This is a genomic window from Chromobacterium sp. W521 (assembly GCF_052805975.1).
Genome location: NZ_JBRBAF010000018.1, coordinates 1 through 55,829, shown reverse-complemented (window position 1 = coordinate 55,829; position 55,829 = coordinate 1). Strand labels below are relative to the sequence as shown.

At 60.0% G+C, this 55,829-nt stretch carries 55 protein-coding genes and 1 riboswitch (1 of these 56 running past the window's edge); of the genes, 16 read left to right on the top strand and 39 right to left on the bottom strand.

Annotated features, from left to right (window positions below):
- The 17 genes from ACUXV1_RS21420 to ACUXV1_RS21340 all read right to left on the bottom strand — a co-directional run.
- Positions 1–117: the start of a DNA-deoxyinosine glycosylase gene (locus ACUXV1_RS21420; RefSeq protein ID WP_337881926.1), read on the bottom strand. The gene continues 375 nt to the left of window position 1, outside the view; only the first 117 of its 492 coding nucleotides appear in the window; its start codon is at positions 115–117; the stop codon falls past the left edge of the window.
- Positions 114–716: a ribonuclease HII gene (rnhB, locus tag ACUXV1_RS21415; protein WP_203390948.1), complete on the bottom strand. Its 603-nt coding sequence runs from the start codon at positions 714–716 to the stop codon at positions 114–116. Before rnhB ends, ACUXV1_RS21420 begins: the two co-directional genes overlap by 4 nt.
- Positions 713–1,885 carry a lipid-A-disaccharide synthase gene (lpxB, locus tag ACUXV1_RS21410; RefSeq protein WP_043639902.1) on the bottom strand — a complete coding sequence of 391 codons (1,173 nt, stop codon included), beginning with the start codon at positions 1,883–1,885 and terminating at the stop codon, positions 713–715. Before lpxB ends, rnhB begins: the two co-directional genes overlap by 4 nt.
- Positions 1,886–1,890: 5 nt before the next feature.
- A complete protein-coding gene (gene lpxA / locus ACUXV1_RS21405) occupies positions 1,891–2,667 on the bottom strand; it encodes an acyl-ACP--UDP-N-acetylglucosamine O-acyltransferase (protein ID WP_081556723.1) in 777 nt (258 codons plus the stop codon).
- A 2-nt stretch (positions 2,668–2,669) separates the two neighbouring features.
- Complete coding sequence (gene fabZ, locus ACUXV1_RS21400; protein ID WP_043639907.1) at positions 2,670–3,122, bottom strand: 3-hydroxyacyl-ACP dehydratase FabZ; 453 nt, start codon at positions 3,120–3,122, stop codon at positions 2,670–2,672.
- Entirely contained in the window at positions 3,115–4,179 is a 1,065-nt protein-coding gene (gene lpxD / locus ACUXV1_RS21395) for a UDP-3-O-(3-hydroxymyristoyl)glucosamine N-acyltransferase (protein ID WP_203390950.1), read from the bottom strand. The genes fabZ and lpxD overlap by 8 nt, the downstream gene beginning before the upstream one ends.
- A 254-nt stretch (positions 4,180–4,433) precedes the next feature.
- Complete coding sequence (locus ACUXV1_RS21390; RefSeq protein ID WP_446016456.1) at positions 4,434–4,919, bottom strand: OmpH family outer membrane protein; 486 nt, start codon at positions 4,917–4,919, stop codon at positions 4,434–4,436.
- A gap of 18 nt (positions 4,920–4,937) precedes the next feature.
- Positions 4,938–7,226, bottom strand: coding sequence for an outer membrane protein assembly factor BamA (gene bamA, locus ACUXV1_RS21385; RefSeq protein WP_043639920.1), 2,289 nt, complete (start codon positions 7,224–7,226; stop codon positions 4,938–4,940).
- 9 nt (positions 7,227–7,235) lie between these two features.
- Positions 7,236–8,579, bottom strand: a complete 1,344-nt coding sequence (rseP, locus tag ACUXV1_RS21380; RefSeq protein ID WP_446016458.1) for an RIP metalloprotease RseP — start codon at positions 8,577–8,579, stop codon at positions 7,236–7,238.
- Positions 8,573–9,757, bottom strand: a complete 1,185-nt coding sequence (ispC, locus tag ACUXV1_RS21375; RefSeq protein ID WP_203390952.1) for a 1-deoxy-D-xylulose-5-phosphate reductoisomerase — start codon at positions 9,755–9,757, stop codon at positions 8,573–8,575. Before ispC ends, rseP begins: the two co-directional genes overlap by 7 nt.
- A 17-nt stretch (positions 9,758–9,774) precedes the next feature.
- Positions 9,775–10,581: a phosphatidate cytidylyltransferase gene (locus ACUXV1_RS21370; protein WP_043639929.1), complete on the bottom strand. Its 807-nt coding sequence runs from the start codon at positions 10,579–10,581 to the stop codon at positions 9,775–9,777.
- 3 nt (positions 10,582–10,584) lie between these two features.
- Positions 10,585–11,274, bottom strand: a complete 690-nt coding sequence (uppS, locus tag ACUXV1_RS21365; RefSeq protein WP_446016488.1) for a polyprenyl diphosphate synthase — start codon at positions 11,272–11,274, stop codon at positions 10,585–10,587.
- A 79-nt stretch (positions 11,275–11,353) separates the two neighbouring features.
- Entirely contained in the window at positions 11,354–11,911 is a 558-nt protein-coding gene (gene frr, locus ACUXV1_RS21360; protein ID WP_043639935.1) for a ribosome recycling factor, read from the bottom strand.
- Positions 11,912–11,987: 76 nt separating this feature from the next.
- Positions 11,988–12,707: a UMP kinase gene (pyrH, locus tag ACUXV1_RS21355; RefSeq protein ID WP_019104408.1), complete on the bottom strand. Its 720-nt coding sequence runs from the start codon at positions 12,705–12,707 to the stop codon at positions 11,988–11,990.
- Between the two features lie 92 nt (positions 12,708–12,799).
- Complete coding sequence (gene tsf / locus ACUXV1_RS21350) at positions 12,800–13,666, bottom strand: translation elongation factor Ts (protein ID WP_019102340.1); 867 nt, start codon at positions 13,664–13,666, stop codon at positions 12,800–12,802.
- A gap of 69 nt (positions 13,667–13,735) precedes the next feature.
- Positions 13,736–14,464: a 30S ribosomal protein S2 gene (gene rpsB / locus ACUXV1_RS21345; RefSeq protein WP_019102339.1), complete on the bottom strand. Its 729-nt coding sequence runs from the start codon at positions 14,462–14,464 to the stop codon at positions 13,736–13,738.
- A gap of 145 nt (positions 14,465–14,609) precedes the next feature.
- On the bottom strand, positions 14,610–14,801 hold the full coding sequence (locus ACUXV1_RS21340; protein ID WP_019103093.1) for a hypothetical protein: 192 nt from the start codon (positions 14,799–14,801) through the stop codon (positions 14,610–14,612).
- A gap of 115 nt (positions 14,802–14,916) precedes the next feature.
- Between ACUXV1_RS21340 and ACUXV1_RS21335 the strand changes: the two genes are divergently transcribed.
- The gene (locus ACUXV1_RS21335; protein ID WP_446016462.1) at positions 14,917–15,954 is read left to right on the top strand and encodes an NAD(P)H-dependent flavin oxidoreductase; all 1,038 of its coding nucleotides are present in this window, start codon (positions 14,917–14,919) and stop codon (positions 15,952–15,954) included.
- Between the two features lie 59 nt (positions 15,955–16,013).
- Here the strand turns inward: ACUXV1_RS21335 and typA are convergent, their stop codons facing one another.
- On the bottom strand, positions 16,014–17,834 hold the full coding sequence (gene typA / locus ACUXV1_RS21330) for a translational GTPase TypA (RefSeq protein ID WP_194426635.1): 1,821 nt from the start codon (positions 17,832–17,834) through the stop codon (positions 16,014–16,016).
- 139 nt (positions 17,835–17,973) lie between these two features.
- Here typA and ACUXV1_RS21325 point away from each other — a divergent pair, with 139 nt between their 5' ends.
- On the top strand, positions 17,974–18,849 hold the full coding sequence (locus ACUXV1_RS21325) for a hypothetical protein (RefSeq protein WP_446016464.1): 876 nt from the start codon (positions 17,974–17,976) through the stop codon (positions 18,847–18,849).
- Between the two features lie 120 nt (positions 18,850–18,969).
- Entirely contained in the window at positions 18,970–20,277 is a 1,308-nt protein-coding gene (locus tag ACUXV1_RS21320; RefSeq protein ID WP_446016465.1) for an enoyl ACP reductase FabMG family protein, read from the top strand.
- Between the two features lie 217 nt (positions 20,278–20,494).
- Here ACUXV1_RS21320 and ACUXV1_RS21315 read toward each other — a convergent pair whose 3' ends face one another.
- Positions 20,495–21,481 (bottom strand): NAD(P)H-quinone oxidoreductase, encoded by a 987-nt coding sequence (locus ACUXV1_RS21315; protein ID WP_446016466.1) that lies wholly within the window; start codon positions 21,479–21,481, stop codon positions 20,495–20,497.
- 174 nt (positions 21,482–21,655) lie between these two features.
- On the opposite strand from ACUXV1_RS21315, the gene ACUXV1_RS21310 reads away from it, so the two are divergent.
- From ACUXV1_RS21310 to efp, 6 genes are all read left to right on the top strand, one after another.
- Positions 21,656–22,321: a 7-cyano-7-deazaguanine/7-aminomethyl-7-deazaguanine transporter gene (locus ACUXV1_RS21310; RefSeq protein ID WP_446016467.1), complete on the top strand. Its 666-nt coding sequence runs from the start codon at positions 21,656–21,658 to the stop codon at positions 22,319–22,321.
- Positions 22,322–22,448: 127 nt separating this feature from the next.
- Entirely contained in the window at positions 22,449–24,884 is a 2,436-nt protein-coding gene (locus ACUXV1_RS21305) for a heavy metal translocating P-type ATPase (RefSeq protein ID WP_446016468.1), read from the top strand.
- On the top strand, positions 24,884–25,069 hold the full coding sequence (ccoS, locus tag ACUXV1_RS21300) for a cbb3-type cytochrome oxidase assembly protein CcoS (RefSeq protein WP_194426640.1): 186 nt from the start codon (positions 24,884–24,886) through the stop codon (positions 25,067–25,069). Before ACUXV1_RS21305 ends, ccoS begins: the two co-directional genes overlap by 1 nt.
- Positions 25,070–25,351: 282 nt before the next feature.
- Entirely contained in the window at positions 25,352–26,653 is a 1,302-nt protein-coding gene (locus ACUXV1_RS21295) for a NupC/NupG family nucleoside CNT transporter (protein ID WP_039755819.1), read from the top strand.
- A gap of 328 nt (positions 26,654–26,981) precedes the next feature.
- Positions 26,982–28,127 carry an elongation factor P maturation arginine rhamnosyltransferase EarP gene (gene earP / locus ACUXV1_RS21290; protein WP_043639968.1) on the top strand — a complete coding sequence of 382 codons (1,146 nt, stop codon included), beginning with the start codon at positions 26,982–26,984 and terminating at the stop codon, positions 28,125–28,127.
- Between the two features lie 61 nt (positions 28,128–28,188).
- The gene (gene efp, locus ACUXV1_RS21285) at positions 28,189–28,752 is read left to right on the top strand and encodes an elongation factor P (RefSeq protein ID WP_019103034.1); all 564 of its coding nucleotides are present in this window, start codon (positions 28,189–28,191) and stop codon (positions 28,750–28,752) included.
- Between the two features lie 114 nt (positions 28,753–28,866).
- On the opposite strand, the gene ACUXV1_RS21280 is transcribed toward efp, so the two are convergent.
- The 10 genes from ACUXV1_RS21280 to ACUXV1_RS21235 form a co-directional block, all read right to left on the bottom strand.
- Positions 28,867–29,787 carry an alpha/beta fold hydrolase gene (locus tag ACUXV1_RS21280; RefSeq protein WP_043639972.1) on the bottom strand — a complete coding sequence of 307 codons (921 nt, stop codon included), beginning with the start codon at positions 29,785–29,787 and terminating at the stop codon, positions 28,867–28,869.
- A 184-nt stretch (positions 29,788–29,971) separates the two neighbouring features.
- The gene (locus tag ACUXV1_RS21275) at positions 29,972–30,553 is read right to left on the bottom strand and encodes a uracil-DNA glycosylase family protein (RefSeq protein WP_081556712.1); all 582 of its coding nucleotides are present in this window, start codon (positions 30,551–30,553) and stop codon (positions 29,972–29,974) included.
- A gap of 12 nt (positions 30,554–30,565) precedes the next feature.
- Positions 30,566–31,729 carry a cell division protein ZapE gene (gene zapE, locus ACUXV1_RS21270; protein WP_043639979.1) on the bottom strand — a complete coding sequence of 388 codons (1,164 nt, stop codon included), beginning with the start codon at positions 31,727–31,729 and terminating at the stop codon, positions 30,566–30,568.
- Between the two features lie 260 nt (positions 31,730–31,989).
- Entirely contained in the window at positions 31,990–32,613 is a 624-nt protein-coding gene (locus tag ACUXV1_RS21265) for a thiol:disulfide interchange protein DsbA/DsbL (protein WP_194426644.1), read from the bottom strand.
- A 74-nt stretch (positions 32,614–32,687) separates the two neighbouring features.
- A complete protein-coding gene (locus tag ACUXV1_RS21260) occupies positions 32,688–33,020 on the bottom strand; it encodes a hypothetical protein (protein ID WP_081551239.1) in 333 nt (110 codons plus the stop codon).
- A gap of 287 nt (positions 33,021–33,307) precedes the next feature.
- Entirely contained in the window at positions 33,308–33,619 is a 312-nt protein-coding gene (locus ACUXV1_RS21255; protein WP_043639985.1) for a DUF1484 family protein, read from the bottom strand.
- Positions 33,620–33,630: 11 nt separating this feature from the next.
- Entirely contained in the window at positions 33,631–34,962 is a 1,332-nt protein-coding gene (locus ACUXV1_RS21250) for an amidase (protein ID WP_446016469.1), read from the bottom strand.
- An 82-nt stretch (positions 34,963–35,044) separates the two neighbouring features.
- Entirely contained in the window at positions 35,045–35,410 is a 366-nt protein-coding gene (locus ACUXV1_RS21245; RefSeq protein ID WP_194426646.1) for a hypothetical protein, read from the bottom strand.
- A 495-nt stretch (positions 35,411–35,905) separates the two neighbouring features.
- Positions 35,906–36,619: a 5'-methylthioadenosine/S-adenosylhomocysteine nucleosidase family protein gene (locus ACUXV1_RS21240; RefSeq protein WP_446016470.1), complete on the bottom strand. Its 714-nt coding sequence runs from the start codon at positions 36,617–36,619 to the stop codon at positions 35,906–35,908.
- 145 nt (positions 36,620–36,764) lie between these two features.
- On the bottom strand, positions 36,765–37,115 hold the full coding sequence (locus ACUXV1_RS21235) for a hypothetical protein (protein ID WP_446016471.1): 351 nt from the start codon (positions 37,113–37,115) through the stop codon (positions 36,765–36,767).
- Positions 37,116–37,719: 604 nt separating this feature from the next.
- Positions 37,720–37,791, top strand: a riboswitch (Fluoride riboswitch).
- 85 nt (positions 37,792–37,876) lie between these two features.
- On the opposite strand from ACUXV1_RS21235, the gene ACUXV1_RS21230 reads away from it, so the two are divergent.
- From ACUXV1_RS21230 to ACUXV1_RS21220, 3 genes are all read left to right on the top strand, one after another.
- Positions 37,877–39,217: a voltage-gated chloride channel family protein gene (locus ACUXV1_RS21230; protein ID WP_446016472.1), complete on the top strand. Its 1,341-nt coding sequence runs from the start codon at positions 37,877–37,879 to the stop codon at positions 39,215–39,217.
- A gap of 54 nt (positions 39,218–39,271) precedes the next feature.
- Positions 39,272–39,688 carry a hypothetical protein gene (locus ACUXV1_RS21225; protein ID WP_446016473.1) on the top strand — a complete coding sequence of 139 codons (417 nt, stop codon included), beginning with the start codon at positions 39,272–39,274 and terminating at the stop codon, positions 39,686–39,688.
- Between the two features lie 83 nt (positions 39,689–39,771).
- Positions 39,772–40,374: a phosphatase PAP2 family protein gene (locus tag ACUXV1_RS21220; RefSeq protein WP_446016474.1), complete on the top strand. Its 603-nt coding sequence runs from the start codon at positions 39,772–39,774 to the stop codon at positions 40,372–40,374.
- Positions 40,375–40,512: 138 nt separating this feature from the next.
- Here the strand turns inward: ACUXV1_RS21220 and ACUXV1_RS21215 are convergent, their stop codons facing one another.
- The 8 genes from ACUXV1_RS21215 to ACUXV1_RS21180 all read right to left on the bottom strand — a co-directional run bounded on the left by ACUXV1_RS21215 (position 40,513) and on the right by ACUXV1_RS21180 (position 50,096).
- Positions 40,513–40,947 (bottom strand): hypothetical protein, encoded by a 435-nt coding sequence (locus tag ACUXV1_RS21215; RefSeq protein WP_446016475.1) that lies wholly within the window; start codon positions 40,945–40,947, stop codon positions 40,513–40,515.
- Positions 40,948–41,839: 892 nt separating this feature from the next.
- Positions 41,840–42,424, bottom strand: a complete 585-nt coding sequence (locus tag ACUXV1_RS21210) for a hypothetical protein (RefSeq protein ID WP_446016476.1) — start codon at positions 42,422–42,424, stop codon at positions 41,840–41,842.
- A gap of 92 nt (positions 42,425–42,516) precedes the next feature.
- The gene (locus ACUXV1_RS21205) at positions 42,517–44,118 is read right to left on the bottom strand and encodes a hypothetical protein (protein WP_446016477.1); all 1,602 of its coding nucleotides are present in this window, start codon (positions 44,116–44,118) and stop codon (positions 42,517–42,519) included.
- Positions 44,119–44,150: 32 nt separating this feature from the next.
- Complete coding sequence (locus ACUXV1_RS21200) at positions 44,151–46,553, bottom strand: TcfC E-set like domain-containing protein (protein WP_446016845.1); 2,403 nt, start codon at positions 46,551–46,553, stop codon at positions 44,151–44,153.
- Between the two features lie 155 nt (positions 46,554–46,708).
- On the bottom strand, positions 46,709–47,392 hold the full coding sequence (locus ACUXV1_RS21195) for a hypothetical protein (protein ID WP_446016479.1): 684 nt from the start codon (positions 47,390–47,392) through the stop codon (positions 46,709–46,711).
- A gap of 137 nt (positions 47,393–47,529) precedes the next feature.
- The gene (locus ACUXV1_RS21190; protein WP_446016480.1) at positions 47,530–48,225 is read right to left on the bottom strand and encodes a hypothetical protein; all 696 of its coding nucleotides are present in this window, start codon (positions 48,223–48,225) and stop codon (positions 47,530–47,532) included.
- 119 nt (positions 48,226–48,344) lie between these two features.
- Positions 48,345–49,169 (bottom strand): alpha/beta hydrolase, encoded by an 825-nt coding sequence (locus ACUXV1_RS21185; RefSeq protein WP_446016489.1) that lies wholly within the window; start codon positions 49,167–49,169, stop codon positions 48,345–48,347.
- A gap of 294 nt (positions 49,170–49,463) precedes the next feature.
- Complete coding sequence (locus ACUXV1_RS21180; protein ID WP_446016481.1) at positions 49,464–50,096, bottom strand: response regulator; 633 nt, start codon at positions 50,094–50,096, stop codon at positions 49,464–49,466.
- 118 nt (positions 50,097–50,214) lie between these two features.
- Here ACUXV1_RS21180 and ACUXV1_RS21175 point away from each other — a divergent pair, with 118 nt between their 5' ends.
- The 4 genes from ACUXV1_RS21175 (at position 50,215) to ACUXV1_RS21160 (ending at position 55,025) form a co-directional block, all read left to right on the top strand.
- Positions 50,215–53,157, top strand: coding sequence for an ATP-binding protein (locus ACUXV1_RS21175; RefSeq protein WP_446016482.1), 2,943 nt, complete (start codon positions 50,215–50,217; stop codon positions 53,155–53,157).
- Positions 53,158–53,229: 72 nt separating this feature from the next.
- Positions 53,230–53,559, top strand: coding sequence for a DHCW motif cupin fold protein (locus tag ACUXV1_RS21170; RefSeq protein WP_446016483.1), 330 nt, complete (start codon positions 53,230–53,232; stop codon positions 53,557–53,559).
- A gap of 83 nt (positions 53,560–53,642) precedes the next feature.
- Positions 53,643–54,341 carry an aspartate/glutamate racemase family protein gene (locus tag ACUXV1_RS21165; RefSeq protein ID WP_446016484.1) on the top strand — a complete coding sequence of 233 codons (699 nt, stop codon included), beginning with the start codon at positions 53,643–53,645 and terminating at the stop codon, positions 54,339–54,341.
- 255 nt (positions 54,342–54,596) lie between these two features.
- Complete coding sequence (locus ACUXV1_RS21160; protein ID WP_446016485.1) at positions 54,597–55,025, top strand: TOBE domain-containing protein; 429 nt, start codon at positions 54,597–54,599, stop codon at positions 55,023–55,025.
- 45 nt (positions 55,026–55,070) lie between these two features.
- Here ACUXV1_RS21160 and ACUXV1_RS21155 read toward each other — a convergent pair whose 3' ends face one another.
- The gene (locus tag ACUXV1_RS21155) at positions 55,071–55,328 is read right to left on the bottom strand and encodes a hypothetical protein (protein WP_446016486.1); all 258 of its coding nucleotides are present in this window, start codon (positions 55,326–55,328) and stop codon (positions 55,071–55,073) included.
- Positions 55,329–55,393: 65 nt separating this feature from the next.
- The coding region (locus ACUXV1_RS21150; RefSeq protein WP_446016487.1) for a TolC family protein at positions 55,394–55,829 on the bottom strand (436 nt) is incomplete at its 5' end.

Here is a 55,829-nt window from a genome sequence, read left to right as displayed (position 1 = left end):
AGCGTAGTACTGGCCGGCCTGCAAGGAGGCGTCGCCGGGCAAGGAACCCAGCACCAGCACGCGGGCGTCCGGCCTCGCTACCGGCGGGAAGCAGGATTTGGCGCCCTCGCCGCTCAAAACAACTGCCCCTGCTGGCGCGCCAGCCAGGCTTTGACCGGACCAAAGCTCTTGCGGTGAGCCGTCAAGGCGCCGTGCCGTTCCAGCGCGGCCAGGTGTTCCGCGGTGGGATATCCCTTGTGGCGAGCGAAGCCGTATTGCGGATAGAGAGCGTCCAGGGCCACCAGTTCGGCATCGCGCGCGGTTTTGGCCAGAATGGAGGCCGCGGAGATGGCCGCCACCTTGGCGTCGCCCTTGACGATGGCTTCCCCAGGCACCGGCAGCCCCTTGGGCACACGGTTGCCGTCGATCAGCGCACGCGTCGCCTGCGGCTGCAGGCCTTGCACCGCGCGCGTCATCGCCAGCATGGTGGCGTGCAGAATATTGAGCTTGTCGATTTCCTCGACACTGGCGCTGGCGATGCACCAGGCCAGCGCGTCGCGCTTGATCAACAAGGCCAGCTCGTCCCGGCGGGCCTCGCTCAGCACTTTGGAGTCCGCCAGGCCGGCGATAGGCTTGGCCGGGTCCAGAATCACCGCGGCGGCGAACACCGCGCCGGCCAGCGGGCCGCGGCCGGCTTCGTCCACGCCGGCGACCCTCTCCAGATCAAGCCCGCTCATTGCCGCCCCGCCACCTGCAACACCGCGTCCGCGGCCAGCGCGGCGGTGTCCTGACGCAGCGACTGATGCAGCTCGGTAAAGGTCTGCACCATCTCGCGGCGCGCGTCCTGATCTTCGTACAGCCTTTGCATCTCCGCCGCCAGCTTGGCCGGCGTGGCCTGTTTCTGCAGCAGTTCCGGCACCACGAAGCGCCCGCACAGGATATTGGGCAGGCCGACGTAGGGCAGACGGATTTTGCGTTTGACCAGGCGGTAAGTCAGCGCGGACAGCTTGTAGCTGATCACCATCGGCTTCTTGGTCAGCGCCACTTCCAGCGTGGCGGTGCCGCTGGTGACCAACACCGCGTCGCTGGCGATCATCGCCATCTGCGCGTGGCCGAACAGCTTGCGCAAGGGCAGATCCCAGCCCTTGTGACGGGTCAGCATGCGGTCGAACAATTCCATCGTTGGACGCGTGGCCAGCGGCACCAGGAACTGGGCGTCCGGATAGCTTTTCAGCAGCAACTTGGCGGTTTCGATGTACAGCGGCGCCATGTGCTCCAGTTCGCCGATGCGGCTGCCCGGCATCAGGGTGAACACCGGCGCGCGCTGCGGCAGCCCCAGTTGTTCGCGCATCGCGCTCTGGTCCGGCCTCAACGGGATCTCGCTGGCCAACGGGTGGCCGACATAGGTCACCGGCACCCCGGCCTGGCGGTACAAGGGAGGCTCCATCGGGAACAAGCACAGCATGTGACTGACGCTGCGGCCTATCTTCTGCACCCGCTCCGGACGCCAGGCCCAAACCGAGGGGCTGACGTAGTGAACGGTGGGAATGCCGGCGCGTTTGAGCGCGGCCTCCAGATCCAGGTTGAAGTCAGGCGCGTCAATGCCGATGAAAACATCCGGCTTCTCCGCAATCAGGCGGTCGCGCAGGGTACGGCGGATGCGCAGCAACTCCGGCAAACGCTTGAGCACCTCAGCGTAGCCCATCACCGCCAGCCGGCTTTGCGGCGCATGGCTGACGAAGCCCCTGGCTTCCATCCGCGGGCCGCCGATGCCGGCGAACTCGATGTCGGGATAGCGCGCCAGCAGCGCGTCCATCAGGTGGGCGGCAAGAAGGTCGCCAGAGGCTTCCCCAGCCACCATGGCGACCTTCAGTGCCCGCTTGCTTTTAAACAAAGTGTCGGGCATGGATCTTAGCGAATGATGCCTCTGGCGGACTGGCCAAAGAAGCGGGTGAACGGCGCCAGCTCGTCGTGGCCGACGGCGGCCTCCTCCAGGATGGCGGCCTTGGCGTCTTCGAAGGGCAGACCCTGGCGGTACAGCGTCTTATAAGCGCCACGCACGCGGCGGATCTGCTCTGCGCTGAAACCCCGGCGTCTCATGCCTTCGGCGTTGATGCCGGAGGGCACAGCGCGGTTGCCGTGGGCGGTCACAAATGGCGGGATGTCCTGAGCCACGGCGCTGGCGAAAGCGGTCATCGCATGCTCGCCAATAATGACGAACTGGTGCACGCTGGTGAAACCGCCCAGGAACACCCAGTCGCTGATATGTACGTGACCGGCCAGCGTAGCGTTATTGGCCAGGATGGTATGGCTGCCCACCTGGCAGTCATGCGCTATGTGCACATAGGCCATCACCCAGTTTTCATTGCCCACGCGGGTCACGCCACCATCCTGCACCGTACCGGTATTAAAGGTGCAAAATTCGCGGATGGTGTTGTTGTCGCCGATTTCCAGGCGGGTCGGCTCGCCAGCGTACTTCAGGTCTTGCGGTATGGCGCCCAGCGAGCAGAACTGGAAGATGCGGTTGTTCTTGCCGATGGTGGTATGCCCCTCGATCACCACATGGGGACCAACCCAGCTGCCGCTGCCGATGCTGACGTTGGGGCCGATGATGGAGTAAGGACCGATCTCGACGTCGTCGGCGATCCGGGCCTTGGGGTCGACGATGGCGGTTGGATGGATGGCCATGATCACACCTCGCGCTTGGCGCACATGATTTCGGCTTCGCAAGCCAGCTGGCCGTCCACCAGCGCGCGGGCGGAGTACTTGCCAATGCCGCGCTTGCTGGTGATCAGCTCCACTTCGAAGGTCAGTTGGTCGCCCGGCACCACTTGGCGCTTGAAACGGGCGTTGTCGATGCCGACGAAGAAATACAGCTCGTTCTCGGCGCGCTCGCCCTGGCTGCGGATGGCCAGGATGCCGGCGGCCTGAGCCATCGCCTCGATGATCAGCACGCCCGGCATCACCGGATACTGCTCGAAGTGGCCAACGAAGAACGGTTCGTTGATGGTGACGTTCTTCAGCGCCTTGATGCGCTTGTTTTCCTCGAATTCGGTGACACGGTCCACCAGCAGGAAAGGATAGCGATGCGGCAGATAGCGCATGATTTCGCGGACATCAATGGTGATGGCGTGTTCAGACATTGGGGGATTCCTCCTGATTCTTCATTTCTTTGAGCTCGCGTTCGAGCTGCTTGAGCCGCTTGGCCATATCATCCAGGTGACGGACGTGCACGGCGTTGGCCAGCCACTCTTTCATCGGTTGCAATGGGTAAGACGAGGCGTAAGTGCCCGGCGTCTTGATCGACTTCGACACCAGGGTGCCGCCGCCGATATGGGTTTTATCCGCTATTTCAATATGGCCGACGAACATCGCCGCGCCGCCCACCGTGCAGTAAGCGCCGATTTTGGCGCTGCCGGCGATGCCGACGCAGCCGGCGATGGCGGAATGCTCGCCGATCTGTACGTTGTGGGCGATCTGCACCAGGTTGTCCACCTTGGCGCCTTTCCTGATGACAGTGTCCGCCATCGCGCCGCGATCCACCGTGGTGTTGGCGCCGATTTCCACATCGTCCTCAATGATGACGCGGCCGGTTTGCGGAATTTTGAACCAGTGGTCCTTATCCCAGGCCAGGCCGAAGCCGTCCGCGCCGATCACGCTGCCTGAGTGCACGCCGACGCGGTTGCCCAGCACACAGCCGTGGTACAGCGTGACGTTGGGGTACAACACCACGTCGTCGCCCAACACACAGTCGTCTCCCACCACCACGCCCGGCAGCAGACGGCAGCGCTCGCCGATGACCACATTACGGCCGATGCTGACATGCTCGCGCACCTCGGCGCTGGCCGCTACCCGAGCGCCCTCGCCCAGCACCGCGCTGGGGTGCACGCCGGCTTGCGGCTGCGGCTGCGGGTGGAACAAGGCCGCCAGGCGCGCGAAGTAGAGATAGGGGTCGGCGGCGACGATCCAGGAGCGCTGGCTCCAGGCCTCGCTCTGCGCCAGCTCTTCCGCCATCTTGGGCGAAACGATCACCGCGCTGGCGTCGCTGTCGTCCAGCTGCTTGCGATACTTGGGATTGGCCAGAAAGGCGATATCGCCGGCCGCGGCCGCTTCCAGCGGCGCCAGGCGGCCGACCGTCAGGTCCGGGCCGGCCCGCTCGCCGCCCAACCTTTCGATAATAAATGAGAGGGTATAAGCCATCAAAAACGAAAGCCGACCTGGGGTCGGCTTGCTCCCGTAATTATGTGTTGGCGCACCGGCCACAGCCGCGCACATCCGGGGCGGCCGTTAGAACCTGTTCAAGGTCTGCTGCGCTTCGTGGAGCGTCGCACGGTGAGTACAAGCTCAAAATGCTCATGTACCCCTCGTACACTCCGCTTTTTCGCTCGTTTTCGCCTTGTCTCGCCTTGGCTCGCGAAACTTTGAACAGGCTCTTAGGCCGCCCCGCCCTGCCTTCAGCGTTCCAGTTCCTTCAGAACCTTGGGCGTCAGGTCGTACTTGGGGTTCACATACACCACGTCTTGCAGGATCAGATCGTACTGCTCGCGCTCGGCAAGTTGCTTGAGCGCGCGGTTGGCCCGCTCCTGCACCGAAGCGAACTCCTCGTTGCGGCGCTGGTTGAAGTCCTCAAGCAGTTCCCGGCGCTTGGTCCGATAATCCCGGTCCAGCGCCGCGTACTCGCGCTCGTAGCGCTTGCGGTCATCTGGGCTCAAGCTGCTCTTGGCCAGTTGAGACTCCAGCTCCTTGCCGCGCGCCTCCATCTTGTTCAGCTCGTTGCGCCGCTCGGAGAACTCCTTGTCCAGGCGTTTCTGGATGGCGATGGCCGGCGCGGCTTCGCGATAGATGCGCTCAGTGTTGACATAGCCTATTTTGAGTTCGGCCGCCTGGGCCGACATGGCGACTGCCGATACGATGGCGGCCGCCCACAGCAATGCTTTCATATAACAACCCCGTCAATTTTAGAACACGGTACCCAGCTGGAATTGGAAGCGCTGGACTTTGTCGTTGTCCTTCTTCTTCAGCGGATTGGCGATACTGAACTTCATCGGCCCGATCGGAGACAGCCAGGTCAGCGCCACGCCCGCGGAATAGCGGATGCCGTCGCCGGCGGAACTGCCCGCCACAGACGGATCCCACAAGGTGCCGGCGTCGAAGAACAAGCTGGTGCGCACCGACTTATTGTCCTTCATTCCCGGGAACGGGAACAGCACTTCTGCGTTGGCCACCGCCTTGCGGGTGCCGCCCAGGTAGTCGCCGTTGGTGTCGCGCGGGCCGATACTGCTGGTGTCGTAACCGCGCACCGAGCCCAGGCCGCCCATGTAGAAGTTCTGGAAGAACGGCAGGCGCGAGGTTTTGCCGTAACCGTCGGCATAGCCCAGTTCGCCGTTCAGCATCAGGGTGAAGGTTTTGCTCAGCGGGAAGAACCAAGTCTGCTGGTGAGTCAGGCGATAGTACTGCAGATCGCCGCCCGGCAGGCCCGCGTCCGCGCCCACCTTGATCACCGCGCCGCGGGTAGGCCACAGCGCGCTGTCGCGGGTATCCCGGCCCCAGCTGATGGTGCCCAGCAAGGTATTGTTGCTGCTGCCGTACTGGTTGACGAAGTCCTTGTAGCGCTGCGGACTGTTGTTGTAGGTGCTGATCTTGGTGTTTTCCGCGCCGATGCTGAAGTTGATGCGGTCGTACTCGGTCACCGGCACCCCGAAGCGCACCGCACCGCCTATGGTGCTGGTCTTGTACGCGGAGATATTGGTGGCGTCCGGGTTGTAGACTCGGTTGTACAAGTCGTAGCCCAGGCTGACGCCGTCCGGGGTGAAGTACGGATCGGTGAAAGACAGCGAGATATTCTTGTTCACCTTGCCGGTGGACAGGCCCAGCGACATGTATTTGCCGGAACCAAAGATATTGCTCTGCGACAGGTTGGCGGACAATTGCACGCCCTCGCCCTGCACAAAGCCGATACCGGCGGATACGCTGCCGGTGGAGCGTTCCTTCAGGCTGATGTTCATGTCCACCTGGTCGGCGGCGTCGGGCACCGCCGGGGTTTCGATATTGACGTCTTCGAAATAGCCCAACAGTTCAACGCGTTCCTTGCTGCGCTTGATCTTGTCCGCGCCGTAAGGGGCGCCTTCCAGCTGGCGCAACTCGCGTCGAATCACTTCGTCGCGGGTCTTGGTGTTGCCGGCGATATTGACGCGGCGAACATAGGTCTTGCGGCCCGGATCCACAAAGAAGGTAAAGGCCACCGTCTGTTTGTCGTGGTCGATGTCCGGCAGCACGTTGACGTTGGCGAAGGCGTAGCCGGCCTGGCCCAGGCGGTCGCTCAGCGATTTTACCGATTCGGTGATGCGCTCGTTGTTGAAGGTGTCCCCGGACTTGGCCTGAATCAGCTTGCGCAGGTCCGCTTCCGGCACTTTGAGGTCGCCGGCCAGCTTGATGTCGGAGATGGTGAACTTCTTGCCTTCGTGAATATTCACCGTCAGGAACATATCCTGCTTGTCGGCGCTGATCGACACCTGGGTGGAGTCGATGTTGAACTCGAGATAACCCTGGTTCTGGTAGAAAGCTTTAAGTTTCTCCAGGTCGCCGGTCAGCTTCTGCTTGGAATATTGGTCGTCCTTGGTTACCCACGACAACCAGCCGCCGGTGGTCAGGCTGAACTGGTCGATCAGCTCGGACTGTTTGAAGGCATTGGCGCCAACGATGCGGATTTCCTTGATGCGCGCGGTCACGCCTTCGTTGATGTCCAGCGTCACCGCCACGCGGTTGCGTTCCAGCTTGGTGACCGAGGGAGTCACTTCCACGGAGTACTTGCCGCGGCTGTAATACTGGCGCTTGAGTTCCTGCACCGCGCCGTCCAGCAGCGCCTGATCGAAAATCAGCGATTCGGCGAAACCGTTGTCCTTCAGCGCCTTTTTCAGTTGGTCCTTGCTGAACTCCTTGGCGCCGTTGATGTTGAGCTGGCTGACCACCGGGCGCTCTGCCACGGCCACGATCACCACGCTGTCGCGCGATTCGATGCGCACATCGTTGAAGAAGCCGGTGGCGAACAAGGCCTTGATCGCCTCGTTGGCTTTCTGGTCGTTAAAGGTGTCGCCCACCTTGACCGGCAGATAATTGAACACGGTGCCGGGTTCGGTGCGCTGCAGGCCCTCAACCCGGATATCCTTGATGACAAAGGGATCAACAGCCCAGGCCATGGAGGCCGTAGTCAAGCCCAATACGGCTGCTGCAAGCAATTTCAATTTCATAGATCGGTTTTAACCCCCAAATAGGCGGCTGAAATCATTCAGCAAGGCAAACGCCATCAAAGACGCCAGCAAGATGAAGCCAATTTTTTGTCCGAACAATTGCGCCCGCTCACTGACGGGGCGGCCTCTGATCAACTCCGCGACATAATACATTAAGTGCCCGCCATCCAGAACTGGAATCGGCAGCAGATTCAGCACGCCGATGCTGATGCTGATCAGCGCCAGAAACTCCAGATAAGGCGTCAAACCCTCGCGCGCAGTCTGGCCGGCGACATTGGCGATGGTCAGCGGACCGGACAAATTATCCAGGGAAGCCTGGCCCATCAGCATGCGCCCCATGAATTTGACGCTCATCCAACCGGTGTCCCAAGTCTTGGCCAAGGCGGCCAGACCGGCCTGCGCCACCGAGTAATGCTCGGTGTACAACAGTTGGCGGCCCCAGACTGCGTCCGCCTGCGGCGCGGCGCCGATGCGCCCCACCACCTCGCCGTCCTGCTGGTGGGCCTGCGGCCGCACCTTGATGCTCAGGGTGTCCGAACCGCGCTGGATTTTCACTTCCAGATCCCTGCCGGGGCTGTTGCGCACCTCGGCGACCCATCCCTCCCAGTTGCTCAGCGGCTTGCCGTTGAGCGCCAGCAGTTTGTCGCCCGGCTTGAGGCCGACACTTTGCGCGGCGCCGCCCTCCTCCAACGCGCCGATCACAGGCAAAAAGCGCCCCGGCGTCAGACCGGTGCTGCCTTGCTGCATCGCGGTCACCGCCTTGTCGCCAAAACGGGCCGGGTCAATGCGACGTTCAGCCCGAGCGCCCGCCGCGGTCTCCACCTGCACCACGGTGGCGTCCGGCGACATTGCCGCCTCCACCAGAGCAAGACGGATCTGCTGCCAATTGGCCACGGGCTGACCGGCCACGCTCAGGATGCGGTCGCCGGGCGCGAAGCCTGCCGCCGCCGCCGGGGTCTGCGCCACCACGGTACCGACCAGAGGCTTGATCTGAGTCACCCCCTGCCCCATCACCACCCAATACAGCAGCACCGCCAGCAAAAGATTGGCCAGCGGGCCGGCGGCGACAATGGCGATGCGCTTCAGCACATGCTGATTGTTGAATGCCTGCGGGCGCAACGCTTCCGTCACCGGGCCCTCGCGCTCGTCCAGCATGCGCACATAGCCGCCCAGCGGGATCGGACAGATGACCCACTCGGTGCCCTTGCGCCAATATGACCACAGCGGTTTGCCGAAGCCGATGGAAAAACGCAGCACCTTGACCCCGCACAACCGGGCCACCCAATAGTGGCCCAGCTCGTGAAACGTCACCAGCACGCCGATGGCGACCAGGAAGGCGAGCAGAGTCAGCATGCGGCCACCCGCTGCAACGCGAAGGCGCGCGCTTCCTCATCCTTGGCCAACAAGGCCTCCAACGAGTCGCTGCCTGCCAGGCTGACGCCGTCCAAAGCGGCGGACACCACCGCGGGGATGTCGACGAAACGCAGACGTCCATTCAGGAAGGCGTCCACGGCGACTTCATTCGCCGCGTTCAACACCGCCGGCGCGTCGCCGCCCAGGCGCAACACGTCGAAAGCCAGCTTCAGGCAAGGGAAACGCTCCAGATCCGGCGCTTCGAAAGTGAGGTTGGACAAGGAGGAAAAGTCCAGCGAGCCCACACCGGCCTCGACCCGCTCCGGCCAGGCCAGCGCGCAAGCGATAGGGGTGCGCATATCCGGCGCGCCCAACTGGGCCATCACCGAACCATCGCGATATTGCACCATGGAATGAATCACGCTTTGCGGATGCACCACGACTTCGATGCGTTCCGGCGGCGCGGAAAACAGCCAATGCGCCTCGATCACTTCCAACCCCTTATTCATCAAGGAAGCGGAATCGACGGAAATCTTGCGCCCCATCACCCAGTTGGGATGACGACAGGCGTCGTCCGGAGTGACGCGCAGCAAGTCCTCTGCAGAAGACTGACGGAAGGGGCCGCCGGAGGCGGTAAGGATGATCTTGCGGATGCCGGCGGCGTCCAAATTGCCGGCGTAGTCGTGCGGCAGCGACTGAAAGATGGCGCTGTGCTCGCTGTCCACCGGCAGCAGGGTCGCGCCGTGGCGGCGCGCCGCGTCCATGAACAGACGACCGGCCACCACCAACGACTCCTTGTTGGCCAACAAAATGCGCTTGCCGGCGCGCGCCGCCGCCATCGCGGACGGCAGGCCGGCGGCGCCGACGATGGAGGCCATCACCACATCGGCCTCGGGCAGCGCTGCCACCTGGACCAAGGCGGCCGGGCCGTGCAGCACCTCGGCGTTCACGCCAGCCTCGGCCAACCGGGCGCGCAAGATGTCCGCGGACGCGGCGTCGCCGGTCACCACGTAAGCCGGCCGGAATTGCAAGGCCTGCTCGAACAAGCGCTCAATCTGACGATTGCCGCTCAGCGCCACCACCCGGTAACGCTCGGGGTGGCGCGCCACCACGTCCAACGTATTGGCGCCCACGCTGCCGGTGGCGCCGAGAACGACAATCCCTTGCGGTTTCGTCATTGAAAGTGTTCCTGCGGTTACATGCCGCCCAGAGCCCGCAGCGCGTTGCTGACGGCGAGGACGGCGATAAGACTGTCGATACGGTCGTACACGCCGCCGTGACCGGGTAACAAGCTGCTGCTGTCCTTGATCCCCGACGCGCGCTTGAACCAGGATTCCAGCAGATCGCCCATCACGCTGACCGCGCTCAGCGGCAGCGCCAACAGCAACAGCGCCCAAATCGGCAAGCCGATGTCTATCCAGCCCAGATGATCCACCAGCGCCACGTACAGGGCCACGCAGATCACGCCGCCGTACACCCCTTCCCAGCTCTTGCCCGGGCTGATGGACGGCGCAAGCTTGCGACGGCCGAAAGCCTTGCCGGAGAAGTAAGCGGCAATGTCCGCCACCCACACCAGGCCCATCACCGCCAGCAAGGCGAAGGCGTCCGCCGCTCCGGGATGCGGCCGCCATTCCAGAAAGGCGAACCAGGCCGGCAACATCAGCAGCCAGCCCAGCAGCCAGGCCGTCGCGCCCTGACGGATGCGCCAACGCTTGGCCAGCCAGCACGGCACCAACAACAACCAGAACGCCAGCGTCAGCGCATGCTCAACCAGGCCCAGCCGGTAATGGCCGAACCAAGCCGCCGCGGCCAGCGCGCTGCTGACGGCCAGATACAGCCATTTGCCTGCGCCCGCCATGCCGGCCATGCGGCTGAATTCCCACAAGGCCAGCACGATGATCAGCCAGGAGAAACCGGCCCAGGCTTCAGCCGGAAATAGAAACAAGGCCGCCAGCATCAGCGGCAACAACACCAGGGCAGTCAGAACGCGTGTCAGCAGCATGGCTTAGCGCCCATCCCGGCGCAGATGCTCGGGCAATTGTTCGCTGGTGCGTCCAAAGCGGCGCTCACGGGACTGGTAAGAAGCGATGGCGGCTTCCAGCGCCGCGCGATCAAAGTCCGGCCACAGCGTTTCGGTGAAGTGCAGTTCGGAATAAGCCAACTGCCACAGCAGGAAGTTGCTGATGCGCTGCTCGCCGCCGGTACGGATGAACAGGTCCGGCTCAGGCGCCCACGGCATCGACAGACGCTGGGTCAGCGCCTCTTCGTCGATATGAGTGACGCCCTCGGCGATCAGGCTATTGACCGCGTTGAGGATATCCCAACGGCCGCCGTAATCGGCGGCGATGTTCAAGACCAGACCATCGTTGCCGGCGGTCTTTTCCTCGGCGCGCAGGATACGCTCCTGCAGATCCGCGCTGAAACGCTCGCGAGAACCCAATACCCGCAAGCGGATATTGTTGTTGTGCAGTTTGCTCACCTCGTGCTCCAGCGCGCGAATGAACAGGTCCATCAGAAAGGAGACTTCCTCCTGCGGACGCCGCCAGTTCTCGGTGGAGAACGCGAACAGGGTCAGACATTCGACGCCCAACTCCTTGCAGGCTCCGACGATCTCGCGCACGGTGTCCAGGCCGCGCTTATGGCCGGCCACGCGCGGCAAAAAACGCTTCTTGGCCCAACGACCGTTGCCATCCATGATGATGGCGATATGCCGCGGCACGGAACGCACCTCCGGCACATCCTTGGTAGAGCTTGCAAACAAAACGCGGGGCTCCTTAGACGGCCATCAGGTCGGCTTCCTTGGCTGCCAGGACCTTATCGATTTCGACGGTGTATTTGTCGGTCAGCTTCTGGATGTCATCCTGGCCGCGACGCTCGTCGTCTTCGGTGATGGCCTTGTCTTTGAGCAGGTTTTTGAACTCGTTGTTGGCGTCGCGGCGGATGTTGCGAACGGCCACGCGCGCGCCTTCGGCTTCACCGCGCACCACCTTGATCAGGTCTTTGCGGCGCTCTTCGGTCAGCATCGGCATCGGCACGCGGATGATCTCGCCCATGGAGGCCGGGTTCAGGCCCAGGTCGGAGTCGCGGATCGCTTTTTCGATCTTGGCCAGCATCGGTTTTTCCCAGGGCTGCACACCGATCGTACGCGCGTCCACCAGCGTCACGTTGGCCACCTGGCTGATGGGCACGTCGCTGCCATAGTAGTCCACCATGACATGATCAAGAATGCCGGTATGGGCGCGACCGGTGCGTACTTTGCTCAGGTCGGTCTTAAACGCTTCCAGCGACTTCTGCATTTTCTGCTCGGCAGATTTCTTGATGTCGTTAATCATGTCTACTCCAAATCGAAACTTAAAAAGACAAGGCGAAAACGGCCATTGCCGCTTTCGCCTTCAGCAATTTTCAAACTCAGCAGTGTACCAGCGTGCCTTCGTCTTCGCCAAGCACGACCCGGGTCAGCGCGCCGCTCTTGAAGATGCTGAACACCTTGATGTTCAGGTTTTGGTCGCGGCACAGCGCGAAGGCGGTGGCGTCCATCACCTTGAGATTGCGCGAGATCGCCTCGTCGAAGGTCAAGGTCTGATAACGTATCGCGTCCGGGTTCTTTTTCGGGTCGTCCGTGTACACGCCATCCACTTTGGTGGCTTTCAGCATGATGTCCACGTTCATTTCCATGCCGCGCAACGCCGCGGCGGTGTCGGTGGTGAAGAAGGGGTTGCCGGTGCCGGCGGCGAAGATCACCACCTTGCCCTCCTCCAGGTACTGCATGGCCTTGCCGCGCACATAAGGCTCCGCGATCTGCTGCATGGTCAGCGCCGACTGCACGCGCGCGATCAACCCAGCCTTGGTCATCGCGTCCTTCAGCGCCAGCGCGTTCATTACCGTCGCCATCATGCCCATATAGTCCGCGGTGGCCCGGTCCATGCCCGCAGCAGCCGGCGCCACGCCGCGGAAGATATTGCCGCCGCCGATCACCACGCCCACTTGCACGCCAAGCTCCACCACCTCCTTGATCTGCCCCACGATCTGCTCGATCGTGGTGCGGTTGATGCCATAGTTGTCATCGCCCATCAGGGCTTCGCCGGACAGTTTCAGCAGGATGCGTTTATAGGCAGGAACTTGGCTCATGGTAACCTCGGTTTGGCTGGATATTCGGTTTTTAGTTTGCAAAACGGCACCCTGCAGGCAGGGTGCCGTCAATACGTCTCGCGACTGAGATCTTACAGCTTGGCGGCTGCAGCCACTTCAGCGGCGTAGTCTACTACTTTCTTCTCAATGCCTTCGCCCACTACGAACATGGCGAACGCCTTGACGGAGGACTTCTTCTCGGCCAGCAGCTTTTCAACGGTCACGTCCGGGTTCTTGACGAAGGGTTGGCCCATCAGGGTCACTTCGGCCAGGAACTTGTTGACGCGGCCTTCCACCATCTTGGCGACGATGTCGGCCGGCTTGCCGGATTCGGCGGCCTGCGCGGTGTAGATCTTGCGCTCTTGCTCCAGAGTTTCGGCCGGAACCTGATCCTTGGACACGCAGATCGGCTTGGAAGCGGCGATGTGCATGGCCACGTCCTTGCCCACTTGCTCTTCGCCGGCGAAGTCGACGATCACGCCGATCTTGGCGCCGTGCAGGTAGGTGGCGATAGCGCCTTCGGTCTGGTAGCGAACGAAACGACGGATGGTCATGTTCTCGCCCAGCTTGGCGATGGCGGCCTTGCGGATGTCTTCAACGGACTGGCCGTCGATTTCCACAGCGGACAGTGCTTCCACGTCAGCCGGGTTGGCGATCACAACAGCCTTGGCGGCAGCGGCGGCCAGAGCCAGGAAGGTCGGGTCCTTGGCAACAAAGTCGGTTTCGCAGTTGACTTCCACCAGGGCGCCAACACCGCCTTCAACGAAGGAACCGATGATGCCTTCAGCAGCCACGCGGCCAGCCATCTTGGAAGCCTTGTTGCCGGACTTGATGCGCAGGATTTCTTCAGCTTTGGCAGCGTCGCCTTCGGCTTCCACCAGAGCTTTTTTACATTCCATCATGCCGAGGCCGGTAGCCGCGCGCAGATCCGAAACCATTTTTGCGGTAATTTCCGCCATACTTCGCACTCCTAATGATTTTGATTACGTGGGTCTAAAAAAAGGGGCTTGCGCCCCCTTTTCGTCTGCTTACTCGGCTTGAGCCGATTCAGCAGCCACGATCTCTTGCAAAGACTGGGCGCGGCCTTCCAGCACCGCGTCGGCCATGCCGCGAGCGTACAGGCGGATAGCGCGGCTGGAGTCGTCGTTGCCCGGGATCACGTAATCGATGCCGTCCGGGGTGTTGTTGGTGTCAACAACGCCGATAACCGGGATACCCAGTTTCTTGGCTTCGACGATGGTGCCCTTCTGGTAGCCAGTGTCGATAACGAAGATGGCGTCCGGCAGGCCCTTCATATCCTTGATGCCGCCCAGCGAACGCTCCAGCTTGTCGACTTCGCGTTGCAGGTCCAGCAGTTCTTTCTTGTTGTAACCGGTATCGCCAGCGGATTCCAGAATGGCGCGCTTCTCTTCAAGACGCTTGATCGACTGCTTCACGGTCTTGTAGTTGGTCAGCATGCCGCCCAGCCAGCGGTGGTCAACAAACGGCATGCCGCAACGGGCAGCTTCTTCACGTACGATCTCACGAGCCTGACGCTTGGTGCCCACGAACATGATGGAACCTTTGTTGGCGGCCAGACGACGCACATAATCCTGGGCTTCCACGAACAGCGGCAGAGTCTTTTCCAGGTTGATGATGTGAATCTTGTTGCGGCTGCCAAAGATGTACTTAGCCATCTTCGGGTTCCAGAAGCGGGTTTGGTGGCCGAAGTGAACGCCGGCCTCAAGCATTTGACGCATGGTAACGTTGGTGGACATGCAAAAACTCCTTAAAGGGTTAAGCCTCCATCCGCGCAGACAACCTCGAACCGAGGCACCCTTTGGCGCGGATGTGCGTAATAGATGATTTTCCCCCGCCAGTATGGCAAGGGACGCGGGATTCTAGCACCGGACGGCGATCCGCTCAAGCCTCGTCGCGCGCCTCACGCGCTTTTTCACGCTGACGGCGCAGTTTGCGCCGCGTCATCCGCGCCACAAAGAAGGTGGGCAGCACGCCCAGAAAGAACAAGATGGATAGCGAAGCCAGCACGCTGTGCTGCGCCACCGCCAGCATCAGCACCACGTAAAGCCAGCCCAGCAACACGATCAGCAGCATATTTAAACAATCGTTTGAATTTTCCGGCAAAGCCGACAACAATGACAGCGCCGGGTCCAGCCCATTGCGCCCGCCAACCCTCGACCGACCGATATTGTAAAGCGAGCCCCGCCCCATGCAAACCGCCATTACCCGACTGCTCGACATCCAGCGCCCGCTAATCTGCCCCGGCATGAGCTACATCGCCACCCCGGAACTGGTGGCCGCCGTCGGCAACGCCGGCGGCCTGGGCATACTCGCCACTGGCCCGCTGACGCCGGAACTGACGCGACAAGCCATCCGCCGCGTGCGCGAACTGAGCAACCGGCCCTTTGGCGTCGGCTGCACGCTCATGATGCCAGGCGCCAAGGAAAACGCCATGGTCGCCCTGGAAGAACGCGTGCCTGTGATCAATTTTTCGCTGGGCAAGGGCGATTGGCTGATTGAACGCGCTCACGCCTACGGCGGCAAGGCCATCGCCACCGTGGTGACGGAAAAGCACGCGCGCTCGGCGGAAGCGTCCGGCGCCGACGCCCTGCTGGTCACCGGCCACGAGGCCGCCGCCCACGGCGGCGCCGTCACCTCGCTGGCACTGATCCCGGCCATCCGCAAGGCCAGCGCCTTGCCCATCATCGCAGCCGGGGGCTTTGCCGACGGCCAGGGCCTGATTGCCGCGCTGGCGCTGGGCGCCGATGCCGTGGCAATGGGCACGCGACTGGCCATGAGCAAGGAAAGCCCTGTGCACCAGCGCACCAAGGAGATGATTCGGCAACGCGGAGTGGCCGACACCTTGTACTCCAAGAACTTCGACGGCCTGTGGTGCCGAGTGATGGACACCCCCGCCGCTCGCCAAGCCACGCGCAAGCCGCTTAGCCTGCTGGCCGCCGCCTGGCGCGCCAGCGCCGCCGCGCGCAAGCTGGGCATGCCCATCGCCAAAGTCGTGCTGGGCGGCCTGCTGAGCCAACCCCAAGCACTGCGGCAACTGGCGCAGTTCGGCGCCGCCACAGAATCCATCCGGCTGGCGATAGAGGACGGCGACCACGACAAAGGCGTGCAGCTGATTGGCCAGGCCCAGGGCCTGATCGACGATGTGCCCGGCGTTGCCGAGTTGTTCGAGCGCATCCTGAACGAAGCGCACGCCTGCCGACAAAGACTCGCCACCCTGGACCTCTAACAAATAAAAAACCGCCACCCCCATCAAGGGAACGGCGGTTTTTGCAAGGCCAGCGTGAATCAGGACGCGGCGTTGGCTTTGGCCATCTTGCGACGATCCGATTCGTTCAGATAACGCTTGCGGATGCGGATGGACTTCGGCGTGATTTCCACCAACTCGTCGTCGTCAATGAACTCCACCGCGGACTCCAAGGTCAACTTGATCGGCGTGGTCAAACGCACGGCTTCGTCGGTGCCGGAGGCGCGCACGTTGGTCAACTGCTTGCCCTTGACCGGGTTCACCACCAGATCGTTGTCGCGGCTATGAATACCGATGATCATGCCTTCGTACAGCTTCTCGCCCGGGGCCACGAACATGCGGCCGCGGTCTTCCAGCTTCCACAGCGCGTAAGCCACCGCTTCGCCGTTCTCTTGCGAGATCAGCACGCCGTTGTGACGACCCGGCATATCCGGCTTGACCGGCGCGTAGTCGTCGAACACGTGGCTCATCAAGCCGGTGCCGCGAGTCATGGTCATGAAGTCGGACTGGAAGCCGATCAGACCGCGCGCCGGAATATGGTATTCCAGGCGAGTGCGGCCGTTGCCGTCGGATTCCATATTGGTCAGTTCGCCGCGGCGACGACCGATTTCTTCCATCACGCCGCCCTGGTGATCGTCTTCCAGGTCGATGGTCAGGTTTTCGTACGGCTCGCACTTCTGACCGTTGATCTCCTTGAACACCACGCGCGGCTTGGCCACGGCCATTTCAAAGCCTTCGCGACGCATGTTTTCCAGCAGAATGGTCAGGTGCAGCTCGCCACGACCGGACACGCGGAACACGTCGGAGTCGCCGGTGTCTTCCACGCGCAGCGCCACATTGGTCAGCAGTTCCTTGGTCAGACGATCGCGGATTTGACGCGAGGTCACGAACTTGCCTTCGGTGCCGGCCAGCGGCGAGGAGTTCACCATGAAGTCCATGGTCAGCGTCGGCTCATCCACGGACAGCATAGGCAGGCCTACCGGCTGCTCTTTGTCGCAAATGGTCACGCCGATGCCGATATCCTCGATGCCGGAGATGATGATGATGTCGCCCGCCTCGGCTTCTTCAACCGGAACGCGGTCCAGGCCCTGATAACCCAGAACTTGGTTGATGCGGCCGGAAGCCACTTGATCGTCATGGTTCATCACCACCACTTGCTGACCCGGCTTGATACGGCCGTTCAGCACGCGGCCCACGCCCAGGCGGCCAGTGTAAGTGGAGTAGTCCAGCGCGGAAATCTGCAGCTGCAGCGGCGCGTCGGCGCTGCCCGGCGGGGTCGGCACGTGCTTGAGCACGGTGTCGAACAGCGGGCGCATATTGTCGGACTCTTCTTCCAGCTCCAGCTTGGCGAAACCGTTCAGGCCGGAAGCGTAGATAATGGGGAAGTCCAGCTGTTCGTCAGTCGCGCCCAGCTTGTCGAACAGGTCGAAAGTCTGATCCACCACCCAGTCCGGACGCGCGCCCGGACGATCCACCTTGTTGATCACCACGATCGGGCGCAGACCCAGCGCCAGCGCTTTCTTGGTGACGAAACGGGTTTGCGGCATCGGGCCTTCTACGGCGTCAACCAACAGCAGCACGCCGTCCACCATGCCCAACACGCGCTCAACTTCGCCGCCGAAGTCGGCGTGTCCCGGAGTGTCGACGATATTGATGTGCACGCCTTCGTATTCGATGGCGGTGTTTTTGGCCAGAATGGTGATGCCGCGTTCTTTTTCAAGATCGTTGCTGTCCATTACACGCTCGTCCACCTGCTGGTTCTCGCGGAAGGTACCGGATTGACGCAGCAGTTGGTCTACAAGCGTGGTCTTGCCATGGTCGACGTGGGCGATGATGGCGATATTGCGAATTTGTCGGGTCATTTTTGGAGGAGGATGGATACAGAAAAATCGCTGGATAATAGCACAAAAAACAGTCCCTACCAAAAATTCCGGCGGGCGACAAGCGTTGGGCTTTTGCGTACACTGCGCGGCAAACCGATTTTCGACGAGGAAACGCGCTATGTACGACTGGAACGCCTTATGGAAGGAACACGAGGCCTACCGCACCGGCTACGCCGTCCAGCACAACGACGCCAACCAGTTGGCAGACGCCTTGTCCGCCACGCTGATCAAGCCGGCCGCGGACATAGAAGACGTGGCCGTCTACGACAATGGCGACCGCTACCTGCTGGCCGGCCACAAAGACGGCCTGCAACTGCTGGAGATCGCCAAACACAGCCTGTTCGACATCACGCTGCGCTTCGTCACCGAGGACGAGGAGCAGGACATCGCCCCGCCCTACATCGAAATCCATGTCGACAACCTGGCCACTGAAGAGCAGGCGGTCTGGCGCGCCGCGGTCAGCCGCGACGAAGAAGGCCGGATCTGGGTAGGCAAGCGCGCGCTGGACGAAGGCGTGGTGCCGGCCATGCCCTTCGACGAACTGTCCTTCACCGACAACGCCCGCTTCCGCGAAGCATTGACCCGCGTTTGGCACGAAGACCTGCCGCAACTGAAACCAGCCCTGGACGCTTGGTTCCAGCACGACGCGCTGAGCGCTCCGGCCGACGAGCCCGCCCACTACGGCGACGCCGCGCGGGTACGGCAGATTTGCGACCGCTACGCCGAGATCGTGCGTCGCGAACAGGCGCTGCTGTCGCGCCAGTTCAGCGACCCGGAACTGCACCTGATCGCCCAAGTACTGAAAGGAGTGCATTTCGACGACGCCGCCGCCTGCCGCGGCGTGTGGCTGGCGGTGGAGGCGCGCATCATCGAGGAAGAACTGGATCAGCAGTGGAAAGTGGATGGGGAAAAGCTCCTAACCAAGATGAAGGCGCTCAGCTATGCGCAGGAAGTGGCGCTGATAGAAGCGCTGTCGCCGTTGCCGTCCAACTGAACACCTGAAACCGGAACGCGGGTAAAATGCCCCCGATCCGAGCAATCACTCCAATATATCCAAGCGACCGGCCCCGCCAGCACGCGCCGCGCCGGCCCTCATCGAGAAAGACTGAAAGATATGGCTCAAACAAGCGCCCTGAGACAACTTCCGCAAAGCAACTTGTTCCGCCCCGGCGACGTTTTCGTCTTGTTCGGCGAACTGTTCGGCCGCGGCTACGCCAACGGCCTGATCAATGAAGCGCGCAAGGCCGGCATGGACATCATTGGCATGACAGTGGGCCGCCGCGACGAAAACAACCAACTACGCCCGCTGAACGAGGAAGAATTGGCCGCGGCCGAAGCCAATCTGGGCGGCCGCGTGATCAATGTGCCGCTGATGGCCGGCTTTGACCAGGATGGCTCGCCGACGCCGACCGAGCTGCTGGCCTCCCTGACCCTGAAAAGCTGGCAGGATGACAAACTGGACTGGGCTCACATCGAACAATGCCGCCAAATCGGCGTGCAGCGCTTCAAGGATGGGGTTGCCAAGGCGATGGCCCAGCTGGACGCCATGATCGACGACGGCCGCAACGTGTTCTTCGCCCACACCATGGCCGGCGGCATTCCCAAAGCCAAGGTCTTCCTGGCCATCGCCAACCGCGTCTACAAGGGCCGCGGCGAGCGCTTCCTGTCCACCCAGGCGCTGCTGGACAGCGATCTGGGCAAGCTGATCCTGCAAAACTTCGACGAAGTCACCGCCAACACCTTCCAGCACCTGATAGACGGCAGCGCGGCGCTGCGCGGCCGGCTGGAAGCCGCAGGCGGTCAGGTGCGCTACACCGCCTACGGCTACCACGGCACCGAGATACTGATCGACGGCGATTACCAGTGGCAGACCTATACCAACTACACCCAGGGCTACGCCAAGATGCGCCTGGAAAACATCGCCCGCGCCGCCTGGGAACAGGGCGTCAAGGCCACGGTGTTCAACTGCCCGGAAATCCGCACCAACTCCTCGGACATCTTCGTCGGCGTGGAGCTGCCGCTGCTGGCGTTGCTGCGCGCCTTGAAACGCGAGGACGGCGGCGCTTGGGCCAACGCGCAATGGCAAGCCTGCGCCGCCCTGCTGCAGGACGGCCACACGCTGGAAGAGGTACTGGAGAAGATAGACGCGCTCAATAGCGGCGAGGTGATGCGCGGCTTCCGCAATTTCGACGCCTGGCCGATGCCGAACAGCCCGGAGCTGGCCGAGGTGATGATAGGCACGTCCGACGCCATCGTGGATATGCACCAGGACAAGAAGACCTTGATCACCGACCACCTGAGCAGCCTGGTAATCGACGCCACCGGCCCGCTGATGTTCCACGAAGCCGCCGCGCCCGCCGGCCCGGTGCTATGGCTGAACCACGACATCATCGCGCGCCAGCTGAACCGGATGCACGACTAAACCCGCTCCGCCCAAGGCCACACACAAACCGGCGCGCCCATCTGGGCGCGCTTTTTCATTCAACGCGCCTCTCAGAACGTGTTGACGATCTCGCAAGCAAGAGCGAGACAAGGCGAGAACCGCCGAGAAAGCGGAATGGTCATACGGCACATGAGCATTTCGAAGCGGCACTCACCGTGTCGCGCCTCACGACGCGCAGCAGACCGTAAACAGCATCTCAGCCCGCCACCACCGGAAACAAGGTCAACACCACCTTCCCCAGATTGCGGTTGGCCTCCACATAGGCGTGCGCATCGGCCACCTGAGTCAAGGGGTAGCTGGAATCCAGCGTCAGACGCAGCTTGCCCTGCTCCAGCGCCGGCAAAATCCGGGCTTCCACCGCCCGCGCCAAGCGCGCCTTCACTTCCAAGGGCTGCGGCCGCAGCGTGGAACCGATCAGCGCGATGCGCTTCATCAGCAGCGCCCCAAGATTCAACTCCGCCTTGCCGCCGCCGAGCAGGCCGATATTGACCAACCGCCCATCCGGCTTCAAGGCCGACAGATTATCGTTCAGATAGCTGGCGCCCACCGGGTCCAACACCACGTCGACGCCGCCCCAGTCCTTGACCATGGGCCCGAAGGCCGGCGTCTGCCGGTAGTTGAACGCCTGGACCGCGCCCAACTCGCGGCAAAACGCCGCCTTCTCCTCGCTGCCCGCGCTGGCGTAGGCCTGCGCGCCCAATAGACCAGCCAACTGGATTGCCGCCGCACCCACGCCGCTGGCGCCGGCGTGCACCAACACAGTCTCGCCGGCCTGCAAGCCGGCTTTTTCCACCAGATTGAACCAGGCCGTCATCCAGGCCTCGGGCAGGCTGGCCGCCTCCACCCAGGACAGCCAGTCCGGCTTGGCGATGGCCAGGGCCTCTTCCAGCACCGCGTATTCCGCGTAGCCGCCACCGCTGATCAGGCCGAACACCGCATCTCCAGGCTGAAAACGCGAACCCGCGTCCGCCTCTTCCACCACCCCGGCCACCTCCAGACCCAGAATGGGGCTGGCGCCCGGCGGGGGCGGATAATGTCCGGCGCGCTGCGCCAGATCGGCGCGATTGACGCCCGCGGCCATGACCCGCACCAATAGCTGCCCGGCGCCCCGAAGCGGCGGCGCGATTTCGTCCACCTGCAAGGTGTCGACTCCGCCTGGAGCCGACTGCACAACTGCCAACATACGTCCCCCTTCCACTGACAAACAACTGATTAGCAATACAAAAATTTTGCCAAGCCGGGCTTGGACGAGTATGATTTTGGCCCTTGCCTGGATACCGCGCGTCGGACCGAGGCAGGACTACCGTCTCGCAACACTGGGTTCCCTCACCCCAATCCAAACAAAAAGGCCGACATCATGTTTAGCTTTACCCGCCAACAGCGGCTGTCCGCGCTGCTGTGGCTGTCTCTGTTCCACATCGCCATCATCGCGTCCAGCAATTATCTGGTCCAACTGCCCGTCATCGTGTTCGGCTTCCACACCACCTGGGGCGCGTTCACCTTTCCGTTCATCTTCCTGGCCACCGACCTGACCGTGCGCGTGTTCGGCGCACAGCTTGCCCGTCGCATCATTTTCGCGGCGATGTTGCCGGCACTGGCGATCTCTTACCTGATCTCCACCTTGTTCTACCAAGGCGCTTGGCAAGGCGCCGCCGCGCTGGCCAGCTTCAACCTTTTCGTCGCCCGCATCGCCGTCGCCAGCTTCGCCGCCTACGCGCTGGGCCAAATCCTGGACGTGCAGGTGTTCAACCGCTTGCGACAGTTGAAGACCTGGTGGATCGCTCCGGCTTCGGCCATGTTGTTCGGCAATATCAGCGACACGCTGGCCTTCTTCTTCATTGCCTTCTACCAGAGCAGCGACCCGTTCATGGCCGCCAACTGGGTGGAAATAGCGCTAGTGGACTACAGCTTCAAACTACTGATCTGCCTGCTGTTCTTCCTGCCCATGTACGGCGTGATCCTGAACCGCATCCTGAAGCAACTGTGCTTGCGCGGCGTGGAGCCGCAGCTGCGCGCGGTCTGAGAACGTGTCCACGATCTGAACCGCCCCGCCTTCAGACCAAACGCCCCCAGCAGATGGGGGCTGACACGGCCTTTTCCAACGCGCCGACACAAGCCAAACACGGCCGGATTGATTACAATCGGCCATCATGAGTGAAAACTGCTTCCATTGCGGCCTGCCGGTGCCGCCCGACGTCCAGTTCCCGGTCAAATACCGCGAAGTCGATCAGCCCACCTGTTGCGCCGGCTGCCAAGCGGTGGCGGTCACCATCATCCAGTCCGGCCTGTCCGATTACTACCAGCACCGCACCGAAGGGGCGCGCCAGGCCGAGCCGGTGCCGCGCGAGTTGCTGGAGCAGATCAAACTCTACGACTCCGACGAGCTGCAGCGCAGCTTTGTGCGCTTTGAAGCGGAAAACCTGCGAGAAGCCTCCCTCATGCTGGAAGGCATCACCTGCGCCGCCTGTGTTTGGCTCAACGAGCAGCACATCCGCCAGTTGCCCGGCATCGTCAGCGTCGACATCAATTACAGCAACCATCGCGCTCGCGTGCGCTGGGACAATAGCCGGGTCCAATTGTCCGCCATTCTGGAAGCGGTCAGCGCCATCGGCTACCGCGCCCACCCCTACGACGCCGAGCGCCAGGAAGCGCTGAACCAGAAAGAACGCAAGCAGGCGATCAACCGCCTGTGGGCCGCCGGCCTGTCCATGATGCAGGTGATGATGTACGCGGTGCCTATCTATCTGGCGCCGGACGGCGAGATCACGCCGGACTTTCTATGGCTGTTGCACTGGTCCAGCTTCATCCTGACTCTGCCGGTAGTGCTCTACTCCGCCGTGCCCTTCTACCGCGCCACCTGGCGCGACCTCAAAACCCGGCGCGTGGGCATGGACACCCCGGTGACCATCGGCATCCTCACCGCCTTCCTGTCCAGCTTCTGGGCGCTGATCAACAAAGTGGAACACGGCGTCTACTTCGACTCGGTGTCGATGTTCGTGTTCCTGCTGCTGGGCGGCCGCTACCTGGAGGGCATCGCCCGGCGCAAAGCCGGCGAGGCCACGGAAAGCCTGGTCAAGCTGATCCCCGCCTTCGCTCATCGCCTGACCGGCTGGCCGGATAACCGCCAAAGCGAGGAAACCACCGTGGCGCAGTTGCGCCCCGGCGATGTGATTCTGGTCAAACCCGGCGAGACCATTCCCGCCGACGGCCTGGTGCTGGACGGCCATAGCGCCAGCAATGAAGCGCTGTTGACCGGCGAAAGCCGCCCGGTGACCAAGGACGCCGGCGCAGCGGTGATCGCCGGCAGCGTCAACGCCGCCAGCCCATTGGTGGTGCGGGTGGAACAGACCGGCCAGGACACGCGGCTGGCCGGCATCGTGCGGCTGCTGGACCAGGCGCTGGCGGAAAAACCGCGGCTGGCGGTGATCGCCGACCGCTTCGCCAGTTGGTTCGTCGCGCTGCTGCTGCTGGCCGCGGCCGGCACCTACCTGGGCTGGCACTACATCGAACCGGACCGCGCGCTATGGATCATGGTGGCGGTGCTGGTGATTTCCTGTCCCTGCGCGCTGTCGCTGGCCACCCCGGCGGCCTTGACCGCCGCCTCCGGCCACCTGGCGGCCCTGGGCGTGCTGACCACCCGCGGCCACGCGCTGGAGACCCTGCCCAAGATCAGCGACGTGGTGTTCGACAAGACCGGCACCCTGACCCATGGCGATATGCGGCTGCTGGACAGCTGGACCGCCCCCGGCCGCGACGCGGCGGCGGCGCTGGCCACGGCGGCGGCGCTGGAGCAGGGCTCGGAGCATCCGGTGGCGCGCGCGCTGCTGGCCGCCGCCGGCGACGGCCAGCACCAGACCGCGGAAGCGCTGCGCAACCATCCGGGTCAAGGCGTGAGCGGCCGGCTGAACAGCCGCGACTGGCGCATAGGCTCGCCGGAATTCATCGCCGCTCAGTTGGGCGGCTGCCCTCTTCCTTCCGCAGACTGGCACGGCGACAAAACCCTGATCGCGCTGGCTGATGAAACAGAACTGGTCGCCTTGTTCGCCATCGGCGACGCCGTGCGCGCCGACGCCGCGCCGCTGCTGCGCCAGTTGAAACAGCGCGGCCTGCGCGTGCATCTGCTCAGCGGCGACGGCGCCGGCCCTGTCTCCAATTTGGCGCGCCAGCTGGACATGGACGCGCATATCGCCCGCGCCGCGCCGGAGGATAAATTGGCCTACGTCGGCCGGCTGCAAGCCGCCGGCAAGCGCGTGCTGATGGTGGGCGACGGCATCAACGACGCGCCGGTGCTGGCCAAGGCCGACGTGTCCATCGCCATGGGCGGCGGCACCGACGTGGCGCGCGCCAGCGGCGACATGGTGCTGATTGGCGACCGGCTGGGGCTGATCGCCAACGCGTTCGAACTGTCTCGCAAGACCTTGTCTGTGATACGTCAAAACTTGTGGTGGGCCGCCGCTTACAATATCGTGGCGCTGCCCTTGGCCATCACCGGCCACGTTACGCCGTGGATCGCCAGCCTGGGCATGGCGTCCAGCTCTCTCATCGTAGTCGGCAACGCCCTCCGACTGGTCAAACGGAAATCCTGATGGAAAGCCTGTATCTGCTCATTCCGCTCAGCCTGGTGCTGGCCTTCGTCATCGGCGGCATTTTCTGGTGGGCCACCCGCAACGGCCAGTTCGACGATATGGAAGGCCCGGCGCATCGCATTCTGATGGACGACGACAAGCCCAAGGACGGCGGCGGCAGTGGCGATGCTCCGCGCGGCGATTAAAGCGCCGTCCACCCGTCCAAACCACACCCGGCGCCGTCCGTGCGCCGGTTTTTTCCGACCCGCCGCGGTGCGCCCCATTGTCCCGCAGCGGACCGAACCCTCACCCAAATCGAATAAAATCAAGGACAAAGCGCTTCAATCGCTTTCGTTCTCCGATTTTTGCTGTAAAATCGCGCCCCTTGAGCAATATTAGCTAATCATCATCTAATAATCGTTGGATCCGCCTGGCCCGGCGCCATGCGCCAGCCGGTCAGCTTCCGCACCTTCATCTCAGGGTTGTTCGTGAATACCTTACAAGCTCTCGTCGGCATGTTGTTCCTGCTGGGCACCGCCTATGCGCTGTCCACCAATCGCAAAGCCATCAACTGGCGCATCGTGCTGATCGGTCTGATCATGCAAAGCACGCTGTTCTTGGTCATCAACTACGTACCGGCCGCGCGCGCGGTGTTCGAAGCCTTCGGCTCCGGCTTCGCCAAAGTACTGACCTTCTCCGGCGAAGGCGCCACCTTCGTGTTCGGCGACCTGGCCAAACCCAACGGCAGCATGGGCTTCTTGTTCGCCTTCATGGTCTTGCCCGTGATCATCTTCTTCTCCGCCTTCAGCGCCCTGCTCTACCATCTGGGCATCCTGCAACGCGTGGTGGCCGGCATGGCCTGGGTGATGAAACGCAGCATGAAGCTGTCCGGCCCGGAAAGTCTGACCGTGGCGGGCAACATCTTTCTCGGCCAGACCGAGGCCCCGCTGCTGATCCGCCCCTATATCAAGCACATGACCCGCTCCGAGCTGGCCTGCGTGATGATTGCCGGCATGTCCACGCTGGCCGGCGGCGTACTGGCCGCCTATGTCGCCTTCCTCGGCGGCAGCAATCCGGCGGAACAAGCCAAGTTCGCCACCTATCTGCTGATGGCTTCCTTCATGAACGCGCCGGCAGCCGCGGTATTCGCCAAAATCATCTACCCGGAAACCGATCGCGGCCATACCTCCAGCGACAAGCTGGACTACAGCCAGGAAGACGATCAGGGCAGCTTCATCAACGCCATCGTCAACGGCGCGATGTCCGGCATGAAGATGGCCGCCGCGGTGGCCACCATCATCCTGGCCATTGTGTCCATGATCGCGCTGGCCAACTTCGTCGTGAAGGACGGCATCGGCGCGGCGCTGGGCGTCAACGAGATGATCAAGGCCTCCACCAACGGCGTGTTCGACGGGCTGACATTGCAATACCTGTTTGGCCAGGCCTTCCGCGTGTTCGCCTTCATGATGGGTGTGAGCTGGCACGAAACCCTGGAAGTGGGCAGCCTGCTGGGCCAAAAGATCGTGGTCAACGAATTCATCTCCTACCTGGACCTGGCCAAGATGAAGGCCGCCGGCACCCTGTCGCCTCAAGCCATCCTGATTTCCACCTTCGCGCTGTCCAGCTTCTCCAACTTCAGCTCGGTGGGCATTTGCGTAGCCGGCATCGGCGCGCTGGCCCCGTCGCGACAGAAGGAACTGGCCCAGATCGGCATGCGCGCGCTGGCCGCCGCGGTGATGGCGGGCTTCATGACCGCGACCACCGCCGGCCTGTGGATGTCCATTTTCTAAGCACCTGTTTACGATCTGCTGGGCGTCGGCGATACGGCGTTGAAAGCGGCTTCAAAATGCTCATGTACCACGCGTACATTCCGCTTTCTCAGCCGTTTTCGCCTTGTCTCGCTCTAGCTCGCGAGAGCGTAAACCGGTTCTAAAAACAATCACCGCGTTTTGATCTAGTTGTAGCGAGGACAAGCCCAAAGGACTTGCCCACGCTACGAACTCAGGCCTTTGTGCGCGGCGTCTTAATCTTTATGCAACCCCGCGCTCCGTCGCGGGGTTTTTCATTAATCCGCGGCGGCGTGCTAAGCTGCCGCCATTTTCACGCGCGGCACCGCTAATGGAACGCAAACACTGGGATATCTTCTGCGCCGTGGTCGACAACTATGGCGACATCGGTGTCGCCTGGCGGCTGGCGCGCCGGCTGGCCCACGACTTCGGGCTGGAGGTGCGGCTTTGGGTGGACGACCTGGCCAGCTTCGCCCGCATCGCGCCCGATCTGGACCCGGCCCTGCCGGCCCAGCGCCTGGCCGACATCGACATCCGTCACTGGCCGGCGGACGGTCCGCCGGCCGACACCATGCCTGCCGACGTGGTGATCGAGGCCTTCGGCTGCCGCTTGCCGGAAGGCTTTGAACAGGCGATGGCGGCCAAGGCGATCAAGCCCGTGTGGATCAATCTGGAATACCTGTCGGCGGAAGACTGGACGCGTGGCTGCCACCGCCAACCCTCTCCCCACCCGCGCTTGCCGCTGACCAAGCACTTCTTTTTTCCCGGCTTCGGTGCGGATACCGGCGGCCTGATTTGCGAGCAGGGCCTGCTAGACGTCCGCCGCCAATGGCAGGACGACACGCTAGCGCGCCGCGCCTACTGGCAGCTACTGGAGCTGCCGGAACCGGCCGCGGACGAATGGCGAGTCAGCCTGTTCGCCTATGAAAACCCGGCCATCACCAGCCTCCTGGCCGCCTGGGCGTTGGGCGAACGCCGGGTGACTTGCCTATTGCCGGAAGGCAAGGCGCTGCCGGACGCGGCCCGCGTCTTCGGCTACCCATTGCGCGCCGGCATGCTTGCGCGGCAGGGCTCGTTGACGGTCAAAGTGTTGCCGATGACCGACCAGGACAGCTACGACCTGCTGCTGTGGTCCTGCGACCTTAATCTGGTGCGAGGCGAAGACAGCTTCGTGCGGGCGCAATGGGCGGGCAGGCCGTTTCTCTGGCACATCTACCCGCAGGACGACGACGCCCATCTGGCCAAGCTTGATGCCTTTTTGTCACAGTACGGCGCGGCGCTGCCCGCCGGAGCGGCGCAAGCGCTGACCGCCGCCAGCCATGCCTGGAACCACGGCGCCGATATGGCCGCCGCATGGACGGAATTGGCCGCATGGCTGCCCGCATGGCGCGAACACGCCGCCATCTGGCCGGAAAAATTGCTGGCGGACGGTGATCTGGGCGACAGACTACTGCACTTTGTCCGGGAAATCGGCTAAAATACGCCGTTTTTCGGAAACCTTTTTTCCGACTTCAATCAAGAGTTTGGGACTTTTAGTAATGAAAACCGCACAAGAACTCCGCGCCGGCAACGTATTCATGGTAGGCAGCGACCCGATGGTCGTGCAGAAGGCTGAATTCAGCAAATCCGGCCGCAACGCCTCCGTTGTGAAAATGAAAATGAAGAACCTGTTGACCGGCGCCGGCAGCGAAGCCGTATATCGCGCAGACGACAAGTTCGACGTCATCGTGCTGGACCGCAAAGACTGCACCTACTCCTACTTCGCCGATCCGATGTACGTGTTCATGGACACCGAATTCAACCAGTACGAAGTGGAAGCCGACAACCTGGGCGACACGCTGAACTACATCGTCGACGGCATGGAAGAAGTGTGCCAAGTGACCTTCTACGACGGCAAGGCCATCTCCGTTGAACTGCCGACCACCGTGATCCGCGAAGTGGAATACACCGAACCGGCCGTACGCGGCGACACCTCCGGCAAAGTGCTGAAGCCGGCTCGCCTGGTGGGCACCACCTTCGAAGTTCAGGTTCCGGCCTTCGTCAACACCGGCGAAAAGATCGAAATCGACACCCGCACCAACGAATTCAAGAAGCGCGCCTAAGCGCCCTCTTGCTTCGCAGTGCCCAAAGCCGCCTCGCGCCAATGCGCCGGGCGGCTTTTGTTTTGAGCGATGTCGGACCGCGCCTCAGCACCCGATCGCAATCGAGGCCAGCACTTAGCCCTGCCCTGCCTGCAAGACCCGCCTCCGCGCAAAATCCAGCCACAGCTCCGCTACCTGGCGCGGCTGTTCCATCATCGGCAGATGACCCACCCGCTCCAACACCTGCTTCTCGCTGCCGGCGATGGCGGCGGCGAAGCAATCCGCGTCCTCCACATGCAGGATGCGGTCCTCGCGGCCCCAGACGATCAAAGTCGGCGCCTGGATGCTCGCCAGCAAGGGCCGCTGGTCCACACTGTCTAACAGGTCGTCGAAAATCTTGCGCTCCACCTCAACGCGTTCCGCCTTGCGCGCCGCCGTCACCTCGATGGCGAAGCCGGGCACCGGCGGCGGCCGGTACATCGCCCAGTGCAGCATCGCCCGCACTCCGTCCGCGCTGCTCATGTCCAGCAGCGGGTTCTCGCCGCTGCTCTGCCACAGCCCAGCCATTTCACTAGCGTTGTCGCCGTTGCCGGAACCGGCGCCGGCAGCGTTGAGCAGGGTCAGGCTGGCCACGTGCCGCGGATAACGCGCGGCGAAGTTGGCGGCGATGGCGCCGCCCATGGAATTGCCGATCAAGTGGACATGCTCCACGCCCCAAACCTCCAGAAACGCGCGCAGCCGATCCGCTTGCGCCTCCACTCGGTAGCTGATGTCCAGGTTGGACATGCTGTCGCCGTGGCCTGGCAAGTCTGGTGCAATCAGCCGGAATGACTTGGGCAGGCGACGCGCCAGCATCGCCCAGTGGTCTTTTTCCGCGCCAAAGCCATGCAGCAGCACCAGCACCGGCGCGCCCGCCGGCGCGGCGCGCTCTAACCAGCTCAATTCACCCTGCTCCAGCCTGCGCCGTCGCGGCTTCAGCCCGGCCCAGCGCCGCTGCTGGCGCACTCCCCAGTCAAACAATCGTTGCTTGCCATTCCAGATCCAGCGTCGCCACATTGCAGCCTCCTTGGAAAACCATCGATGGTGAATAGTGCTTAGAGCCTGTTCACAGTCTCGCGAGCAAGAGCGAGACAAGGCGAAAACGGCTGAGAAAGCGGGATGTACACATGGTACATGAGCATTTCGAAGTTGCACTCACCGAGCCACGTTTCACAGCGCGCAGCAGATCGTAAACCGGTTCTCAGCCGCGCTCCAGCACCTCTGCCACCCTGTGCCGCAAAGCCGGCAGCAGTTCGGCCTCGAACCAGGGATGGCGGCGCAGCCACAGTTGATTGCGCGGGCTGGGGTGCGGCAAGGGCAACAGCGCCGGCCAGTGCTCGCGCCAGCGCTCCACCGCCTCTGTCAGCCGCGGATAACGTCCAGGCAGGTGATACCGCTGGGCGTACTGACCCAGCAAAATCGTCAATTGCAGATGAGGCAGACCGGCCAGCAAAGGCTGACGCCAGGCGGCCGCGCATTGCGGAGGCGGAGGCAGATCCCCGGACTTGCCGGTGCCGGGGTAACAGAAAGCCATCGGCAGAATGGCGATGCGGGTCTCATCGTAAAACACCGTTTTGTCCACGCCCAGCCAATCGCGCAAACGCTCGCCGCTGGGGTCGTCGAACGGCAGGCCGGACGCATGCACGCGCCGCCCCGGCGCTTGGCCGGCAATCAGGATGCGCGCATCCGGATGCCACTGCAGCACCGGGCGCGGACCATGCGGCAGCTTGTCCGCGCACAGCCGGCAAGCTCTCACTTCTTGGAGCAGGCCGCCGGCGTTCATGCGCGTCGCCGTTTACAGCACCACGCCGGCCGGCGGCTGGTCGTGAGTCTGGCCGACGGACTGGTGCGGCAGCTCCAGATAGCTGCGTGACTGCATTTCGGTCAGCCGGCTGGCGGTGCGGAAGAATTCGCCGGCCTGCACCCCTTCGGTGTACAGCTGCTCCGGCTCGGCGGCGGCGGAGGCCACCAGCTTGACGCGGTTGTCGTAGAACACGTCCACCAGCCAGGTGAAGCGGCGGGCGATGGAGGCCTCGCGCGCGGTGATCTTGGGAATGCCGCTAACAAAGACGGTATGGTATTCGGTGGCGATTTCCAGGTAGTCGGTTTGCGCGCGCGGGCCGTCGCACAGGGCCAGGAAATCGAACCAGATCACCCCGGCGGCCAGACGCTTGACCGGAATCTCGCGGCCCAGCACCTGGATGGAGCGTTTCTTCTGCTCCACGCCGTGGCTCAGGCGCTGGAACAGCTGCTCCATTTTCTCCTCGCTGGCCGCGTTCGCCGGCACCATGAACAGCGGCTCGCGCGTCAACTCTCGCAACCGGTAGTCGTTGCCGCCGTCCACGTTCAGCACTTTCAGCTCGCGCTTGATCAACTCGATGGTGGGCAGGAAGTTCTGCCGTTGCAGGCCGTTGGGATAGAGGCCGTCCGGCGCGTAGTTGGAGGTGGTGACCAGCACCACGCCGCGCTCGAACAGCGCCGACAGCAGCCGGCCCAGCATCATCGCGTCGGCGATGTCGCTGACGTGGAACTCGTCGAAGCACAGCAGGCGGGTGTCGCGGGCGATCTTGTCGGCATAAGCCAGCAGCGGGTCCTTGCTGCCGGCCAGCGCGCGCAGCTCGCGGTGCACCTCGGCCATGAAGTTGTGGAAATGAATGCGACGCTTGCGGCGGTACGGCACGCAGGCGTAGAAGGCGTCCATCAGAAAGCTCTTGCCGCGCCCCACCCCGCCCCAGAAATACAGGCCCTTGGGCACATCCGGGCTGCGCAGGCTGCGTCCAAGGAAGCGGTTGCGCTTGTTCTTGAACTCCACCAGTTGGTGCCACAGCAAGTCCAGCTCCTCAATCGCCGCGGCCTGGGCCTCGTCGTGGATGAAACCGGGTTTTTCGCTGGCGGCCTGATACCAGGCCTTGGGGCTGAGATGGGCGTTCCCATCCGGGGAGAAAGTGTGCTGAGACATGGGCGGCGGAGTGTGCAAGCGCAATAAACGTACGGCCTGACATCATACCCCGTTTGCGCACGGGGGCAAAAACGATGCCGCCGCCCGAAAGGGGCGGCGTTCTTTAGAACAGACTCAGAACCTGTTCAAAGTCTCGCGAGCTAGGGCGAGACAAGGCGAAAACAAGCGAAAAAGCGGAATGGTCACGTGGTACATGAGCATTTTGAGCTTGTACTCACCGTGCGACGCTTCACGAAGCGCAGCAGACTATGAACAGGTTCTCAGACTAAACCGTCTCTTTGCGCCCGCACCTTGCTCAGCAAGGCGTCCAGCACCTCCCGCGTACGCTCCGGCGGGGCCGCGGCAATCGCGTACTTGCCGTCCACCACCAGCATGGGCGTGCTGAAGATCCGGTAATCCTTGGTGAACTGGGCGATAGCCTCCACTTGAGCCTTCACCGCGAAGGATCGATACACCGCCATGGTCTTGGCAACGTCCACGCCCGGCTGGCGGCGCAACCACTTCTCAAACTCCGCTTCCTTGCTCAGATCGACCTTGTCATGCTGCACCGCGCGGAAGGCCGCGCCATGCAAACGGTCCGAGAGGCCGGACACGTTCAAGGTGGCGAACACCCGCGCATACCCTTCCATCGGTTTGCCCCACACCACATGCTTGCGCACCACGCGCACGTCCGCTGGCTGGGTCTTCAGCCAGGCGGATATCGCGGCGTCTTGAGAGTAGCAATGTCGGCATGGGTAGGAGAAAAACTCCGCCACCTCAATCTGCTCGCCGCTGGACACCGGATGCGGTTTGGGCAACACCAGGTAATCCTTCCCTACCACGATCTGCGCTTGCGCCGCGCCCAGTGCCAGAACAAACCAACACAACAACAGTAACGCTCTCATTCACTACACTCCATTGATTCCGCCGTCGGGCTCCGTCTCAGTACATGCCTCGCGTTCAAGGGCGGGGTTAACTCTCAGGCCGTGGCCAACAAAGTCGGCACCTCAACCGCCTTGTCCACCTTGTTCAGCTTGATTTCGGATTTGGCCGGCCCACGCAGGCGCTGCAGCTCCTCCTTCAGCAGCTTGATTTCCTCTTGCAACCTATGCCGCATGTCCGCCTCCGCCTTGCGCACGTCCAGGCTCAGTTTTTTCTCCATTTCCGTTGTCAGTTTCTCATCGAGAAACGACTCGTACTTCTTGAACAGCTCATCGCGGTAAACATCCAGCTGCAAGCGCAGCATGAGGTTTTCCTCCTCCATTTCGGCCAATTTGTGCTGGAACTGGGCGGCATTCATATTGAAGTTCATGCGTTCTCCTGGCAGATGGCTCGCAAACGGCGCGATCAGCGCATGCCGACAGGCCGGAGCGGGGTTCCGGTTAAAAAAATATCCCTCTCCACGCAGGGAGAGGGAGGCAAACATGATGGGTTTGCAATAGACACTAGGCAGCTCAACACCGGGGGATCGGCGTGAGACCCTATGCAAAGAACGCCGCATAAGATGGGCAAAGTATGCGCAAACGCTCCGCGAAAAAATATCTGACCAGTACGAAAAGCCGGCGCAGCCACGCTTTATTGCGGGCGCGGAAGCAAGGCTCAAACCAGGCGGTTAAGACCGTTCAAGCCGTGATACAGACGCTGTTGCACCGGTTCCAGCAAAGCCACCGCCTCCTCGCTGCTAAACAGCAAGGGCTCGTCGCGGCGTTGCAGCAAGGTCAGGATGGCTTGCAAGCCGACATGAGCCGAACGAATCTCCATCAAGCCTTGCAACAGGCAAGCGTCCATTTCCGCGCACTGCTCGGCCATCTGCCGGCCAAGCTGAGACAACGCGGTCTGATCCGGCCGGGCCTCGAGCAAGTCCTGATTCAGTTGTTTCAGTTGTTCCATCACGGGCAATTGGTCTTTCATCGCCGCTCTCCTTATGGGTGAGCCAGCGCGTATTCAACGCCGGCGGCGATTTTCAAAATATGGGAGTCGTGGCCATGCAGCCCGCACACGCTCAAACCAATCTGATCCGTCAGCGGCAAGCTCACCGCGCAGCCGTCCAACAGATTGACGACGGCACTGTTGCGCAGAACCAGCCGGTTCAGGCGAGCGTAAACGTCCACGTTCTCCAACTCCGCCAGCTTGGGCGGCAAAATCGCCACCGTGGGCATCAGCCAGGCGTCGGCCATGGACAAGCGATACGCGGCAGCGGCTTGCAGCTCGCGGCGTTGCTCCATCAGTTCCTGATACCTGACCGCGCTCAGGCCGGCCCCTTGTCGCAGGTCTCGGACAATGCGCCGGTCATAGCAAGCGCAGCCCTCGCCCTCCAGCAACGGGCCGTGGCACCTCCAAGCCTCCGCCGCCGCCAACCCGCCTTGAGCCTCCATGTCCGCAATCCGCCCCAACTCGGGAAAATCGAAACGGATAATGCGAGCGCCAGCCTGAGACAGGCGTGCCAGGGCGTCGTCAAAGGCCTGCGCCACGGCGGAGTCCACGTGCTCGGAAAGATAATCGTCAGTCACGTAGAAACGGCGTTTTTTCACATCGGGCGGCTGGCCGCGCGCGTGGGAGGGCGTCCAGCCGCCGCTGAGCACCGCGTCCAGGATGGCGCAGCAAGAAACCGAACGCGCCAGCGTTCCAACGGAGTCCAGCGACGGCGATAAAGGAAGGCAGCCCTGCATCGGCACCCGCCGCGCGGTGGGTTTAAAGCCAACCAGGCCGCAAAAGGCGGCGGGGATGCGCGCGGAGCCGCCAGTATCGATGCCCAGCCCGGCCGCGCTCATGCCCAGGGCCACGCTGACCGCCGCGCCGGAACTGGATCCGCCCGCCACGCGCTCCGGATCTCCGGGATTGAGCGGCGTGCCGTAGTGCGAATTCAGCCCCAGGCCGGAGCATGCGAGCTCGCTCATATTAGTACGCCCCAGCAACACCGCGCCGGCGGCGCGCAGCGTCGCCACCACGGCCGCATCCCGGGACGCCGGCGGGTTGTGCGTGAACACGAGGGAAGCGGCGGTGGTGACCTGGCCCTGGATATCGAATAGATCCTTGACCGATACGGGAATGCCCGCCAGCGGAGTGGGATAGACCCCGGCGGCGTCCACCTGCCGGGCCGTGGCCAGCGCGGCTTTGGCGTCCACCAGGGTGAAAGCCCGCTCGCCGGCCTCCTGGTGGCTGGCGATGGCGGCCAGCGCCTGCTCCGTCAGCGCCACGCTGCTGGTATTGCCTGACAGCAAGTCCCTGTGCAATTGCATCACGGTGGGCTTCATGACAAACGCCTTGCTGTGACACGTGGCAAACTCATGGCATTGCGACATACGGCTCTCCTAAAGACGGCAGGCGATTGAACGCCTAGATTGAGCGCTTGAGGCCGCGAACGGACGCCACGGCCGTAGCATTGGCGCGCGCGCCTCCGCCGACGCTTGTCTGGAAAGGCAATGACGCCGCTCCCTGCCGCTCATCTTGAGCGGTGGAACTGAGTTGTCGCAGGCGAGCGGCGTAATCATCCAGCACTTCGATGGATAAACGCGTCAATACATATTGATGTGAGCCGGGAATGGACTTGGCCTGGAGTGCAGCCAAGGTGGAACGCAATAGAGAGAAGCCGTTCAAGGCCAGCGCACAAGCGTCCAAGGTTTGGGACCGCAGGCGCAGTTGATCTTGTCCGTTGCCCGGAGGCGGTTTGGCTAAAGGAAGGAGGGAAAACAGTGGAGTCATTGCAGTCTCCAAGTCAGCTTTGGAAGCCTGCTCGGATAAGAGCAGGAGCGTGACAAGGTGGCAAGACCGGTTCCCTTATTAAGGCCGGCAGCTCCAAAGGAGCTCCCTGCCACGCCCTGCTCAGATGCAGATGCGTGGCAACAGACGTACGCAGTCCAGACGGACTTTGCTTGTCTGCGAATAAGGGAAAAATAGGCTTGCCTGCCCGGCGCGGCGTTATTTGGCGCAGCGCGAGGCAAAGAGTACTGAGACGGGGGCGGAGCGTCAAGCCGATGACACCCGCCCAGACAGGCTGCAAGCGGAATGGAGAGACTGTCAGAGCAGGTCTGAACTTCTACAGCTTAGAACCTGTTTACGATCCGCTGCGCGTCGGCGATACAGCGTTGAAAACGTCTTCAAAATGCTCATGTACCGTGTGTACACTCCGCTTTTTCAGCTATTTTCGCCTTGTCTCGCCTTAGCTCGCGAGACTTTGAACAAGCCCTATGAAGGGCCTCAAATAGCGGAGAGCAGCTTCAACACGGCGGCGGATAAGCGCTCCGCGCACAATGCAATGCCATGTTCGGGCGTGCCCTTATCCCGCCCTTGGCCGTCAATGATGTTGCTGACCGCCCGCAACACCAGCACCGGCGTGGAGCCCACCCGGCGCGCGGCGCGCATCACGCCGGAGGCTTCCATTTCAATCACGCCGCGGCCCAGTTCCAGCATTGCGGGAAACTTGTCGGCGGGCACCGGAAACTGGTTGCTGCTGAAGATCACCCCTTGCTTCACCATGGGCAGGGCGTTCAACTTAGCTAGCCAATAGGGGTCCACATCCCATGCCGTTTCCAGTTGAGCGTGTGTATTGCTGTTAAGCAGGCAGGATTCAAACGGCGTGCCTTTGAGGATCGTATCGATGCCGTGAAGATCCATTTGCACGACTTTGTTGCCGGCAACGACATCGCCAATCTCCCAGCCATCCCCCACCGCGCCGGAAGTCCCCAAAAACAAGACCAGATCAATATCGCGCTGTTGCAGTAGCGCCAGAGTGGTCAATGCGGCGTCTTCCGTGCCCACGCCGGTCTCGGCCAGGTAAAGTTGGTGGAGATTGTATTGAAGGCTGCGACAGGACAAGGCGCCGAGCACAGGATCCGGCATCCACGTCGCGGATAGTTGCTGCGACAGATGAGCGGATTCGGCGGGGAAGGCCGACAATAGCAAAATATTCATATAGAGCCCCAAATTAGGTGGTTTAACGGCGAATACGCTAGCGCCTTCCGGCAAGCAACGCCGCATCAGGTTCAAACTGGCTGCGCGCCGGCTTGCCCCCCAAGGCCGATATTGATCAGCAGCTGTTGAATTGGCAGACCCAAACCTACCAATGATCTCCAGAGGCTCCGGATAGCATGATGTGCTGAGCGGTATTACGAACTTCTGTCGGCAATGAGTACGCGCGCCATGGGGCATGCATGGACTTCAAGATATCCTGCTCACACAAACCTGAGGACAGCTGCAAGACAATGGTGGTCATCCCATTGTCCGCCTTAAGGCCATTCACTGAAAAAGCCGCGCTATGCGTAACAATATTTTCAATATCGCCCTGGCTTAAGGTGATGTCGCTGACTTTATGATTTCCAATGCTGATGCTTAGCTGAATAGGCTGGTTTTCCTGGGAACAAGCGTTGAGTAAAGCGTTGTCGACAGAGACTTGAAATGACTGCGGCATGATACCTATACCTTTGCCTAAAGCGTGGCGTTAAGAACGTGTTTACAGTCTCGCGAGCGAAGGCGAGAAAAGGCTAAACCGGCGGAGGAAGCGGAATGTACATGCCACCATACCGCATCGCACTTCCAAGCCGCCCCACTTAAGCCGCCATGAGCCTGGCGCGACAATGCGGAATCATTTCTGACATGCCCCGCCGCCATGAATAATGCCAAGCGCAACGCTACACTTTAATTTTCTAAATTTTAATAGGACCAGTACTAAATTAAGACGGCAAAGCATATTTCATATTGATACAGTTTTTAAGCGTGTTTGCGCTCAGCTCGGCAAAAGCAAGGCTTTGAACAGGCTCTCAAACCAAGCGGAGCCTCGCTGCCCTAAACGCTTGCGGCTGCGCGACATGATGGGCGGGCCCGCTCGGCTAGACAGTCCGCATTGGACAACTACAATACGAAATACCCCGCGCTGCCCGCCTCACCGGCTAGGGGACAAAGCAGCCCCATATAAGGCGTCCGGCCGAATAGAGGGGATCACTCCGCCCCTGACCGCATGGGCCCGAAACGCTCATAGCGCGCTGGACTGCAATTAAATGATGCGATATATTTCCCTCTTATTGGGAGATGGTGTTCCTCCTCTACTTGAACCGCAGCAATAAGCTGCTGATGACGCCTACATAAACCTGACCTTGGTCGGGAATGTGGGTGCGCACGCGCATATTCCTTTCCCCTTGGTCAGCCTCAATCCCTTTGATACAGGCATGACTAATGCGTCCGTTACACCGCCCCGAACAATTTGTACTACTGCCCTACGTGGGCAAGTGGCTCGTCATCGCCAGCCTTATTGCCTTTCTCGCAGGCAGTATCTCGGCTTTTTTCCTGCTCTCCCTCGACCAGGCCACCGCCTGGCGCGAAGCGCACCGTTGGATTATTTGGCTGCTTCCGCTGGCGGGTTTTGGCGTAGGCTGGATCTACCACCGGCTGGGCAAAACCGTCGATGGCGGCAACAACCTCATCATTGACGAAATCCACGAACCCAAGAAAGTCATCCCCTTGCGGATGGCTCCCCTAGTATTGGGCGGCACCATTATTTCCCATCTGTTCGGCGCATCGGTTGGCCGCGAGGGCACCGCCGTGCAAATGGGCGCCACGCTGGCGGATCAGCTGACTCACGCGTTCCGCATGAAGCCCGAGGAGAGACGCATTCTGTTGATGGCCGGCATGAGCGCCGGCTTCGCCGCCGTGTTCGGCACGCCGTTGGCAGGCGCGGTGTTTGTGCTTGAAGTTCTTGCTATCGGACGCATGCGGTATGACGCGCTGTTTCCTTGCTTTGTGGCCGGCATCGTCGCCGATCAGGTATGCCTCGCCTGGGGGGTGCGCCACACTCACTATGCGATAGGCGCGGTTGTGCCTATTGGTTTCTGGAGCGTGCTGGCCGTGGTGGCCGCAGGCATTGTGTTTGGCCTTGTGGGGATGCTGTTCGCAACAGGCGCTCACTCGCTCAGCGCCGTGGTCAAACGCTTCATCGCCTACCCGCTGCTGCGTCCCTTTGTTGGCGGCATCGTCGTCGCCTCGGCGGTGTACTTGCTCGATGCTTACCACTACATCGGCCTGGGCATTCCCGACATCGTGCGCGCCTTTCAAGAGCCGGCGGCCCCCTGGGATTTCTTTGGCAAGCTGGTGTTTACGATTGTTTCGCTGGGCACAGGCTTCAAGGGCGGAGAGGTCACCCCGCTGTTTTACATTGGCGCAACGCTGGGGAACGCCCTGGCGCCGCTGCTGCATCTACCCTTTCCCCTGCTCGCCGGCATCGGCTTCGTCGCCGTGTTTTCCGGCGCCGCCAACACCCCCATCGCCACCACGCTGATGGCGATGGAATTATTCGGGGCGGATATCGGGCCTTTAGCCGCCATCGGCTGCATCACCGCTTACTTGCTCTCCGGCCATACCGGCATTTATCACGCCCAGCGCGTGGGCCGCAGCAAATACCGCGGCTCCATCCCCGAGGGGCTGCGCATTTCGGACCTGGCGCAGCTCCGCAAAGAACAGCGCGCGCCGGCAAAAGAAAAGGCGGAAACAACGGAGGGCAAAACATCAGACAGCCCGTAAGGCGGCCACGCTCTGGCTTGCAAGACCGTGAACACCCCCTATGGAACAGGCTCGATGACCTCAAACCCCAGCCCACCGCACATTGTCGCCTTGCGGCTATATTTCCCCATGGCCTCCAAGGCCAAAGCCACGCGCTTCTGGCATCGCTTGAGCGCGCCGGCTCTTGCGCTCCGCCTGCTGACCCTCGCCCAGAAGGCGAAGATCCTGCAGGCAACGCTCCACCCAGTCAGCGCCGGCTACCTGCCTGGCCAGCGGCTGTCGCACGGCCATCCGGAACTGACCAACATGCGGCACCCGCAATGCCTGGAGCTGCTGGACTCCGAGCAGCGCCTACGGGACTTCATGGCCGAGCACGCAGAAGAACTGCGCAAGGTGCACGCCGTTCTGCTCCTATGCGAATTGCCGCTTACTCAACCAGGCGGCGCGGCGGCGACGCACGCAGATCCTCCCAGTAAAAACCAGGCCAGCTAACAATAACCGCCAGCACCGCATGGCCGCCGCACCGAATCCCCACGCTTCCCACGCTCCAGGCAATCACGCATAAGACAAAAACCATGAATCCCCTTGAAACACTTAACCACACGCTGTTTTTACTATTGAACGCAAATGAAAACACGCCGGCCTGGCTAATCCGCGCGGCCGTTGTCATCGCCGACGATCTGATCTACATCATCCCCTTGCTCTTGATCGCCTTGTGGCTGTGGGGCGACGACAAGCTTCGCCATCAAGCCGTCAAGGCATGCCTCGTCGTCCTGCTGGCTTTAGGAGTGAATGGGTTAATCGGCCTGGGATATCCGCAGCCAAGGCCCTTCGTGATAGGCCTTGGGCATCTCTGGACGGATCACGCGCCGGATTTCTCTTTCCCCAGCAATCACATGACCATCTTGACCTGCATCGGCCTGGCTCTGCTGCTTGCCGGCATGCTCAAACTGGGTGCCGCCATCCTGACGCTGGGCATAGCCGTCGCCTGGGCGCGCGTATTCGTAGGCGTGCACTTCCCACTGGACATGTTGGGCGCGCTGGCCGTAGCGGCCGGCGTTTGCGCGGTGACGACCGCGCTCTGGCCCAAAATAGGGGATCCCATTGCACAAGCGGCCATTCGGCTGTACCGCTTCTTATTTGCATGGCCGATTGCCGCAGGCTGGGTCCGCGGCTGACTTCCGCGGGAAAAGGAAGCCACGCACCAAGGGGGAGTCAAACAAGCCCAAGACGGGCCGGGAGACGAGGCGGAGCCCCGCAAGGCTCCGCTCTGTGATGCGCAGGGCTGCGGCCAGCCAAGGCCGCCGCCCCTTGCTTTAACGGCCGATGCGGCTAAAACGCTCCTCCAACTGCCTGCGCCTGGTCTTGCCGGCGTGCATTTGATGTTGGCTGTCCACGTGGCGGTAAACCTTTACCTGCTGCGCGCCCAAGAACAGCATTTGCTCCAGGTAGTTGAAAAAGCCTATCCAGTAGCCGCGCTGCTCACGGTCGTCAAAGCTAATGTCGCGCGCCACCCGGCCCAACAGGCCGCAGCCCACGTAGTAACGGTTGTCCTTCAGCCATTGCAGTAGATGGGCCGCGCATTCGCGGCCGTAGGCGCACATGGCGTCGAAGTCCTCGGAGGTTTCGGGCATCTGCCAGTAATGCGGATAGTCGCGCTCCGGGATGTAGCGAACGAAGGGGAGCAGGATTTCCTGCTGTTCGATGGCGACCAGTTTATAGCGACGACGGCGAGGTAGGATAAGGGACATGCTGTTTCTCCTGCTGTGACACAAGATAAACCGCCTGCCTGAAAAGCGAGGTATTGGGCAGGCGCGTGATAGGACCGCTTCCGTAAGGTACGAATCCGTTGTGTACAGGGCGAGACGCCAATCCCGGCGCCGTTAATGAGAACGACGCCCGGGGATTGTCGCCGACGGGGCGGGGAGGGTCAAGGAGGGGTGGCTTTTGGAGTGAAGAGGTACTTGGCGGAGCAATGCCTCTCTCTGCCCTATTCCACACGACGCTGCGCTTGTCTTGCTTGGCCAGCTCAGCCCCGGCAATAAAAGCCGCGGATTCAATACCCGCCCCGCCGCGCGAAAGCAGCGCTTAGAGCCTGTTCAAAGGCTTGCGAGCAAGGGCAAGACCAGGCGAAAACAAACGATAACTACAAGGGGGGCATGAGCATTTCGGGCTTCTTAACGCCCTTTTCTAAAATACCGCCGAAACACAGTAGGACTTGAACAGGCTCTTAGAAGGCTCTGGATAACACGATGTACTGAGAGGTATTACACGCCCCTGTAGGCAATGAGTAGGCACCCTGAAGGTGCCATGAATTTCAAGATATCGGGCTTAAAAAATCTGAGGAGAGCTGTAAAATAATGGAGGCCATCTCATTGACCGCCTTAAGATCATTCAGTGAAAATCCGCACCATGTGTAGCAACATTTTCAATATCGCCCAAGCTTAACTTAATATCACTGACTTTATGACTTCAATCATAGATATTATTTATTGATACAGCAATTTACTAGCAAAACCAGCCTAATTATAAATCATTGAGATATCAATAGACATAGAAAATACGCCGGGCCAGACCAAAATAATTTATATGTAGAAGTTCAGACAGAATCAAACAGCTTCTAGCTTAGACCGGCATAATTACCTATCTCCACTGCACAGACTGAGTTTGCTCATTGCTCATAAATAGCCGGGTGTCCGTTGTTGGATGCCATCCCTGAAGCGACAGGCGCTCATCAGGGACCAGGTACTTTTCCCGCACGCAAGGGACGTTTACGCCCAGCTCTGCAGGGCACCTCCCCTCCAGATAAGCCAAATAAACAGTATTGCCACTATTTAGAATGGCACCATTCTCAATGGTGTATGACTGCCGCGCCTGACGTGGCTGAACGACCAAAATGGTGCTTAAACGGACCGAGGTAGTGAAACGAGGGGTATCTCCCTGAGACACCAACGCCCCAGGACGTTCTCGAAAGGTGATTCGGTAATAGCGGGGATGCTCGTCCTGCGGACCGTGATAGTAAAGCTTGAGCCAGTTGCTGGAGTTGGGACGCAGCAGCAGCTGTCTGGGCGCATAAAGCAACTCGCCTGCCGGTGCTTTTCGTTCTACCGCGCCACCGTAAGGTGGATCGCTCTCCTCAACCGACACATCGTAAAATCTAGCCTGTTGAGTGTCATTGACCACTTTCCTCGCTAAAAACGCAGTATCACTTCCCATGAAGTAGGTCATTTCCCCTACAGATAAACCCCACGTTGAGGATGATAAGCCAAGCGACAAACACAAGCCGATACTAATTTTACTTGGAAAACACATCATATTCTTTAGTCAACCCAGGTTGCTTTTACCGTGACTTCGCCGCTCGCTCTGGCACGACCTTCCCAAGCCTTGCCATTCACGTCATATAGTATCTGCGGATAGATCAAGGGAAACAGCAAATCCAGCCACAACTTGCCTTCATATTGAACCCCCATGCTTTCTGCCCAAGGCATGCGAGTAAGATCAAGCGGGATATTGGAACAATCAGCTTCCACCCGCTGACGATTAGCACCACTTGGACTCATAAAAGCTAAATCAAGCGGTAGTGCAATATCCTGTCCACTGGCGGTGCTGAACTTGCAGTAGCGGCGGCCATCTTTAAGCAAGCTTATCTGCGGCCCGCTAACCTGCACACTAACCTTTGTCGCTTTGGATGGACCAGTCTGCTTAATTTCGTAAGGCAAGCGCAGTTCAGTCGCCTGGCCCACTACGGCCCGATAGTAGTCATTGATTTTTTTTTCAGGCTCACGCTCTGAAATGGCAATTTGATAGTTGAGTTTTTTTAGTTTCAGTAGCGAGAACAAACCAAAATGCCCAGTAAGCTGGCTGGCCTGAGTAGGATATATCGACAGTGAAATAGCATTATCCAGGCTAAGCTCATCCCGATCCTTACCTAGTAGATTTTTCAAATGCTCACTACTGATACGAACCTTTAGTCCACTCTTAATTGGTGTCGAGACAACCTCTCGGCCATTGTCAACAAAAACAACACCCTTGTCGTTGGATTTCAGAGTAAAAAGTTCCAGTGTACCCGTATTTTTTATTTGTAATGGGCAATCCATGCTTACGCCATTACTATTGATTTCACAAACACCTTTAGATGACAGTAGTTTTCCCTGAGGAGACATCGAAATACTCTCGGAGAGTTGATCTAGCTTTGCTTTCTGCGAGGAGCTAAAATTTAAAACTGTTTTCCGCATCCCATGTTTTTTTGCACCATCTTCAAATGCAGAAATACTCGCTGTATGGTTAGCGTAATAAGTATCTAGGCTGACGACACTTTCAACTTGGTTATTTATTAATTCATTGACAAACTCATTTAAGTTTAGTTTTATTTGCAGACCACGTGGATTAGACGCATCACTATCATTATTCAAATAATTAGGATAAACGGCCGGCCAGAAATTCACCCTATTATAACCCAGAGATGCATTATAATTTTCATACCCTATTTTCCATTTAAAAGGGAGGCTACTATTGACACCATCTTGACCTCCTGGAATTTGAGATAACAGGGAGTAAACAGCACCACCTCTCTTGACCTTAAAATAAAAGCCTACAGACAGATTTCTATTCCATGAACTGCTTCCCTTAAATGGAAAAGAAATTGCAAGCGCAGATTGCTGGCTATTAGCCACACTGTAGTAACCCATGATTCCACCATTAACAAAGCTCCCAGTTGAGGCAATGTAATAGGCTTCCTCACCCACTTTGTCGTTAAGCTGGATGATTACTGGTTGAATGGTCTGAGTTCCACCACTATTGATGGTTGCTCCACTGACTTCACCGGGATTGTTACCCGGCGCAGCCAGACAAGGACCGATCAGTAATAGCAGCAAGCTGACGCAATACCATTGAGAAAGCTGAACTTTACTCAAATAGCTCATACGGTTAATCCTTTCATCAAAGTAGCAACTGTTTATGAGATAGTCGGCCGCGAGCAGGAAACCTGATTTACCCAAGCTGCCCCCTGAGCCTGACTCAGATTCAACTCAAGCTGGCATTGTGAGCTGTCCGCCATCTGGTACTCCAAACTTGGCTGAGTTTTATCTACATCGATGACAAAGGAACCATCTTCTGCAGTGGTAGCCTCACCGATATGATTACGCAAAACCACACCGGATCGGGGCCGGCCATTTTCCACCAACACACCGAATACGGTTACCAATTGGCGTAGCCTCGGCTGCATAGCGGCAATATTGCCGGGGTAGAGCACCAAATGACGTTCTGCCTGCTGAATCTCAAAATTGGCCGGGGATTTTGGACTGTTGCGCAACTGGACATCTGCCTGGCTGAAAGCGGGCATGGCAACAAAGGTGGAGCGGCCGAACAAACTGCTGGGGCGCTGGTTGACCAGCAGTTCAAGCTGGCCGGCGGCAGATTGATCTAATTTGACGATCATGCCGGCTTCGGATTGGGCATGCCCCCACCCTAAACCAGCATGATTCCAGGCCATGCTGCCGCTTAGACTACCGTTAAAATAGAAACCGCCATGATTACTATTTTTGCCTGCGCTAGCATCCCAACTGAAATGAGAGGTTTTGCCATTGCCATTTAGGTTGAAATAGCTATGACTATTACCCGTGCCACTATCGTGGCTGGTTTCTGCGCTGTGCTTCAAGGAGCGGCTATTCCCCATATTGCCTCCCAGATAATCCAGCCCGGTAATGTTTTTCGGCTGCCACGAGGCTTTAATCCCCATGCTTTCACTATCACGGGTTCGGGAGTAATCCAGTCCGGCGCTACCAAAACTCAAAGTTAGGTTCAGACTAGCATAGAAGGACTGTTCATTTGGCGTGTCATTGCGCCGAGACCAAGTTTTTCCAGCATTCAGTTTAAGCTCCAACAGCTTGTTCTGAAACAAGGTCTGACCAAAGTCCAGCCTCAGATCCCGGTTGCCTGAAATGTGATCCTGTCCCAGGCTAAGGTTCAAATTGCTATAACGATGGCTATTAAGCAGGCGCTGCAAATCCAGAGAACCACCCGCGCTTAAATAACGCCTTATCGTCTTACGGTCTTCCACTGAACTAGCCAACTGCGGTTGATCGTAACGACGACTATTGTCATAACTGCTCCAGATATTGACCGGCCCCAGATTGACTGAGCCAGATAGTGTAGAGTTATAACTACGATTGCTGGCTACCCCCATTTGGCTAGTGATAGAGCCGTAGGCAAACTGCCAACTGAGTGTAGGCTCAAACGCTAGCAAATCATCATAGTGATATACCGTGGCGCTAATATCTGCCCAACGGGTATTCCATTGCCCGGTAGCGCCAAATAAGTGGGTATTGCCATTGTTGGCGGCCGCCTGATAAATACCGCCAAATACTTGGAACGCCTGATCTTTCCCTTTTCTATAACTAGCGGTTTTATGAACCATCTCATTCTGCTTTGACACTACCTCGCCATTGACAACCACTTCCAACCGCACCGGGTAATTGCCTACAGGGAATGGAGAGGTATCCACCTCATGGTTGCCGATGGGCAAAGTCTGGACATGAATGAGTTTGTTTTCACGATAAACATTGACCTGACCGCTGGCTGGCATGAAAACAAAAATAGGTGAACGTGACAGACTGTTGTCCATTGACTGTGATCGCCCCATATTACCGGCGCTTACACCATAAAACTTGCCACCTTGGATGTAGGAAACATTACCAATCTGATTAAGCCCCCAACTTCCCAGATAGCCGCCAGTGATTTTCACACCTTGTATATCCCGCTCCAATCTAGCTTCATAGATGTCGCCAGCTGCTCGGGTACGGGCATCACCATCCAAATACAAATGGGTACTGCCATAGGCAGACAAGGACTGTAATCGTAGGTAACCATCGGCCTGCTGGCTATCATTACGAGAGAAGGTCGCATTATAATTAAACAAGCCGCTTAAATGTTGTTCTGTGCTATCTGGCAGGGTCACCACCCGAGAACGCGCATTTTGTTCAAAGGCGGTAGCCGGCAAGGTAACAGACAGTTCAAATGTTCTGATATTGAAACATAGGTTGAATGGTGTAGCTTCACCGTGCTCAGGTGCTTGAAACGAGTCGGAGACCTCACACTGCTGATAAGGAATCGGGCGACCGTACTGCTGTTGCCATAGTTTCTGATATTCCGAGATAAGTGAGCCCTGCTTCAAAATGGCTTGCTCTAGAATTAATCGGCCATCGAAATAGCGAACCTTGGCCCGGCCAGCTTCTTCGGCCTGCCCACTTGGCGTGCGAACACGCAGAGGGACTTCCACTCCTTGTTGCAACAAAGAAAAAAATTCAGGAGAAAAATCATCTTGCGCCAGCGTATTATTAATCGGACCAGAGTCAGACATCTCCGTAGCTCTGAGCTTAGATTGAGCAAATACTTTTGAACTAACTAGTGCTAGCTGACTAAGCAACAATACCGTTACTGAAACTTTGAATGGCGCAGTAGGAAGAAATAGAAATAGCTGGCGCACAGAATGGCTTTCATAAAGTTTTAAACGGTTCACTCTTGAGCTGGAACATGGATATATTCCAACCCTTTCCACACGCCATAACCGTCAAACTTCTTAAAGTACTTTGAAAAATCGACACTTTCGCCCGGCAATAAAAATGCATGACGAGAACAGTTCTCAAGCTTTTTAGAACCACCATTGAAACATTGACCACTAGTCAACATACGAATAAATGTATTGCCAGTATTTCTCATACCACCCTTGCCATTTACCTCATAAGTAAATTTAGCGTGGCGCGGGCGTACCACCAAAATAGTATTTATGGTGATTTTTCTCTTGGCTTTCAGAGCGGTGTGATTGGTAAGCTGGGTAAACGCAGGTAAGTTTTGTTCGGAAAACCTCAACTGGTAGTAACGCTCTGTATCGTCCGCAGGCCCTTTATAATATAATTTAACATTAGCAGTTTTATTTGGACCAACAACCTGTGTGGCAGGAGAGATCAACAACTCTGGCAGACTACCGCTAATTGGTTTCATATTTTTTGGGTTATCCACAGGAATGGCGGTAACATTAACAAATTTAGCCACCTCCTCTTGATTACCAAATGCTTTACTAACAAAGGAATCGTCTGACTCCAGCACTGTAGTCAAAGCCCCTACATGAATGGCATTAGCCGAAACACTGGCAAAGATTAGCCAGACGCAAGACAACAGTTTAATTTGGGAAACTTTCATATTAAATGAGAAACTTATAACAAATAGCCATTATTCACGTTAGATAGGTACAACAGCAGACACAGCGAGCAGTACCCGCCCGAGAAAAGGGCGGGCATTTCAATATTATGTAACTCTGTAAATTGAAGTCACTAAATTCAAGCCGTTACATCATTCCAAGATGCATTGAATATCATTTCCACAGTCCCATTAAAAACACCATCTGGCAAATCAGCGAGCTTTTCACCGCTAACAACTTGGCCCAGATCATTCATACCTTCAGCGATATGGAATCGCAAATCAACATTACGGGCTTCGTGATAGCTTCCTTTTGGAGTTTCATGCGGCCCCTTTTTCGAAATATCCATATGCCCCATTCCATCCGCAGCCATCTCAACACCGTTTTTATTACCCCGTAAAATATCTACAGGCTTCTCATCAGCAATAGCAATCCCACCGAGAATAGCCGCAACTTTGACATTACCCTTTTTGGGCCCTGCAACATGACTCAACGTGCGCCCCCCCAGCTGGGCGGTCAGCTTGTATTGGCTAGTATCGATCTGACTTCCCATCTGGATGGTTAATCCACTAGTAGGAGTGGTAAACAAACCCTGGCTCGGATTCCAAGTAAAACTTAATGCATCGCTATTAGCGAAAACATTCAAATCCACATCGGTTTTTTTAACAACTTCTGCATTCCACTTAACTGAGGCGCTATAAGTAGTTTCAGCCGCGGCCACACCATTCGAGAGGCCAAAAGCCAACATAGACATCACCATCAACCTAACCTGCCGCATACACATCGCTCCTTTATTGGAAATAATTACAGCACCGGACAAACCTCTAATAGGCATCGACATTCTCTATTTTCAACCCTAAAAAAAACATATGACCAGTACTAAAATCTACTTAAACAAAAAAAGTCCTAATGAATGCCGGCTGATAATGTCTATTTTGGAATTTCACCAACACCTCACACTCCCGCCATAACTCCAACTTCGGCAGACCATGCCTTCGAATCAAGACGATAACAACCATCATGATCACCCCCTTGCATAAACAACTTGGCTTTAGGCTGCGGACTAAGTTGATATAGACGCTCACCCAACACGATCGGCACCACCTCGTCGCCGGAGCAATGAATGAATAGTTTTGGCGTGGCAATGACCGGCAGTTTGGAATAGGAGGAGAAGTTATGGCGGATCAGCGCGTCAAACGGCAGCCATGAGGCGGTATAGGATTGGACGATGTCCGCGATGGACAAGAAACCGCCGTCGATAATCACCCCGTCCACGCCCAGCGATACCGCGGCCAAATCCATGGCGATGGCCCCGCCCAAGGAATGGCCGTAAACCAGATGCTTGGACGCCTCCGGCGACAGCTTCTTGAACGCTTGCCAAGCGGCCCGGGCGTCGGCGTAAACCGAGCGCTCCGACGGCAAGTACCAGGCGCCGCCGCCGTAGCCGCGGTAGTCGATCGCCATCACCGCCAGGCCCAGCCGGCGCAGGCTGAGGATCAAATCAATATCGGTGTACAGCGTGCTGTCGTTGCCGTGTAGAAACAAGACCGCCGGCGCGGCGGGCGATTCGGCCGGCAACCACCATACATGCACCAGGCAGCCACCTTCCGTCTTGACAACCGGCAACCAGGTCTCCTGGTACGTCACGCCGTAATCTTGCGGGGTTTTGCCAGTTTGATACGAGGGACTAAGGATGAAGCAACGCTGGGCCAGTTCCCATAAGCTCAGCGCCAGTAGAACGGCGACCAACAGCCCCAGGATTTTTTTAAGCGTGCCCATGCGCACCGCCAGACTTTAAAACGCCACCCGCCATCAACAGAGCACCCAGTTCAATCTAAACGCCATGCTCGCCTGCTGGTCGTCTTTCAGGCCCAGGCGAAATCCAAGCCGGCAGCATAGCCATGCTCAGCGCGCGCGGATATTTGACCAGTACGAAATACGCGCCGCACGGCGGGGATCAAGCGTTGAAGCGACGATACTTGCCGCCCCATGCGTTGAAGACAGACAGGAATCCAGGGAACCCGCGGCGGGAAAGCGGCCCCAAGGAAGGGGCCGCCGGGAGAAAAACAAATGTCAGGACTTGAACAGCAGCAAGAGGTCGGCGTCGCGCTCCGCGCCCAGTTTGCGCATGGCGCTGGCTTTCTGGGTGCTGATGGTCTGCTTGCTGCGCTTGAGTTTGGCGGCGATGTCGTTGACGGTGAGCCCGGCGACAAAGAGCCGAACCACCTCGGCTTCGCGCGCGGTCAAGGCACGCTTGTCGGCGGGTTGGGCCGGCCCGTCCGCCTCCAGCAGACGCTCCACCGCGGGAGAGTAGTACGGCGTTTTAGTCCTGGCCGCGTACAAGGCCGGCAGCAGATGTTCGATAGCGTCGGACTTGCTCAGGATGCAATGAATGCCCAAGCCGCGCAGCGAACGCACCACCAGGGCGTTGTCCATCATGGTGAGCACCACAATGCCCAGTTCCGGGTAAAGCCGGCGCAGGCGTTCGAACATGGTCGCGCCGTCGCCGGACTCGCAGCCCGGCATGGAATAATCGGACACCAGCACGTCGCAAGGCTGGCTGGCCAGCATGTCCCACAGAGCGGTGGCGCTATTGGCCTTGCCCCCCACGCGAACGGCGCGCCGGCTCTGCAGCACATGCTCCAGGCCGCTGAGCACGGTGGGATGGTCGTCCGCCAGCAATACCTTGATTTCCTCTGTCTCCATGTCGCTCACTTAAAAAATGCTTATTTATTGTCAAGAAAATCTATTTTTATAGATAAGCAAACATCCTGACCTCGGTCAACCATTCCCCCCGGCCATTTCTCCACCATCACGCCCACACATGCGAAACACACGCTCCAATCCATCCATCCTTCGTCCACTCAGCCGCCTGCGCCGTATCCAACGCGCCACGCTGTTTGGCGGCGGCATAGCCATTTCTCTGACTCTGCTGGCTCTGACCACGTTGTCGCTCTGGCTGTCCGGTAAGGAAATGCTGGCGGATCGGCACAGGATGTTCGATGCGGAAAATACGGCGCTGAAGGTGGTGCTAGGAGGACATGCGATCGACCTCTACCATCAGGTCAGCCAGGCCGAAGAGGCATGGAAAACGCTGCCCAAAGCCTCCTTGCCGCTGCTGCGCCAATTCACATCGCATAACGGTGAAGTGTGGCTGCAATCCTCTCCGGTCCACCCTCCGGTTCTGGCCTTGGGCAAGCTTTCCGCCCAGTACCCGGTACCCCGTTTCGAACCCTACCTGGCACTGGCAGAACACGCCGCCAGCGCAATGTGCGGCGGCGATTGCGAACTGAGAAAGTCGGTAAACGCCTATCTGTACAGCCCGGACCAACAGTTTCTGGCGATTGTTTCCCCCAGCTTGTCCTCATTAGCCTCAACCAAGCCGGAGGTCAGAGAAGCTCTTCGGCAGCAGGTGTTCACCAATATGCCCAATCCGGTGGATGCCAACGGTCTAATCAGCCGTCAACCGGTCTGGCTGGCCACCAGCGCGGCGCCGTTGTCCGGCCGCCCCGCCATCCGTCTGGCGCAAGCTGTCGTGGTCGATGGCAGACCTGTCGCCGTATTCGCCAGAGATATCCGCATCGATACCTTTCTGAATACCTGGCGGCCGGACATCAGCGATGAAACCACCTTGCTCGCCAGTCCGATGGGGCCGCTACATATCAGCTTTGGCTGGCAAGCCCAGCACGGCGCTCAACTGATCGCAACACTCCGCGACATGGCCCTGCCCACCATAGACGACACCGTATCCGATCTCCAATACCGCGATGGTCTATTCATCTTGCGCGCCCGCTTGCCCACACCGGGTTGGGTTCATATCCAAGTCTTTTCCTGGCATGGCTTGCTCAATGACGTGAGGCTGCCGCTGATCAACAATCTCAGCGCGTTGCTGTTCGCCCTGATCTGCCTGTGGACCTTCATCCTGTTGCTGGACCGGAGAATCTTCAAACCCGCTTTTAGCAACGCTCAACGCATTTACGAAAGCGAGAATCTGAATCGCATCATGGTGGACACCTCGCCTTCAGGCCTGACACTGCTGTCCATCGCCGACGGCTCCGTGCTGCTGGAAAATGAGGTGATGCGCCAGTGGGCGCGGCAAGGTGCCATCTCCCGCCCGCCCCTGCACCTGCAGCTGCTGGACGCTCACCTGGCCGCGTCGCCGCTCGGCACCACGCCTTGCCACCGGGATATCCAGTTTGCGCTGGCAGACGGCAGCGCCATGGCCTTGCACAGCACCACAATGGCCACGCGCTATCAGGGCATCCGGGTCCTGCTGTGCAATGTGGTGGACATCACCGCGCGCAAGGCGCTGGAACGCCAGCTGGAAGCCGCGCGCCAAACGGCGGAAGCGGCCAACCAGGCCAAGTCCTCTTTCGTGGCCATGGTCAGCCATGAGATCCGCACTCCGCTGCACGCCATCGTCAGCAGCCTGGACCTGCTAGGCCGGGCCGGTTTGGCCGCGCCGCAGCAAGAGCGCTTGTCCGTAGCCAAGCACTCGTCGCAGGCGCTGCTGGCCATCATCAACGACATTCTGGACCTGTCCAAGGTGGAAGCCGGGCTGATGAGCGTGGAGAGCATCCCCTTTGATCTGGCCGCGCTCGGTCGCGAAGCCGCGGCCGTCATGGAGCCGCTGGCCCGTGCCAAGGGCCTGGAATTCTCCTGCATGATAGACGCGCACCTGGCGCCGGCTTATCTGGGCGACCCCGGCCGCGTCCGGCAGATCATGCTGAACCTGCTTGGCAATGCCATCAAGTTCACGCTCAGCGGCGAGGTGCAGCTGGAAGTCTACCTGCAGGACGACAGCCGCTCGGATTCGCCGGTGGTCATTGGGGTGAGTGACAGCGGCGTGGGCATTCCCGCCGAATATCACGATCAAGTCTTCACCGAGTTCTCTCAGGCGGACCCCTCCATCACCCGCCGCTTCGGCGGCACCGGCCTGGGCCTGTCACTCTGCAAAAAGCTGGCGGAATTGCTGGCGGGGACGATTGAATTCACCTCCACCCCTGGGGTGGGCAGCACCTTCGTCGCCGCCCTGCCCTTGCCGCCTTGCGCCGCCGCGCCAACCGTCAAGCCGCCCACCGTCTCACCGATCCCGGCAGCGCCGGCGGCCCGTATCCTGGTGGTGGACGACCACCCGGCAATCAGGTCGCTGATCCAGGACCAGCTTTGTGAACTGGGCCACCAGGCGGACATCGCCGCCAACGGCGCCGCCGCGCTGGCGTTGGCCGCCCGCCAGGATTACGCCTTGGTGCTGACCGATCTGAGCATGCCGGACATCAGCGGCTACAACCTGGCCCAGGCCCTGCGCGACAACGGCTTTTCCGCCCCCATCGTCGCCATCACCGCGCAGGCCGGCAACGCGGAACAACCGCTCTGCGCTCAAGCCGGCATAAACGAACTCATGCTCAAGCCCTTTACCCTGGAAGAGCTGGATCAGGTGATCCGCAAACACCTGGCGCTGAGCCCCCCCAGCGCCCAGCGTCCCACAGCCCCCACGCCTTTATCCGCTGTCCGGCGCGCCGAACTGCTGAACGCGCTGAACCAGTCGCTCCTGCTGATGCGGCGGGCGCTGGAACCGATGGACAAGCCACTGTTGATGCAGCAGTTACACGCCACCAAGGGCGCTTTCGCCATGGCGAGGCTGGCGCCTGTGGCGGAGTTGTGCGCGAAGATTGAACAAGCGCTAGAAGCCGACCGACGCGAGGAAGCCGGCACGCTGTTGGATCAATTGGAGGCACTGGCACGCGCGCGCCTGGCTCAAACGTGAAACGACTATCTTTGTCCGGGCGGCATAGGCGACAATGACCAAGCGCTTAGAACCCTTGCAGAGGAGCCTCCCATGAAAATATCCGACATCCCGTTTGGAATCAGCGACTGGTCCACGCTGGAGCCTACCCGACACGACGGCGAAACCGGCTGTGCCTATTGGCGCACCCAGCGCTTCGGCGACATCCGCGTCCGCATGGTGGAATACACGCCGGGTTACCGCGCCGATCACTGGTGTGTCAAAGGCCACATCCTGTTGTGCCTGGAAGGAGAACTGCACACCACGCTGGCGGACGGCCGCAGCTTCACCCTGAAGCCAGGCATCAGCTACCAGGTGGCCGACGACGCCGAGCCGCACCTGTCCCATACCGAAACCGGGGCCAAGCTGTTCATCGTTGATTGAAGCCGACTCAAACCGCCCTCGCATGGGCCCTATACCCACTTAAAAAGCGTCACTCCGCACCTCCAAGTACGAAACGAGCCAATATGAAAAAACTCGGCCTGCTAGGCGGCATCAGTTGGGTATCAACGCTGGATTACTACCGTTATCTAAACGAAGGCGTCAACGCAGCGCTGGGCGGCCTCAACTTCGCCGAGTGCGTCGTCTACTCGCTGAATTTCAACGATATTCAGCGACGTGGATGGGATGACTGGGACCATACTCACGCGCTGCTGCTCAAAGGCTGCCTGCATTTGAAAGCCGCCGGCGCCGACGCCATTGTGCTGTGCGCCAATACCGCGCATGCGGTTGCCGATCCGTTGGAAACGGCCGTGGGCCTCCCCATCATCCATATCGCCGACGCGACGGCGCGGGAAATCTCGCGGCAACAGTTGCAAACCATCGGCCTGCTAGGCACCAAGTTCACCATGGAACTACCGTTTTTTCAGGACAAGCTAAGCCGGCACGGCATTCGCGCCTTGATCCCGGAGCAGCAGAATACGCGCGATTTCATTCAGCGCACCTTGCGCGACGAACTGGGCCGCGGCATGGTTTCGCCAGCCACCAAGCGCGCCTATCTGGAAGTGATCCGGCAGCTGATCGAACGCGGCGCCGAAGGCATCGTCTTCGGCTGCACCGAACTGCCGCTGCTGTTGAGCCAGACCGACGTGCCGGTGCCGGTATTCGACACCACTCAGATTCATATCCGCGCCGCGCTAGAGTTCGCGCTCTCCGATACGGAGTGAGCGCAATAGGTGCCTGGAGCTGGTTCAACGTCTAGCTAGCAAGAAACAAGGCAAAACGACCCAAAAAAGCGAAATGTACTCGTGGCACATAAGCATTTTGAAGCCGCTTTCAACGCCGTATCGCCGAAGCGCAGCAGACTTTGAACAGGTTCTTAGGTCGAAAGAGCTACAGGCGCGGCCCCCGCTTCTACATATACTGCCGGCAGATTGCCTATGGCGAAAACACACCCACCCATCCGACATCAAGGACACTCCATGCTCACTAGCGCCCGCAATCAATTCGCCGGCAAGGTCGCCGCCATCCATCCCGGCGTCGTCAATGATGAGATCGACATCGCCCTGCCGGGCGGCGACATGATCACCGCCGTCATCACCCAGCGCAGCACCGCCAATTTGGGCCTGACCGTGGGCGGCGAAGCCTTGGCCATCATCAAGGCGCCCTGGGTGGTTCTGGCTCATCCAGAGGCCGGCATCAAACTCTCCACCCGCAACCGCCTGGAAGGCCGGGTGTCGGCGCTGCGTCCGGGCGCGATCAATACCAAGGTTGAAATTCACCTCAACGGCGGAGACGCCCTGGTGGCCATGGTCACCAAGGAGAGCGCGGATGGTCTGGATCTGGCCGTCGGCAAGGCGATCGTCGCCTTCTTCAAGGCCTCGCACGTGATTGTCGGTGTCCGCACCTGAGCCCACCAGTCCAGCAGGAGAGTATCGCCCACGGCTCCACCCGCCCTACGCGCGGCCGCTAGCCATGTGGAGGAGAGACGGAGCGCGGCGATGCCCGCGCGGGAATTCCATAGACTCCATGCGGAAAGCCATTGCGTCCTCCCCGCACGCCGCCGGACACGGATGCCGCAGCCAGAACGGGGCCGTCTGACTGTCTCGGGTTAGAATGCCCAGCTTCACCCCATAAGGCCGTTCCGGCGCGGAAACCGCCATGCCGAAACTACCGCACAACTCCGCCGCCAGCCGCGCCTGCGGCTGCTCCATGCCCAACTCGGACTGGGCCGCAAAAAAACCCCGCCAAGGCGGGGTTTGTCGTTTGCTGCCGCGGATCAAGACTTGGCCGGTGTTTCCCAGCCGCCGCCCAGCGCCTTGTACAGACCCACCACCGCGTTGAGTTGGTCCAGCTTGGCGCTGACCAGGCCCAGTTCCGCCTGGAAGCTGTTGCGCTGCGCGTCCAGCACGTCCAGATAGCTGGCGTAGCCGTTGTCGTAACGCAGGTTCGCCAGACGCAGCGATTTGTTCAAGGCCTGGAACTGCGTGGTCTGCGCCGCCTGGATGTCGCGCGCCGCGCTGTAGCCGGACAGCGCGTCCAGCGCGTCCTTGAACGCGCTCTGCACCGTCTTCTGGTATTGCGCCAGCGCCTGCTTCTGCCGCGCATTGGCCGCGTCCACCGCGTAGCCGGTCTGGCCGAAGTTGAACACCGGCGCCGCCAGATTGCCGACGAAGCTCCAGGTCCGCGTCGGGCCGGTGAACAGCGTGTCCAGA

Excerpts from the sequence above, each read along its gene's own strand:
- rnhB (WP_203390948.1), bottom strand. The coding sequence starts at position 716 with ATGAGCGGGCTTGATCTGGAGAGGGTCGCCGGCGTGGACGAAGCCGGC.
- lpxB (WP_043639902.1), bottom strand. The coding sequence starts at position 1,885 with ATGCCCGACACTTTGTTTAAAAGCAAGCGGGCACTGAAGGTCGCCATG.
- lpxA (WP_081556723.1), bottom strand. The coding sequence starts at position 2,667 with ATGGCCATCCATCCAACCGCCATCGTCGACCCCAAGGCCCGGATCGCC.
- fabZ (WP_043639907.1), bottom strand. The coding sequence starts at position 3,122 with ATGTCTGAACACGCCATCACCATTGATGTCCGCGAAATCATGCGCTAT.
- lpxD (WP_203390950.1), bottom strand. The coding sequence starts at position 4,179 with ATGGCTTATACCCTCTCATTTATTATCGAAAGGTTGGGCGGCGAGCGG.
- ACUXV1_RS21390 (WP_446016456.1), bottom strand. The coding sequence starts at position 4,919 with ATGAAAGCATTGCTGTGGGCGGCCGCCATCGTATCGGCAGTCGCCATG.
- bamA (WP_043639920.1), bottom strand. The coding sequence starts at position 7,226 with ATGAAATTGAAATTGCTTGCAGCAGCCGTATTGGGCTTGACTACGGCC.
- rseP (WP_446016458.1), bottom strand. The coding sequence starts at position 8,579 with ATGCTGACTCTGCTCGCCTTCCTGGTCGCCATCGGCGTGCTGGTGACG.
- ispC (WP_203390952.1), bottom strand. The coding sequence starts at position 9,757 with ATGACGAAACCGCAAGGGATTGTCGTTCTCGGCGCCACCGGCAGCGTG.
- ACUXV1_RS21370 (WP_043639929.1), bottom strand. The coding sequence starts at position 10,581 with ATGCTGCTGACACGCGTTCTGACTGCCCTGGTGTTGTTGCCGCTGATG.
- uppS (WP_446016488.1), bottom strand. The coding sequence starts at position 11,274 with ATGGATGGCAACGGTCGTTGGGCCAAGAAGCGTTTTTTGCCGCGCGTG.
- frr (WP_043639935.1), bottom strand. The coding sequence starts at position 11,911 with ATGATTAACGACATCAAGAAATCTGCCGAGCAGAAAATGCAGAAGTCG.
- pyrH (WP_019104408.1), bottom strand. The coding sequence starts at position 12,707 with ATGAGCCAAGTTCCTGCCTATAAACGCATCCTGCTGAAACTGTCCGGC.
- tsf (WP_019102340.1), bottom strand. The coding sequence starts at position 13,666 with ATGGCGGAAATTACCGCAAAAATGGTTTCGGATCTGCGCGCGGCTACC.
- rpsB (WP_019102339.1), bottom strand. The coding sequence starts at position 14,464 with ATGTCCACCAACGTTACCATGCGTCAAATGCTTGAGGCCGGCGTTCAC.
- ACUXV1_RS21340 (WP_019103093.1), bottom strand. The coding sequence starts at position 14,801 with ATGCTGCTGATCGTGTTGCTGGGCTGGCTTTACGTGGTGCTGATGCTG.
- ACUXV1_RS21335 (WP_446016462.1), top strand. The coding sequence starts at position 14,917 with ATGCAAACCGCCATTACCCGACTGCTCGACATCCAGCGCCCGCTAATC.
- typA (WP_194426635.1), bottom strand. The coding sequence starts at position 17,834 with ATGACCCGACAAATTCGCAATATCGCCATCATCGCCCACGTCGACCAT.
- ACUXV1_RS21325 (WP_446016464.1), top strand. The coding sequence starts at position 17,974 with ATGTACGACTGGAACGCCTTATGGAAGGAACACGAGGCCTACCGCACC.
- ACUXV1_RS21320 (WP_446016465.1), top strand. The coding sequence starts at position 18,970 with ATGGCTCAAACAAGCGCCCTGAGACAACTTCCGCAAAGCAACTTGTTC.
- ACUXV1_RS21315 (WP_446016466.1), bottom strand. The coding sequence starts at position 21,481 with ATGTTGGCAGTTGTGCAGTCGGCTCCAGGCGGAGTCGACACCTTGCAG.
- ACUXV1_RS21310 (WP_446016467.1), top strand. The coding sequence starts at position 21,656 with ATGTTTAGCTTTACCCGCCAACAGCGGCTGTCCGCGCTGCTGTGGCTG.
- ACUXV1_RS21305 (WP_446016468.1), top strand. The coding sequence starts at position 22,449 with ATGAGTGAAAACTGCTTCCATTGCGGCCTGCCGGTGCCGCCCGACGTC.
- ccoS (WP_194426640.1), top strand. The coding sequence starts at position 24,884 with ATGGAAAGCCTGTATCTGCTCATTCCGCTCAGCCTGGTGCTGGCCTTC.
- earP (WP_043639968.1), top strand. The coding sequence starts at position 26,982 with ATGGAACGCAAACACTGGGATATCTTCTGCGCCGTGGTCGACAACTAT.
- efp (WP_019103034.1), top strand. The coding sequence starts at position 28,189 with ATGAAAACCGCACAAGAACTCCGCGCCGGCAACGTATTCATGGTAGGC.
- ACUXV1_RS21280 (WP_043639972.1), bottom strand. The coding sequence starts at position 29,787 with ATGTGGCGACGCTGGATCTGGAATGGCAAGCAACGATTGTTTGACTGG.
- ACUXV1_RS21275 (WP_081556712.1), bottom strand. The coding sequence starts at position 30,553 with ATGAACGCCGGCGGCCTGCTCCAAGAAGTGAGAGCTTGCCGGCTGTGC.
- zapE (WP_043639979.1), bottom strand. The coding sequence starts at position 31,729 with ATGTCTCAGCACACTTTCTCCCCGGATGGGAACGCCCATCTCAGCCCC.
- ACUXV1_RS21265 (WP_194426644.1), bottom strand. The coding sequence starts at position 32,613 with ATGAGAGCGTTACTGTTGTTGTGTTGGTTTGTTCTGGCACTGGGCGCG.
- ACUXV1_RS21260 (WP_081551239.1), bottom strand. The coding sequence starts at position 33,020 with ATGAACTTCAATATGAATGCCGCCCAGTTCCAGCACAAATTGGCCGAA.
- ACUXV1_RS21255 (WP_043639985.1), bottom strand. The coding sequence starts at position 33,619 with ATGAAAGACCAATTGCCCGTGATGGAACAACTGAAACAACTGAATCAG.
- ACUXV1_RS21250 (WP_446016469.1), bottom strand. The coding sequence starts at position 34,962 with ATGAAGCCCACCGTGATGCAATTGCACAGGGACTTGCTGTCAGGCAAT.
- ACUXV1_RS21245 (WP_194426646.1), bottom strand. The coding sequence starts at position 35,410 with ATGACTCCACTGTTTTCCCTCCTTCCTTTAGCCAAACCGCCTCCGGGC.
- ACUXV1_RS21240 (WP_446016470.1), bottom strand. The coding sequence starts at position 36,619 with ATGAATATTTTGCTATTGTCGGCCTTCCCCGCCGAATCCGCTCATCTG.
- ACUXV1_RS21235 (WP_446016471.1), bottom strand. The coding sequence starts at position 37,115 with ATGCCGCAGTCATTTCAAGTCTCTGTCGACAACGCTTTACTCAACGCT.
- ACUXV1_RS21230 (WP_446016472.1), top strand. The coding sequence starts at position 37,877 with ATGCGTCCGTTACACCGCCCCGAACAATTTGTACTACTGCCCTACGTG.
- ACUXV1_RS21225 (WP_446016473.1), top strand. The coding sequence starts at position 39,272 with ATGACCTCAAACCCCAGCCCACCGCACATTGTCGCCTTGCGGCTATAT.
- ACUXV1_RS21220 (WP_446016474.1), top strand. The coding sequence starts at position 39,772 with ATGAATCCCCTTGAAACACTTAACCACACGCTGTTTTTACTATTGAAC.
- ACUXV1_RS21215 (WP_446016475.1), bottom strand. The coding sequence starts at position 40,947 with ATGTCCCTTATCCTACCTCGCCGTCGTCGCTATAAACTGGTCGCCATC.
- ACUXV1_RS21210 (WP_446016476.1), bottom strand. The coding sequence starts at position 42,424 with ATGACCTACTTCATGGGAAGTGATACTGCGTTTTTAGCGAGGAAAGTG.
- ACUXV1_RS21205 (WP_446016477.1), bottom strand. The coding sequence starts at position 44,118 with ATGAGCTATTTGAGTAAAGTTCAGCTTTCTCAATGGTATTGCGTCAGC.
- ACUXV1_RS21200 (WP_446016845.1), bottom strand. The coding sequence starts at position 46,553 with ATGTCTGACTCTGGTCCGATTAATAATACGCTGGCGCAAGATGATTTT.
- ACUXV1_RS21195 (WP_446016479.1), bottom strand. The coding sequence starts at position 47,392 with ATGAAAGTTTCCCAAATTAAACTGTTGTCTTGCGTCTGGCTAATCTTT.
- ACUXV1_RS21190 (WP_446016480.1), bottom strand. The coding sequence starts at position 48,225 with ATGCCTATTAGAGGTTTGTCCGGTGCTGTAATTATTTCCAATAAAGGA.
- ACUXV1_RS21185 (WP_446016489.1), bottom strand. The coding sequence starts at position 49,169 with ATGGGCACGCTTAAAAAAATCCTGGGGCTGTTGGTCGCCGTTCTACTG.
- ACUXV1_RS21180 (WP_446016481.1), bottom strand. The coding sequence starts at position 50,096 with ATGGAGACAGAGGAAATCAAGGTATTGCTGGCGGACGACCATCCCACC.
- ACUXV1_RS21175 (WP_446016482.1), top strand. The coding sequence starts at position 50,215 with ATGCGAAACACACGCTCCAATCCATCCATCCTTCGTCCACTCAGCCGC.
- ACUXV1_RS21170 (WP_446016483.1), top strand. The coding sequence starts at position 53,230 with ATGAAAATATCCGACATCCCGTTTGGAATCAGCGACTGGTCCACGCTG.
- ACUXV1_RS21165 (WP_446016484.1), top strand. The coding sequence starts at position 53,643 with ATGAAAAAACTCGGCCTGCTAGGCGGCATCAGTTGGGTATCAACGCTG.
- ACUXV1_RS21160 (WP_446016485.1), top strand. The coding sequence starts at position 54,597 with ATGCTCACTAGCGCCCGCAATCAATTCGCCGGCAAGGTCGCCGCCATC.
- ACUXV1_RS21155 (WP_446016486.1), bottom strand. The coding sequence starts at position 55,328 with ATGGAGCAGCCGCAGGCGCGGCTGGCGGCGGAGTTGTGCGGTAGTTTC.